The organism is Streptomyces cellostaticus (genome assembly GCF_023630175.1).
In the GTDB taxonomy this organism is placed as follows: Bacteria; Actinomycetota; Actinomycetes; order Streptomycetales; family Streptomycetaceae; genus Streptomyces; species Streptomyces cellostaticus_A.
In genome coordinates, this window is sequence record NZ_JALLIN010000035.1 from 1 (window position 1) to 56022 (window position 56022).

The 56022-nt window shown below is 73.5% G+C and carries 56 protein-coding genes and 1 riboswitch (1 of these 57 only partly in view); of the genes, 36 read left to right on the forward strand and 20 right to left on the reverse strand.

Going from position 1 to position 56022, the window contains the following annotated elements; all coding sequences use genetic code 11:
• The 3 genes from MXD57_RS21815 to MXD57_RS21825 all read left to right on the forward strand — a co-directional run.
• Positions 1-187, forward strand: a 187-nt coding sequence (locus MXD57_RS21815; RefSeq protein ID WP_250403437.1) for a hypothetical protein, incomplete at its 5' end; no start/stop codon positions are given.
• Entirely contained in the window at positions 177-614 is a 438-nt protein-coding gene (locus MXD57_RS21820; RefSeq protein ID WP_250403438.1) for a roadblock/LC7 domain-containing protein, read from the forward strand. The genes MXD57_RS21815 and MXD57_RS21820, both read left to right, overlap by 11 nt.
• Before the next feature lie 8 nt (positions 615-622).
• Positions 623-1006: a DUF742 domain-containing protein gene (locus MXD57_RS21825; protein ID WP_250403439.1), complete on the forward strand. Its 384-nt coding sequence runs from the start codon at positions 623-625 to the stop codon at positions 1004-1006.
• 334 nt (positions 1007-1340) lie between these two features.
• Here the strand turns inward: MXD57_RS21825 and MXD57_RS21830 are convergent, their stop codons facing one another.
• Positions 1341-1556 carry a hypothetical protein gene (locus MXD57_RS21830; RefSeq protein WP_250403440.1) on the reverse strand — a complete coding sequence of 72 codons (216 nt, stop codon included), beginning with the start codon at positions 1554-1556 and terminating at the stop codon, positions 1341-1343.
• Positions 1557-2193: 637 nt separating this feature from the next.
• On the opposite strand from MXD57_RS21830, the gene MXD57_RS21835 reads away from it, so the two are divergent.
• Together MXD57_RS21835 and MXD57_RS21840 are read left to right on the forward strand one after the other, a co-directional pair.
• Positions 2194-2982, forward strand: coding sequence for a carbon-nitrogen hydrolase family protein (locus MXD57_RS21835; RefSeq protein ID WP_250403441.1), 789 nt, complete (start codon positions 2194-2196; stop codon positions 2980-2982).
• 47 nt (positions 2983-3029) lie between these two features.
• Positions 3030-4742 carry a flavin monoamine oxidase family protein gene (locus MXD57_RS21840; protein WP_250403442.1) on the forward strand — a complete coding sequence of 571 codons (1713 nt, stop codon included), beginning with the start codon at positions 3030-3032 and terminating at the stop codon, positions 4740-4742.
• A 42-nt stretch (positions 4743-4784) separates the two neighbouring features.
• Here MXD57_RS21840 and MXD57_RS21845 read toward each other — a convergent pair whose 3' ends face one another.
• The 3 genes from MXD57_RS21845 to MXD57_RS21855 form a co-directional block, all read right to left on the reverse strand.
• Complete coding sequence (locus tag MXD57_RS21845; RefSeq protein ID WP_250403443.1) at positions 4785-5714, reverse strand: LLM class F420-dependent oxidoreductase; 930 nt, start codon at positions 5712-5714, stop codon at positions 4785-4787.
• 97 nt (positions 5715-5811) lie between these two features.
• Positions 5812-6498, reverse strand: a complete 687-nt coding sequence (locus tag MXD57_RS21850; RefSeq protein WP_250403444.1) for a DUF5995 family protein — start codon at positions 6496-6498, stop codon at positions 5812-5814.
• 257 nt (positions 6499-6755) lie between these two features.
• Complete coding sequence (locus tag MXD57_RS21855) at positions 6756-8147, reverse strand: uracil-xanthine permease family protein (protein WP_250403445.1); 1392 nt, start codon at positions 8145-8147, stop codon at positions 6756-6758.
• A 199-nt stretch (positions 8148-8346) separates the two neighbouring features.
• Here MXD57_RS21855 and MXD57_RS21860 point away from each other — a divergent pair, with 199 nt between their 5' ends.
• A complete protein-coding gene (locus MXD57_RS21860; protein ID WP_250403446.1) occupies positions 8347-8805 on the forward strand; it encodes an acyl-CoA thioesterase in 459 nt (152 codons plus the stop codon).
• On the opposite strand, the gene MXD57_RS21865 is transcribed toward MXD57_RS21860, so the two are convergent.
• Positions 8765-9979 carry an MFS transporter gene (locus MXD57_RS21865; RefSeq protein WP_250403447.1) on the reverse strand — a complete coding sequence of 405 codons (1215 nt, stop codon included), beginning with the start codon at positions 9977-9979 and terminating at the stop codon, positions 8765-8767. The two genes, MXD57_RS21860 and MXD57_RS21865, sit on opposite strands and share 41 nt — an antisense overlap.
• Positions 9980-10096: 117 nt before the next feature.
• On the opposite strand from MXD57_RS21865, the gene MXD57_RS21870 reads away from it, so the two are divergent.
• The 10 genes from MXD57_RS21870 (at position 10097) to MXD57_RS21915 (ending at position 19396) form a co-directional block, all read left to right on the forward strand.
• Positions 10097-11311, forward strand: coding sequence for an ROK family transcriptional regulator (locus tag MXD57_RS21870; protein ID WP_250403448.1), 1215 nt, complete (start codon positions 10097-10099; stop codon positions 11309-11311).
• Positions 11312-11727: 416 nt separating this feature from the next.
• Positions 11728-11858, forward strand: a riboswitch (FMN riboswitch).
• Positions 11859-12015: 157 nt separating this feature from the next.
• Positions 12016-12621 carry a riboflavin synthase gene (locus MXD57_RS21875; protein WP_250403449.1) on the forward strand — a complete coding sequence of 202 codons (606 nt, stop codon included), beginning with the start codon at positions 12016-12018 and terminating at the stop codon, positions 12619-12621.
• Positions 12618-13259 carry a nicotinamide mononucleotide transporter family protein gene (locus MXD57_RS21880; protein ID WP_250403450.1) on the forward strand — a complete coding sequence of 214 codons (642 nt, stop codon included), beginning with the start codon at positions 12618-12620 and terminating at the stop codon, positions 13257-13259. The genes MXD57_RS21875 and MXD57_RS21880 overlap by 4 nt, the downstream gene beginning before the upstream one ends.
• Positions 13256-14569 carry a bifunctional 3,4-dihydroxy-2-butanone-4-phosphate synthase/GTP cyclohydrolase II gene (locus tag MXD57_RS21885; protein WP_250403451.1) on the forward strand — a complete coding sequence of 438 codons (1314 nt, stop codon included), beginning with the start codon at positions 13256-13258 and terminating at the stop codon, positions 14567-14569. Before MXD57_RS21880 ends, MXD57_RS21885 begins: the two co-directional genes overlap by 4 nt.
• A 22-nt stretch (positions 14570-14591) precedes the next feature.
• Positions 14592-15077: a 6,7-dimethyl-8-ribityllumazine synthase gene (ribH, locus tag MXD57_RS21890; protein ID WP_250403452.1), complete on the forward strand. Its 486-nt coding sequence runs from the start codon at positions 14592-14594 to the stop codon at positions 15075-15077.
• Positions 15078-15111: 34 nt separating this feature from the next.
• Positions 15112-15384, forward strand: coding sequence for a phosphoribosyl-ATP diphosphatase (locus MXD57_RS21895; protein ID WP_019983911.1), 273 nt, complete (start codon positions 15112-15114; stop codon positions 15382-15384).
• Positions 15385-15456: 72 nt separating this feature from the next.
• Complete coding sequence (gene hisG / locus MXD57_RS21900; RefSeq protein WP_250403453.1) at positions 15457-16305, forward strand: ATP phosphoribosyltransferase; 849 nt, start codon at positions 15457-15459, stop codon at positions 16303-16305.
• 15 nt (positions 16306-16320) lie between these two features.
• Positions 16321-16773, forward strand: coding sequence for a PH domain-containing protein (locus MXD57_RS21905; protein WP_250403454.1), 453 nt, complete (start codon positions 16321-16323; stop codon positions 16771-16773).
• A 206-nt stretch (positions 16774-16979) separates the two neighbouring features.
• On the forward strand, positions 16980-18314 hold the full coding sequence (locus MXD57_RS21910; protein WP_250403455.1) for a hemolysin family protein: 1335 nt from the start codon (positions 16980-16982) through the stop codon (positions 18312-18314).
• Positions 18311-19396: a hemolysin family protein gene (locus MXD57_RS21915; RefSeq protein ID WP_250403456.1), complete on the forward strand. Its 1086-nt coding sequence runs from the start codon at positions 18311-18313 to the stop codon at positions 19394-19396. Before MXD57_RS21910 ends, MXD57_RS21915 begins: the two co-directional genes overlap by 4 nt.
• 456 nt (positions 19397-19852) lie before the next feature.
• Here MXD57_RS21915 and MXD57_RS21920 read toward each other — a convergent pair whose 3' ends face one another.
• Positions 19853-21715, reverse strand: a complete 1863-nt coding sequence (locus MXD57_RS21920; protein ID WP_250403457.1) for an AAA family ATPase — start codon at positions 21713-21715, stop codon at positions 19853-19855.
• A 431-nt stretch (positions 21716-22146) separates the two neighbouring features.
• The gene (locus MXD57_RS21925; RefSeq protein WP_250403501.1) at positions 22147-22767 is read right to left on the reverse strand and encodes a uridine kinase family protein; all 621 of its coding nucleotides are present in this window, start codon (positions 22765-22767) and stop codon (positions 22147-22149) included.
• Positions 22768-23042: 275 nt separating this feature from the next.
• On the opposite strand from MXD57_RS21925, the gene MXD57_RS21930 reads away from it, so the two are divergent.
• From MXD57_RS21930 to MXD57_RS21955, 6 genes are all read left to right on the forward strand, one after another.
• On the forward strand, positions 23043-23999 hold the full coding sequence (locus MXD57_RS21930) for a hypothetical protein (RefSeq protein WP_250403502.1): 957 nt from the start codon (positions 23043-23045) through the stop codon (positions 23997-23999).
• Positions 24000-24039: 40 nt separating this feature from the next.
• A complete protein-coding gene (locus tag MXD57_RS21935) occupies positions 24040-25581 on the forward strand; it encodes an amino acid permease (RefSeq protein ID WP_250403458.1) in 1542 nt (513 codons plus the stop codon).
• A 214-nt stretch (positions 25582-25795) separates the two neighbouring features.
• Positions 25796-27163: a peptidase C39 family protein gene (locus tag MXD57_RS21940; protein WP_250403459.1), complete on the forward strand. Its 1368-nt coding sequence runs from the start codon at positions 25796-25798 to the stop codon at positions 27161-27163.
• Positions 27164-27271: 108 nt separating this feature from the next.
• Complete coding sequence (locus MXD57_RS21945) at positions 27272-27412, forward strand: SCO1431 family membrane protein (RefSeq protein WP_250403460.1); 141 nt, start codon at positions 27272-27274, stop codon at positions 27410-27412.
• Between the two features lie 85 nt (positions 27413-27497).
• Positions 27498-28151, forward strand: coding sequence for a TetR/AcrR family transcriptional regulator (locus tag MXD57_RS21950; protein WP_250403461.1), 654 nt, complete (start codon positions 27498-27500; stop codon positions 28149-28151).
• A gap of 419 nt (positions 28152-28570) precedes the next feature.
• Positions 28571-29743: an acyl-CoA dehydrogenase gene (locus tag MXD57_RS21955; protein ID WP_250403462.1), complete on the forward strand. Its 1173-nt coding sequence runs from the start codon at positions 28571-28573 to the stop codon at positions 29741-29743.
• On the opposite strand, the gene MXD57_RS21960 is transcribed toward MXD57_RS21955, so the two are convergent.
• Positions 29706-29948 carry a hypothetical protein gene (locus MXD57_RS21960; protein ID WP_250403463.1) on the reverse strand — a complete coding sequence of 81 codons (243 nt, stop codon included), beginning with the start codon at positions 29946-29948 and terminating at the stop codon, positions 29706-29708. The two genes, MXD57_RS21955 and MXD57_RS21960, sit on opposite strands and share 38 nt — an antisense overlap.
• A gap of 197 nt (positions 29949-30145) precedes the next feature.
• A complete protein-coding gene (locus tag MXD57_RS21965; RefSeq protein ID WP_250403464.1) occupies positions 30146-30583 on the reverse strand; it encodes a hypothetical protein in 438 nt (145 codons plus the stop codon).
• Between the two features lie 290 nt (positions 30584-30873).
• Between MXD57_RS21965 and MXD57_RS21970 the strand changes: the two genes are divergently transcribed.
• From MXD57_RS21970 to fxsA, 4 genes are all read left to right on the forward strand, one after another.
• Positions 30874-31314, forward strand: coding sequence for an Lrp/AsnC family transcriptional regulator (locus MXD57_RS21970; RefSeq protein WP_250403465.1), 441 nt, complete (start codon positions 30874-30876; stop codon positions 31312-31314).
• A 52-nt stretch (positions 31315-31366) separates the two neighbouring features.
• The gene (locus tag MXD57_RS21975; RefSeq protein WP_250403466.1) at positions 31367-32971 is read left to right on the forward strand and encodes an amidohydrolase; all 1605 of its coding nucleotides are present in this window, start codon (positions 31367-31369) and stop codon (positions 32969-32971) included.
• A 534-nt stretch (positions 32972-33505) separates the two neighbouring features.
• Positions 33506-34324 (forward strand): polyprenol monophosphomannose synthase, encoded by an 819-nt coding sequence (locus tag MXD57_RS21980; protein ID WP_250403467.1) that lies wholly within the window; start codon positions 33506-33508, stop codon positions 34322-34324.
• 55 nt (positions 34325-34379) lie between these two features.
• Entirely contained in the window at positions 34380-34931 is a 552-nt protein-coding gene (gene fxsA / locus MXD57_RS21985; protein WP_250403468.1) for an FxsA family membrane protein, read from the forward strand.
• Positions 34932-35037: 106 nt separating this feature from the next.
• Here fxsA and MXD57_RS21990 read toward each other — a convergent pair whose 3' ends face one another.
• The 4 genes from MXD57_RS21990 to yczE form a co-directional block, all read right to left on the reverse strand.
• Positions 35038-35412: an RNA polymerase-binding protein RbpA gene (locus MXD57_RS21990; RefSeq protein ID WP_003977404.1), complete on the reverse strand. Its 375-nt coding sequence runs from the start codon at positions 35410-35412 to the stop codon at positions 35038-35040.
• Positions 35413-35667: 255 nt separating this feature from the next.
• On the reverse strand, positions 35668-37014 hold the full coding sequence (locus tag MXD57_RS21995) for an MFS transporter (protein ID WP_250403469.1): 1347 nt from the start codon (positions 37012-37014) through the stop codon (positions 35668-35670).
• A 61-nt stretch (positions 37015-37075) separates the two neighbouring features.
• Complete coding sequence (locus MXD57_RS22000; protein ID WP_250403470.1) at positions 37076-37852, reverse strand: glycerophosphodiester phosphodiesterase; 777 nt, start codon at positions 37850-37852, stop codon at positions 37076-37078.
• Positions 37849-38502 carry a membrane protein YczE gene (gene yczE, locus MXD57_RS22005; protein WP_250403471.1) on the reverse strand — a complete coding sequence of 218 codons (654 nt, stop codon included), beginning with the start codon at positions 38500-38502 and terminating at the stop codon, positions 37849-37851. Before yczE ends, MXD57_RS22000 begins: the two co-directional genes overlap by 4 nt.
• Positions 38503-38604: 102 nt before the next feature.
• Here yczE and MXD57_RS22010 point away from each other — a divergent pair, with 102 nt between their 5' ends.
• On the forward strand, positions 38605-40110 hold the full coding sequence (locus tag MXD57_RS22010) for an SCO1417 family MocR-like transcription factor (RefSeq protein WP_250403472.1): 1506 nt from the start codon (positions 38605-38607) through the stop codon (positions 40108-40110).
• Positions 40111-40218: 108 nt separating this feature from the next.
• Here the strand turns inward: MXD57_RS22010 and MXD57_RS22015 are convergent, their stop codons facing one another.
• Together MXD57_RS22015 and MXD57_RS22020 are read right to left on the reverse strand one after the other, a co-directional pair.
• Entirely contained in the window at positions 40219-41865 is a 1647-nt protein-coding gene (locus MXD57_RS22015; RefSeq protein WP_250403473.1) for a hypothetical protein, read from the reverse strand.
• 42 nt (positions 41866-41907) lie between these two features.
• A complete protein-coding gene (locus tag MXD57_RS22020) occupies positions 41908-42102 on the reverse strand; it encodes a hypothetical protein (protein WP_250403474.1) in 195 nt (64 codons plus the stop codon).
• A 264-nt stretch (positions 42103-42366) separates the two neighbouring features.
• Here MXD57_RS22020 and MXD57_RS22025 point away from each other — a divergent pair, with 264 nt between their 5' ends.
• The 5 genes from MXD57_RS22025 to MXD57_RS22045 all read left to right on the forward strand — a co-directional run bounded on the left by MXD57_RS22025 (position 42367) and on the right by MXD57_RS22045 (position 48035).
• Positions 42367-42759, forward strand: coding sequence for an ankyrin repeat domain-containing protein (locus MXD57_RS22025; RefSeq protein ID WP_250403475.1), 393 nt, complete (start codon positions 42367-42369; stop codon positions 42757-42759).
• A 298-nt stretch (positions 42760-43057) separates the two neighbouring features.
• Positions 43058-44476: a HEAT repeat domain-containing protein gene (locus MXD57_RS22030; RefSeq protein WP_250403476.1), complete on the forward strand. Its 1419-nt coding sequence runs from the start codon at positions 43058-43060 to the stop codon at positions 44474-44476.
• Between the two features lie 282 nt (positions 44477-44758).
• Positions 44759-45889: a glycosyltransferase family 4 protein gene (locus MXD57_RS22035; protein WP_250403477.1), complete on the forward strand. Its 1131-nt coding sequence runs from the start codon at positions 44759-44761 to the stop codon at positions 45887-45889.
• Positions 45886-47067: a glycosyltransferase gene (locus MXD57_RS22040; RefSeq protein WP_250403478.1), complete on the forward strand. Its 1182-nt coding sequence runs from the start codon at positions 45886-45888 to the stop codon at positions 47065-47067. The genes MXD57_RS22035 and MXD57_RS22040 overlap by 4 nt, the downstream gene beginning before the upstream one ends.
• Complete coding sequence (locus MXD57_RS22045) at positions 47064-48035, forward strand: SGNH/GDSL hydrolase family protein (protein ID WP_250403479.1); 972 nt, start codon at positions 47064-47066, stop codon at positions 48033-48035. Before MXD57_RS22040 ends, MXD57_RS22045 begins: the two co-directional genes overlap by 4 nt.
• On the opposite strand, the gene MXD57_RS22050 is transcribed toward MXD57_RS22045, so the two are convergent.
• From MXD57_RS22050 to MXD57_RS22070, 5 genes are all read right to left on the reverse strand, one after another.
• Complete coding sequence (locus MXD57_RS22050; RefSeq protein WP_250403480.1) at positions 47936-48805, reverse strand: biotin-dependent carboxyltransferase family protein; 870 nt, start codon at positions 48803-48805, stop codon at positions 47936-47938. The genes MXD57_RS22045 and MXD57_RS22050 overlap by 100 nt on opposite strands.
• A gap of 40 nt (positions 48806-48845) precedes the next feature.
• Complete coding sequence (locus tag MXD57_RS22055) at positions 48846-49472, reverse strand: 5-oxoprolinase subunit B family protein (protein WP_250403481.1); 627 nt, start codon at positions 49470-49472, stop codon at positions 48846-48848.
• Positions 49469-50227: a LamB/YcsF family protein gene (locus MXD57_RS22060; protein ID WP_250403482.1), complete on the reverse strand. Its 759-nt coding sequence runs from the start codon at positions 50225-50227 to the stop codon at positions 49469-49471. Before MXD57_RS22060 ends, MXD57_RS22055 begins: the two co-directional genes overlap by 4 nt.
• 75 nt (positions 50228-50302) lie before the next feature.
• The gene (locus MXD57_RS22065; RefSeq protein WP_250403483.1) at positions 50303-51142 is read right to left on the reverse strand and encodes a putative hydro-lyase; all 840 of its coding nucleotides are present in this window, start codon (positions 51140-51142) and stop codon (positions 50303-50305) included.
• Entirely contained in the window at positions 51139-52458 is a 1320-nt protein-coding gene (locus MXD57_RS22070; protein WP_250403484.1) for an MFS transporter, read from the reverse strand. Before MXD57_RS22070 ends, MXD57_RS22065 begins: the two co-directional genes overlap by 4 nt.
• Before the next feature lie 147 nt (positions 52459-52605).
• Here MXD57_RS22070 and MXD57_RS22075 point away from each other — a divergent pair, with 147 nt between their 5' ends.
• The 4 genes from MXD57_RS22075 to MXD57_RS22090 form a co-directional block, all read left to right on the forward strand.
• Positions 52606-53307 (forward strand): GntR family transcriptional regulator, encoded by a 702-nt coding sequence (locus tag MXD57_RS22075; RefSeq protein ID WP_250403485.1) that lies wholly within the window; start codon positions 52606-52608, stop codon positions 53305-53307.
• Positions 53308-53463: 156 nt separating this feature from the next.
• Positions 53464-54990: a hypothetical protein gene (locus MXD57_RS22080; protein ID WP_250403486.1), complete on the forward strand. Its 1527-nt coding sequence runs from the start codon at positions 53464-53466 to the stop codon at positions 54988-54990.
• Between the two features lie 31 nt (positions 54991-55021).
• On the forward strand, positions 55022-55900 hold the full coding sequence (locus tag MXD57_RS22085) for a hypothetical protein (protein ID WP_250403487.1): 879 nt from the start codon (positions 55022-55024) through the stop codon (positions 55898-55900).
• Between the two features lie 37 nt (positions 55901-55937).
• Positions 55938-56022, forward strand: partial view of a hypothetical protein gene (locus MXD57_RS22090; RefSeq protein ID WP_250403488.1) — the start only. It continues 4583 nt past the right edge of the window; the window shows 85 of its 4668 coding nt (coding positions 1-85); it begins with the start codon at positions 55938-55940; its stop codon lies off the right edge, out of view.

Here is a 56022-nt window from a genome sequence, read left to right on the forward strand (position 1 = left end):
GGTGCCGGCCGCGGCGCGCGAGGCCGACGCCGAGGAGATGCGGGCGATCTTCGGCGCCTTCCAGCGTGGTCTGGACCGCGGCCGCAGGGGACTGCCCACGGCCGCCGCCCCCGAGGCGGCCACCCGTGAACCGGACGCACCGCACACCCACGCCGACGAAGGGACGGACACCGACGATGCACGGTGACGACCAGACCCCCGCGAACCGGGCCACGCCGGCCGGTGCCCCCGGCACCGGCCTCGGCTGGCTGCTCGACGACCTGGTGGCCCGCACCGACCATGTCCGCCAGGCCGTGCTGCTCACCGCCGACGGCCTGCCCCTGAGCCGGTCGGAGGGCATGCCGGACCAGGACGTCGAGCACCTGGCCGCCGTCTGCTCCGGCTTCCACGGGCTGGCCGGCTCGGTGGGGGAGCGGTTCGAGGCCGGCGAGGTCCGGCAGACCATGGTCATGCTGGAGGACGCGTACCTCTTCATCACCCCGGCCGGCCACGGCAGCCGGCTCGCCGTGCTGAGCGAGGCGGGCACCGACGTCGGACAGCTCGCCCACGAGATGGCCCTGCTGGTCCGCCGCCTCGGCCGCCACCTGGACGCCGCGACCCGCTCGGCCACCTGAACCCCGCGGTGAGCGACGAGCACTGGTACGAGGACGAGACCGGGTCGATGGTCCGCCCCTACACCGTGACCCGTGGCCGCGCCCGCCCCTCGGACGGGCACGCCGTCGACCTGATGGCCCGGGTCACCGCGACGGAGCCGGACGGCACGGCCCGGCCGGTCCTGGACCACGCCCCGGCGGCCCTGCTCGACCTGGTCCGGCGGGGCCCGCGCCCCGTGGCCGAACTGGCGGCGGACGCCGACCTGCCGCTCACCGTCGTCCGGGTCCTGCTCGGCGACCTGGCCGAGGCCGGCCTGGTCCGCATCGACGAACCGGGCCGCGACCCCGTCACCGGCCCCGCCGCCGACCCGGAACTGCTCCGGGAGATCGTGGAGCGGCTGCGCGAGCTCTAGGGCTTCCGCAACAGGCCCCGGCGCCGCGTCAGCCGAGGTCGCAGCCGGTCGCGACGCCCGGCGGGCACGCTGCGCGCGCCGGCCGGAAGTCCCGGCGCAACCAGTACGAGGGCTCCCGGCCGGCCGGGAGCACCCGGCACGCGTCTCACCGACGTCCCGCGGCAGCACGACTAGTGCTGCGACCGGAAGGGTTCACCGGCTCGCGGCGCCCGGCACGGCACCTCGCCGCGTCGTCGCATCACCCGAGTACGTCCGGTACGCGGACGATGCTCCGCCGTGCGATGCACCGCACCGGACGCCGCGAGCCTTCCGGCAGACCCTTCCGGTCACAGCACTAGAGCGCGGGCTGCCACGGCACGACGTGGAAGTCGCCCGTGCCCGGCCGCACCCGCTCGAACGGGGCCGACGAGACGCACCGGGGCAGGTTCCTCGGTCCGATGTCCTCGGTCAGCGCCCAGCTGTAGCCGAGCCGGTCGTGCCGGCCGGGGTCGTGGACGGTGACGCCGAGCCGCCTCCCCCTGGCGCCGGGCAGGTCCGTGTCGGTGATCACCCCCGAGACGACGGCGACCCTTCCCCCGGTGATCAGGCAGTCGACCTTCGCCCTGGCCCAGGCGCCCTTGCCGTGCAGGTGGTGACTGAACGCGAAGGTGCCGGTGGCCTTCGCCGGGGTCCTGGTGTCCTCGGCAGCGAGATGCGCGTCGAAGGTGAAGGTGATGTCGTCCCCGGCCGACCGGTACAGCTTGGCCGTGCCGGTGAGCGCGGCGGCCTCGTGCCGGTGGTGCTGCCGGGGGCCCGGGCGTCGCCGATCCGGCCCCTCCGGCGGTGATCAGCAGGGCGGCGGTGACGGAGGCGATCCTCGTACGACGCTGCATGACGGTCCTTTCCGCAGACCGGGTTCGTGAAGCGGACGCCCACCACTGTCCCGGCGGCGGGCCCCGCGCACATCGCTCCCGAGGTGGCGTCCCGCCTCCCCCGACCGGCGGGGAGCCCCGTGGTGACCTGCGTCCCCGGGGGGAGCCGGACTCCCCCGAGGGGTGCGCAACGAATCGCCGCCCGGGCCGCCCGCCACGCAACGAACCGCGCACCGGCGCGCAACGGCTCCTCCTTGTCCGGCCGAGCGCGCCGACCGTACCGTCTACATGGCCCTCCCACACGGCCCCCGACCCCCCTTCCCGGTGAGGACACGCATGCGCACCGCCCTGCTCCAGAGCTCCGGCCGCCCCGGCTCGATCGCCGAGAACCTCAAGGCTCTCGACGAGGCCGCGGGCCGGGCCGCCGCCGCGGGCGCCGCGCTGCTGGCCGCGCCGGAGCTGTTCCTCACCGGGTACGCGATCGGCGACGGCGTCGCCCGCCTCGCCGAGCCCGCCGACGGCGACTCCGCGGACGCCGTCGCCGAGATCGCCGGCCGGCACGGCCTGGCGATCGCCTACGGCTACCCCGAGCGCGACGGCGGGACCGTGTACAACTCCGCCCAGCTGATCTCCGCCGACGGCACCCGGCTCGCGAACTACCGCAAGACCCACCTCTTCGGCTGCTTCGAGCGGGACCACTTCACGCCCGGCGGGCAGCCGGTCGTCCAGGCCGAGCTGAACGGTCTGACCGTGGGCCTGATGATCTGCTACGACGTCGAGTTCCCGGAGAACGTACGGGCGCACGCCCTGGCCGGCACCGACCTCCTCGTGGTGCCGACGGCGCAGATGCACCCCTTCCAGTTCGTCGCCGAGTCCCTGGTGCCGGTGCGGGCCTGGGAGAACCAGATGTACGTGGCGTACGTCAACCGGGTCGGCCACGAGGGCGACTTCGAGTTCGTCGGCCTGTCGGTCCTGGCCGGCCCCGACGGCGTCGCCCGCGCCCGCGCCGGCCGTGAGGAGCAGCTCGTCCTCGCCGACGCCGACCCGCGTTTCCTGGCCGCCGCCCGCGAGGCCAACCCGTACCTGAAGGACCGCCGCCCCGGTCTGTACCGGTCCCTCGTCTGATCCCCGAGCCCTTCCAGAACCACCCCCGCGCAAGGAGTCCGTACCCCATGACGTCCACCGTGCCCAACGCCGTCGAGCACGCAGACGAGCAGCAGCCGCCGATCACCATGTTCGGCCCGGACTTCCCCTACGCCTACGACGACTTCCTCGCCCACCCGGCGGGCCTGGGCCAGATCCCGGCGACCGAGCACGGCACCGAGGTCGCCGTCATCGGCGGCGGCCTGTCCGGCGTGGTGGCCGCCTACGAGCTGATGAAGATGGGCCTCAAGCCCGTCGTCTACGAGGCCGACCAGCTCGGCGGCCGGCTGCGCACGGTCGGCTTCGAGGGCTGCGACGAGTCGCTGACCGCCGAGATGGGCGCGATGCGCTTCCCGCCGTCCTCCACCGCGCTCCAGCACTACATCGACCTGGTGGACCTCGAGACCAGGCCGTTCCCGAACCCGCTGGCCGAGGCCACCCCGTCCACCGTGGTGGACCTCAAGGGCGAGTCGCACTACGCCGAGACCGTCGACGACCTGCCCCAGGTGTACCGGGACGTCGCCGACGCCTGGAACAAGTGCCTGGAGGAGGGCGCCGACTTCTCCGACATGAACCGCGCGCTGCGCGAGCGGGACGTGCCGCGCATCCGTGAGATCTGGGCCAGGCTGGTGGAGAAGCTGGACAACCAGACCTTCTACGGCTTCCTCTGCGAATCCGAGGCCTTCAAGTCCTTCCGGCACCGGGAGATCTTCGGCCAGGTCGGCTTCGGCACCGGTGGCTGGGACACCGACTTCCCGAACTCCATCCTGGAGATCCTGCGCGTCGTCTACACCGAGGCCGACGACCACCACCGCGGCATCGTCGGCGGCTCCCAGCAGCTTCCGCTCCGGATGTGGGAGCGCGAGCCGGAGAAGATCGTCCACTGGCCGTACGGCACCTCGCTGAAGTCCCTGCACACGGACGGCGAGCCCCGCCCCGCCGTGACCCGGCTGCACCGCACCTCGGGCAACCGGATCACCGTCACCGACGCGAACGGCGACATCCGCACCTTCCGGGCGGCCGTCTTCACCGCCCAGTCCTGGATGCTGCTGTCGAAGATCGCCTGCGACGACTCGCTCTTCCCGATCGACCACTGGACGGCGATCGAGCGCACCCACTACATGGAGTCCAGCAAGCTCTTCGTCCCCGTCGACCGGCCGTTCTGGCTGGACAAGGCCGTCGACGACAAGGGCGAGCCGACGGGCCGGGACGTCATGTCGATGACGCTCACGGACCGCATGACGCGCGGTACCTACCTGCTGGACGACGGCCCGGACAAGCCGGCCGTGATCTGCCTGTCGTACACCTGGTGCGACGACAGCCTGAAGTGGCTGCCGCTGTCCGCGAACGAGCGGATGGAGGTCATGCTGAAGTCGCTCGGCGAGATCTACCCGAACGTCGACATCAGGAAGCACGTCATCGGCAACCCGGTGACCGTGTCCTGGGAGAACGAGCCCTACTTCATGGGCGCGTTCAAGGCCAACCTGCCCGGCCACTACCGTTACCAGCGGCGCCTGTTCACGCACTTCATGCAGGACCGGCTGCCCGAGGACAAGCGGGGCATCTTCCTCGCCGGTGACGACATCTCCTGGACGGCCGGCTGGGCCGAGGGCGCGATCCAGACCGCGCTGAACGCGGTCTGGGGCGTCATGCACCACCTCGGCGGCGAGACCGACCCGACCAACCCGGGCCCGGGCGACGTCTACGACGAGATCGCCCCGGTGGAACTGCCCGAGGACTGACCGGGTCCCAGGGGGAACACGCCGAGGCGCGGGCGGCCGGGCTCAGATCCCGGCCGCCCGCGCCTTCTCGAACACCTCGGCGGCGACGTCCTTGAGTTCCTGTGCGTCGCGCGGGGCGCTCTGCAGGTCCACCAGGATCTCGTCCAGGCCGATTCCGGCGTACCGGACCAGGTCCTCGACGATCTGGTCGGCGTCGCCCCGGAACGGCCGCCGGTCCTCGCCCGCGCGGGGCTCGGCCGAGTGGACCGCGTTGACCCGCAGCACGGTCCGGACGGGCTCCCGGCGGCCGCGTTCGGCGGCCAGGTCCCGCAGCTCGGCCCACTGGGCGGCGACCTGCTCGACGCCCGCGGCGACCGGCATCCAGCCGTCGGCGTGGTCCACCAGGCGCCGCAGCGCCCGCCCGCCGCTCGCCGCGAGCAGGATCGGGATCGGCCGGGCCGGCTTGGGGCCGACCACCGCGGAGGAGATCCGGGTGGTCGGGCCCTCGTGCACGACCGGGTCCGGCCCCCACACGGCCCGGCACACGTCGATCAGTTCGTCCAGCACCCGCCCGCGTTCGGCGAAGGGCCGCACGCCCGCCGCCGCGTACTCGTCGTGGGACCAGCCGGTGCCGAAACCGGCGATCACCCGGCCCCCGCTCGCCGCGTCCAGCGTGGCGAGGGCCCTCGCGAGCTGGAAGGGCAGGTGCAGCGGCGCGACCAGCACGCTGGAGCCCAGCTCGACGCGTTCGGTGACGGCCGCGGCCAGGGTCAGGGTGACCAGGGGTTCGGCGACGCCGCGGTAGGAGTCGGGCCAGGGGAGCCCCGGGACGCCGTACAGGCCCTGGCCGGCGGGTTCCGGGAACAGGGCGCGCTCGTACACCCAGAGGCTGTCGTATCCGATCCGCTCCGCCGCGCGCGCCACGTCGGGCACGTCCCTGCCCAGGTGGTACTGCCGGTTCTGCGGGAGGCCGAGGCCGAGCCGAGCGGTCATGTGCCGTGAACTCCTTCGCGGTCGATTCCGGGTCCAACCTACCGAGAACGGCGTGGAGTTCCAGGAGGCCCGGCGCAGGCGGGCCGAACGCCGCGGTTCAGTCGCCGTAGGGTGTCAGCAGCATCCGCCCGGCGAAGCCGACCGCCGCGTCCAGCCGTTCGGTGAACTCCCCGGCGAGGCCACCGCAGTGGCGCAGCGCCCACAGCGCCCGGGCCGCCGCCCAGGTGGCCTGCCGGGCCCGCTCCAGGCTCCAGGCGCCCACCAGGTGGGTGATCGGATCGGCGATCTGGAGCAGGTCGGGGCCGGGCATCAGATCTTCGCGGATGCGTTCCTCCAGCGAGGCGAGGAGGTCGCCCACACGGTCGAACTCGTCCTCCAGGTCGCCCGGTTCGCAGCCGAGGGTGCGGCAGGCGTCCACCACGGCGAGCGCCAGGTCGTGCCCGATGTGCGCGTTGATGCCCGCCAGCGCGAACTGCAGCGGCCGCACCCCGGGGTGGCGGCGGAACTGGAACAGGGGCCGCCAGCAGGCGGGTGGGCGGCGGTCCCGGGCCACCGCGTCGACCGCGGCCAGGTACCGCTCGGCGAACCGCACGTCCAGCGTGGCCGCCGCCCGCCGGTCCGCGAACACCCCCGCGTCCAGCCGCCGGCCGACCTCCTCGGTGACGGCGAGGTAGACGCGGTTGAACACGGCCACCCCGTCCCGCTCGGGCAGCTCCGCGTCGAGCGCGCGCATCCGGGCCAGGACGGCGTCGACGGGAGTGGTGAGATGTTCCAACTGCGCCATGGGGGAAGGGTCGCAGTCCTGGACCGGCCCGCGTGCCGACCGGCCCGGTGCTTCCCCGGAACGGGGGAACCTCGGCGGACGCGGCACCAGGGGCCGCCCCGTGGCCCCGGCGGATCGGCGCACGGCGCCGGACGCGGTGCGCCGCGAGGCGGAGGCCCTCCTCCTACCAGGGGCGTGTCGGCGCGGTCCGACGACGCGGCGAGGTGCCGTGGCGGCCGTCGTGCGCCCGCGGGGGAGCGCGGCGGCAGCCCGCGGCACTAGGACTCGGTGCGCCGACCGTTCTCGTCGTAGCTGGACGTGCCCTCGTCCAGCAGCGGCTCCTGCGTCCTGAAGTGGGCCGGCGCGAGGGCGCGCAGCGCGTGGTAGCCGGTGATGACGACCAGGGTGCCGAGCGCGATGCCGCTGAGCGAGAAGGTGTCGGTGAACGTCATGGTGACGTTGCCGACGCCGATGATGATGCCCGCGGCGGCCGGCACCAGGTTGAGCGGGTTGCGCAGGTCGACCTCGGCGTTGATCCAGATCTGCGCGCCGAGCAGGCCGATCATGCCGTAGAGGATGACGGTGATGCCGCCGAGCACCCCGCCCGGGATCGCGGCGACGACCGCGCCGAACTTCGGGCAGACGCCGAAGAGCAGTGCGAAGCAGGCCGCGGCCCAGTAGGCGGCGGTGGAGTAGACGCGGGTCGCGGCCATCACGCCGATGTTCTCGGAGTAGGTGGTGGTGGGCGGGCCGCCCACCGCGGTCGACAGCATCGATCCGACGCCGTCCGCGGAGATCGCCGTGCCGAGCTCGTCGTCCAGCGGATCCCCGGTCATCTCCCCCACCGCCTTGACGTGCCCGGCGTTCTCCGCGATCAGCGCGATGACGACGGGCAGCGCGACCAGGATCGCCGACCACTGGAACGAGGGGCCGTGGAAGGACGGCAGGCCGATCCAGTCGGCCCCGGAGACGCCGGACAGGTCGAGCCGCCAGTGGTCGGTGAGCCTGCCGCTCGCGTCCACCGAGTGGATCTTCCCGAAGATCCGGTCGAACGCCCAGGAGATCCCGTACCCGAGGACCAGTCCCAGGAAGATCGCGATCCGTGACCAGAAACCGCGCAGGCAGACGACCGCCAGTCCGGTGAACAGCATCACCAGCAGGGCCGTCCACTGGTCCTGCGGCCAGTACGTCGAGGCGGTCACCGGAGCCAGGTTGAAACCGATCAGCATCACGACCGCGCCGGTGACGACGGGCGGCATGGCGGCGTGGATGACCCGCGCGCCGAAGCGCCGCACCGCGAGGCCCACCAGGAACAGCACGGCGGCGACCACCAGGACCGCGCCGGTCACCGTGGCGCTCGTGCCGCCCTGCGCGCGGATGACCGCGGCCACCCCGACGAAGGACAGGGAGCAGCCCAGATAGCTCGGGACCCGTCCCCGGGTGGCGAGCAGGAAGATCACGGTCGCCACGCCCGACATCATGATCGCCAGATTCGGGTCCAGGCCCATGAGCACGGGGGCCACGAAGGAGGCTCCGAACATCGCCACCACGTGCTGGGCGCCCAGGCCCACCGTGCGTGGCCAGGAGAGCCGTTCGTCGGGGCGTACCACTGCTCCGGGCGCGGGCGTGCGCCCGTCACCGTGCAGCTTCCAGCGCACGCCGAGGTCCATGGTGGGGTTTCGCTTTCTCTGTACATGAGGACTTGCCACCCCATTGTCGGGGGTGGCCGGTGGCTCCACGCGCACCCCGTCCCGTTCCTCGGCCCGCGGTGGCGGCGCTGACCTGCGGTGACCCGGACATCCCTGCTGAGCGGTCGCTTAGTATGGAGGGGTCCCTGTCGTCCCCGTCCCCTCGCCCAGGAGCACCTCCGTGACCGCCGAAGCCCCGATAGCCCCCGCCGTCGCCCACGGCCGGCTGATCCCCGTCACCGTCCACGTCGACGACCTGGACGCGCTCGGGCTGCTGCACAACGCCCGCTACCCGCTGATGGTCGAGCGCGCCTGGACCGAACTGTGGAACGAGCACGGCGTCGGCTTCGACGGCGACTGGCACGCCGCCGGTGACGCCTGCAACGCCGTCCGCGAACTGAGCATCGGCTACGAGGCGCCGGTGACCCGGCCGGGCAGCTACGCCGTCCACCTCTGGCTGGAGCGGCTCGGCACGACGGGCCTCACCTACGGCTTCCGCTTCTGCTCGGCCGACGGCGCGCAGACCTACGCGCGCGGCACCCGGGTCCTGGTCCGGCTGGACGCGACGACGCTGCGCCCGGCGCCGTGGAGCGAGGCCTTCAGGGCCGTGGGCCGGGAACTTCTGCGACCCGCGGACTGACCCCGGTGCGGCCGCCGTGCTCCGCGGTGCGCAGCACTCCCGCGAACGCCGCGAGACCGCAGGCCAGGACGGTCACCACGCAGAACGACACCACCAGGCTGGTCGCCTGCGCCACCCCGCCGATCAGGCCGGGCGCGATCAGCCCCGAGGTGTACGTGATGGTCGCCACCCCCGCGATGGCCTGACCGGGGTGGGGGCCGGCGTGCCCGGCCGCCGCGAAGCACAGCGGTACGACCACGGCTATGCCGAGCCCCATCAGGGCGAACCCCGCCATCGCCGGGGCCGGTCGCCCGGCGAGCACGATCAGCACGCCGCCGAACCCGGCGAGCACCCCGCCGGCCCGCACGGTGCGAACCGCCCCGAAGCGGTTCACCACCGTGTCCCCGGCGATCCGGGCCACCGCCATGGTCAGCATGAACCCGGTCGTGCAGGCGGCCGCGACCCCGGCCGAGCCGTCCAGCCGGTCCCGCAGGAACACCGCCGACCAGTCCAGGCTGGCCCCCTCCGCGAACACCGCGCAGAACCCGACCGCGCCGATGAGCAGCGCCGAGCGGGGCGGCAGCGTGAACCGCGGGGGCGGCTCCTCGTCCTCGGCGGGATGCACGTCCAGTACGCCCGAGCAGGCCGCCAGGCCCAGCACGGTGAGGACGGCCGCGGCCAGCGCGAAGTGCAGCCGCGCGTCGGCGCCCAGGTGGGCGGCCAGCGTGCCGGCCGCCGAGCCGATCAGCGCCCCCGCGCTCCACATGCCGTGCAGGCCCGACATGACGGACCTGCCGAGCAGCCGCTCCACCTCGACCCCCAGGGCGTTCATCACGACGTCGGCCATGCCCGCGCTCGCGCCGTAGGCGAACATCGCCAGGCACAGCGTGTACATGTTCGGCGCGAGGGACGGCAGGACCAGCGACAGCGTCCACAGCGCGAGCAGCCCGCGCAGTGCCGTGCGGCTGCCGAGGGAGTGGCTGATGCGGCCCGCCGGCGGCATCGCGCAGGAGGCGCCGAACGCCGTGAAGGCCAGGGCGAAGCCGAGTTGCCCCGCGGTCAGCGAGGCATGTTCCTGCACCCAGGGCACCCGGGTGGCGAAGGAGCCGGTCACGGCGCCGTGCACGGCGAACACGGCCGCGACGGCGTACCGGGCGCGCCGCACGTCGTCACCTGCACCGCTCACGTCACCCATGTTCCGGTCCCTCCCCGGTTCCCCGCGGCGCCGTCACCGCTCCCGCGTAAACTATCAGGGACCCTTCCTGATAGGCAGTGGGCGATTCGGCCGCGCCCGTCTGCGAGGATGCCCGTCATGCCCGCATCACCGAGCACCGCCCGGGCCATCAACGACCGGCTCGCCCTGCGTCTGCTGCAGCGGGAAGGTCCGCTGACGGCAGGGCAGTTGAAGCAACTGACCGGACTGTCCCGGCCCACGGTCGCCGACCTCGTCGAACGGCTCGGCGCCTCCGGTCTGATCACCGTGGTGGGGGAGTCCGGCGAGCAGCGCCGCGGCCCGAACGCCCGGCTGTACGGCATCGTCGCCGACCGTGCCCACCTGGCCGCGCTCGACGTGCGCACCGAGGGCGTCCTCGTGCTGGTCTCCGACCTGGTGGGGCACGTGCTCGCCGAGCGGTCGGTGCCCATCGGCGGGGGCGGTGGGACCGGGTCCGCGGTGGAGCGGGTGGTGGCGGCGGTGGAGCGGACGGCCGAGGCGGCCGGGGGGCGGCGGCTGCACACCGTCGGGATCGGGGCGCCGGGCCTCGTCGACCCGGCCACCGGCGACCTCCGCGACTCCGGCGGACTGCCGGCCTGGCACCGCCGGCTGTCCGCGGCCCTCCAGGAGCGGCTGCCCGGGGCCCGGGTGACCGTGGAGAACGAGACCAACCTGGCCGCCCTGGCCGAGCAGCGCGAGGGTGCGGCCCGCGACCGGGACACCTTCGTCCTGCTCTGGCTCGGCCACGGCGTCGGCGCCGCGGTCGTCCTGGACGGAGCCCTGCGCCGCGGTGCCTCCGGTGGCACGGGGGAGATCGGCTTCCTGCCGCTCCCGGGCACCGCGGTCCTGCCGTCGGCGACGGACTGCGACGGCGGCTTCCACTCGCTGGTGGGAGCGGCGGCGATCGCCCGGCTGGCCGAGGAGCACGGTCTGCCGGGGGTGGAGCGGGCCGACGGGCCGGGCGTGGCGGTCGCGGTGCGGGCGGCCGTGGCGCGGGTGGCGCAGCCGCCCGCCGCAGGGTCCGGGACAGGTCCCGCCGAAGGCTTCCTCGACGCCCTGGCCGGTCGGATCGCCATCGGTACCGCCTCCGTCGTCGCCGTCCTCGACCCGGGCTGCGTGGTCCTCGGCGGGGAGATCGGGCAGGCCGGGGGAGCCGTGCTCGCCGAGCGCGTCGCCGAGCGGCTCCGCCGGATGTCCCCGTTGGCGACCGAGGTCCGGGCCGGCCGCCTGGGCGGTGGCGCGGTCCTGCGCGGCGCCCTGCTGACGGCCCGGGACCGGGCCCAGGACGAGTTGTTCGCCCCGGCCGGCCCTTAGGGCCGCTCGTTCGGACCGTGCCGGGCTCGCGGGGCCCGGCACGGTCCGAACGAAGGGCGCCGGGGCCCGGCGCCCCGGTCCCGCGGCCACCCGGATCGCGCCCGGGTGCTCTCCGTCCCCGCGGCGCCGGGTGCCTCCGCGCGAAGTGCCCCTCGTGCCTCGGGGCGGCGCGGACCCGTCGTGAGCGGCGGGTCCGCGCCGGACCTCGTCCGGCCTGGCGCGGCCCGGCGGCGGGCAAGGGCCGTCGTCACCACCGCCGGGCCCGCCCGCACCCTAAAAGGACTAGACCAGTAGGGTCAATGGTCCGGACCAATATGTCGCCGACGGGTGCCCGGGCGGGCGGCCTGTGAGTCACTCCACATCATTCACCCGCATGGACCCGTGCCGGTCGTGGCACACTGACCCTGTACCAGAAGCAGCGCACTCCGGGGTCGGTGAAAGTCCGAACCGGCGGTTACAGTCCGCGACCCGGTCGCTTCCAGCGGCCGGTTGACCAGGTGAAATTCCTGGACCGACGGTTAAAGTCCGGATGGGAGGCAGTGCGCGGCGGGCGGGCATGTTCTCATGCGCGTCGCCGTATCTGGACGCGTCCGCAGCTGGACGGGTCCCTGTTCGGCGTCGCCCCGGAGCTGTCCTCCCGTTCATTCTGTCGTCCTCGACAGGCCCCGGAGTCCGTGCCCCCATGAGGCAGGAGGACCCGGGAAGTGTTCACCGGAATCGTCGAAGAGCTGGGTGAGGTCACCGCCGTCGAGAATCTCGGCGACGCCTCCCGTTTCCGGCTCCGCGGCCCCGTCGTGACCGAGGGCGCGCAGCACGGCGACTCCATCGCCGTGAACGGGGTCTGTCTCACCGTCGTCGACCACGAGGGCGACGAGTTCACCGCCGACGTCATGGCCGAGACGCTGGACCGCTCCAGCCTGGGCGCGCTCGGTGTCGGCTCCCGCGTCAACCTCGAGCGCCCCACCGCGGTGGGCGCGCGCCTCGGCGGGCACATCGTGCAGGGGCACGTGGACGGCACCGGGCGGGTCCTGGAGCGCAAGCCGTCCGACAACTGGGAGATCGTGAAGGTCTCGCTGCCCGCCGACCTCGCCCGCTACGTCGTGGAGAAGGGCTCCATCACCGTCGACGGCATCAGCCTCACCGTCGTCGACGCGGGCGCCGACCACTTCACGGTGAGCCTCATCCCGACCACCCTCGCCCTGACGACGCTCGGCCACAAGCAGCCCGGCGACCCGGTCAACCTCGAGGTCGACGTCATCGCCAAGTACGTGGAGCGGCTGCTCGCGGCCGGACGGGGGGACGGCAAGTGAACTGGATGAACTCCGAGGCCTTCACCCTCCTCGGCCAGCACATCATCTGGTCCGACATGACCGGCAACCTCCTCGGCCTCATCGCCCTGGCCCTCGGCTGGCGCCGCTCGCTGTGGACCTGGCCCGTGCAGTTCCTGTCCGGCCTGGTCCTCTTCGGGGCCTTCTACGGCCACCTGGCCGGCAGCGCCGGCAAGCAGGCCGTCGTCATGGCGGTCGCGCTGTACGGCTGGTGGCAGTGGCAGCGCGGCAGGGACCGGGCCTCGGACGGGCACATCGCACCCCGGTTCGCGAGCTGGACCGAGCGCGCGGCGATACTCGCCGCCGCCGCTGCCGGCACCGTCGCCGTCGCTCTGCTCTTCAAGGCCCACCCGAACCTCTCCTGGGACCCCTGGCCGGACGCCTACATCTTCGTCGGCACCATCGCCGCCATGTACGCCCAGGCCAGGGGCATGGTCGAGTTCTGGATCGCCTGGCTGCTCGTCGACCTCGTCGGCGTGCCCCTCAACTTCGCCAACGGCTACGCCTTCTCCGGCTTCGTCTACGTCATCTACGGCGCGCTCGTCCTGTGGGGCATGCGCGACTGGTGGCTGCGCTCCCGCGAGGGCGCGCGGCCCGTTCTGGAAGGAGCGCCGGCATGACCTCGGCACCTCTGCTCCGCAGCACCGAACGCATCGAGGAATTCGGGCTCGACCCCGTCGAGCAGGCCATCGCCGACATCGCGGCCGGCCGCCCGATCGTGGTCGTCGACGACGAGGACCGGGAGAACGAGGGCGACCTCGTCGTCGCCGCCGAGAAGGCAACTCCCGAGATCGTCGCCTTCATGATGAGCGAGTGCCGGGGCCTGATCTGCGCCCCCATGGAGGGCTCCGAACTGGACCGGCTGCGGCTGCCGCAGATGGTCGAGGACAACACCGAGTCGATGAGGACCGCCTTCACCGTCTCCGTGGACGCCTCCGCCGCGCACGGCGTGAGCACCGGCATCTCGGCCGCCGATCGGGCCACCACGCTCCAACTCCTGGCGAGCGGCACCGCCGAGCCCACCGACCTGGTCCGCCCCGGCCATGTCTTCCCGCTGCGCGCCAGGCCGGGCGGTGTACTGACCCGCAACGGCCACACCGAGGCCGCCGTGGACCTCGCCCGGCTCGCCGGCCTGCGTCCGGCCGGCGCCATCGTGGAGATCGCCGGCGAGGACGGCCGGATGCTGCGGCTGCCCGAACTGATCCCGTTCGCCCGCAAGCACGGTCTGACGATCATCTCCATCGAGGACCTGATCGCCTACCGCCGCGACAGCGAGCCCACCGTCCGCCGCGAGGCCGAGACCCGCCTGCCCACCAGGCACGGCACCTTCACCGCCTACGGCTACCGCTCCACCGTCGACGGCGTCGAGCACGTCGCCCTCGTGCACGGCGACATCGGCGACGGCGAGGACGTCCTGGTCCGCGTCCACTCCGAATGCCTCACCGGCGACGTCTTCGCCTCCCTGCGCTGCGACTGCGGGCCCCAGCTCGACGCCGCCATGGAACGCATCCAGGCCGAGGGCCGGGGAGTCGTCGTCTACCTGCGCGGCCACGAGGGGCGCGGCATCGGCCTGCTGTCCAAGCTGCGCGCCTACCAACTGCAGGAGCAGGGGCACGACACCCTCGACGCCAACCTCGAACTCGGCCTGCCCGCCGACGCCCGCGACTACGGCGCCGGCGCGCGGATCCTCGCCGACCTCGGCGTGCGCGGCGTCCGCCTGATGACCAACAACCCGGACAAGACCGACGCGCTGCTGCGCCACGGCCTGGAGGTCACCGGCCGCGAGCCGATGCCCGTCCAGGCGGGCGAGCACAACCTCCGGTACCTGCGCACCAAGCGGGACCGGATGGGACACGACCTGCCCTGGCTGGACACGCCGGCCGTGGCCGCCTCCGCGGCCTCGCCCGCGTCCACCTGCGGCAACCAGTAAGAGAACAGCACTGAGGAGAGATGTGAGCGGCAAGGGTGCACCGGAGCTGTCCGTACGGGGCGCGAGCGATCTCAGGGTCGCCGTCATCGCGGCCCAGTGGCACGACGAGGTGATGGACGGTCTGGTGAACGGCGCCCTGCGCGCCCTGCACGACCTCGGGATCGACGAGCCGACCCTGATCAGGGTCCCGGGCAGCTTCGAGCTCCCGGTCGCCGCCAAGGCCCTCGCGGGCCGCGGCTACGACGCGGTGGTCGCCCTCGGCGTCGTCATCCGCGGCGGAACCCCCCACTTCGACTATGTGTGCCAGGGGGTCACCCAGGGCCTCACCCAGGTCTCCGTCGAGACCGGCGTGCCGGTCGGCTTCGGCGTGCTCACCTGCGACACCGAGGAGCAGGCCCTGGACCGGGCCGGTATCGAGGGCTCCAGCGAGGACAAGGGGCACGAGGCCGTCACCGCGGCGGTCGCCACCGCGGTCACGCTCCGCTCGGTATCCGAACCCTGGCACTGAGCAGCCGCCCGTACCGCGTAGGGTGGGCACCACCATGTCCAAGAAGACTTTCGAGGAGCTCTTCACCGAGCTCCAGCACAAGGCCGCCCAGGGCGATCCCGCCACTTCCCGCACCGCAGAGCTGGTCGGCAAGGGGGTCCATGCCATCGGCAAGAAGGTCGTCGAGGAGGCCGCCGAGGTCTGGATGGCCGCCGAGTACGAGGGCAAGGAAGCGGCGGCCGAGGAGATCTCGCAGCTCCTCTACCACGTCCAGGTGATGATGGTGGCCCGCGGCATCTCCCTGGACGACGTCTACGCCCACCTCTGAGCCGTGCCCGCTCGCGGCCCCGCTCCCCTCGCACACACCTGAACGCACCTGAACGCAAAGGAAGCCGACCACATGCTGCGCATCGCCGTCCCCAACAAGGGTTCCCTGTCCGGCCCTGCGGCGGACATGCTGCATGAGGCCGGCTACCAGCAGCGCCGGGAGTCCAAGGAACTGCGGGTCGTCGACCCGGTGAACGAGGTCGAGTTCTTCTACCTCCGTCCCCGTGACATCGCGATCTACGTGTCCTCCGGCCGGCTCGACATCGGCATCACGGGGCGCGACCTGCTGGTCGACTCCGGCGCTGACGCCGAGGAGATCCTGCCGCTCGGGTTCGCCCGCTCCACGTTCCGCTTCGCCGCCCGGCCCGGCACCGCGACGGGCGTGGCGGACCTCAAGGGCCGGACGGTCGCCACCTCCTACGAGGGCATCGTCGCCGGGCACCTCGCCGACAGCGGCGTCGACGCCTCCGTCGTCCACCTGGACGGCGCCGTCGAGACCGCCATCGAGCTGGGCGTCGCCGAGGTCATCGCCGACGTCGTGGAGACCGGGACCAGCCTGCGCAACGCGGGGCTGGAGGTCTTCGGCGAGCCCATCATGAAGTCCGAGGCCGTCGTCATCCGCCGTACCGGCGCCGACGGCGAGGAGCCCAAGGTCCAGCAGTTCCTGCGCCGCCTCCAGGGCGTCCTGGTCGCCCGGACGTACGTCATGATGGACTACGACTGCCGCGTCGAGCAGCTCGAGAAGGCCGTCGCGCTCACCCCCGGCCTGGAGTCGCCGACGGTCTCCCCGCTGCACAACGAGGGCTGGGTCGCCGTCCGCGCCATGGTCCCCGCCAAGGAGGCCCAGCGGATCATGGACGATCTCTACGAGATCGGCGCCCGCGCCATCCTGACCACGGCCATCCACGCCTGCCGCCTCTGAGGGGTGCGCGAACAGATGTCCGAGCTTCCCACTCTCCCCGTGACCTTCCGGCCGGGGCGCACACGAGTGATCCTGCTCACCGCCGGGGTGGCGATCTTCCTGGTCATCTCAGGTGTCGCCATGCTGCTGGACCTCGGTCCGGGGGAGCGGGCCAGCTTCTTCGTCACCGGCGCGCTCATCTTCTGGGCGCTCGCCCAGCTCGCCCGGGTCAGGGTGGTCGCCGACGACTCCGGCGTCACCGTGGTCAACATCGCGAGCAAACGGCGCCTGGCCTGGGCGGAAATCCTTCAGGTGAACCTCCGTCCGGGCGATCCCTGGGTGTTCCTCAACCTCAGCGACGGCACCAGCCTGCCCGCGCTCGGCATCCAGCCGGGTCTCGCCAAGCAGCGTGCCATCGCCGACGCGCGGGCACTCCGGGCGCTCGTCGAGGACCGCTCCGCGGCGCCGGCCGGCGAAGATCAGGGATGAATCGGTGACGTCCGCCGTGCCACACCGGGCCGTGTCTTGACTAATCTGTGAGGTGGAGGCGTTTCGTCGCGCCTCCGCCCCTGTGGCGCCGCGCCCGGTGCGCAGGGGTTCCTGCTACCCGAGGAGTGAACCCCTCCGGCGATGGACGGATCGTCCTGTAGTACCTGCGCCGCCCCCTCCCCCCACCACATGGAGGCGGCGGCATCATGACCACCCCCTTGCTGCTCCTCGCGGCGGCCTTCCTGCTGATCCTGGCCAACGGCTTCTTCGTGGCGGCCGAGTTCGGCCTGGTGACGGTCGAGCGCCCGGACGCCGAGCGGGCCGCCGCCGACGGCGACAAGCGCGCCGGCACGGTCGTCGAGTCACTGAAGGAGCTCTCCTTCCAGCTCTCCGGCACCCAGCTCGGCATCACCATCACCTCCCTGGTCGTCGGCATGCTCGCCGAACCGGCCCTGGCCGCGCTGCTGCGCGGCCCGTTCACCGCGGTCGGCGTCCCCCGGGGCGCCGTCTCCGGTGTGGCCGTGGTCACCGGCATGCTGCTGGCCTCCGCGATCCAGATGGTGATCGGCGAACTCGTGCCCAAGAACTGGGCGGTGTCGCGGCCCCTGCAGGTCGCGCGCTTCGTCGCGGGCCCCCAGCACCTCTTCTCCCGGCTGTTCCGCCCGGTGATCTCCGCGCTGAACACGGTCGCCAACCGGCTGGTGCGCGCCCTCGGCGTCGAGCCCGCCGACGAACTGGCATCCGCCCGCACCCCGGGCGAACTGGTCTCCCTGGCCCGGCACTCGGCACAGGCCGGCGCCCTGGAACAGGACACGGCCGACCTGTTCGTACGCACCCTGTCCCTGGGCGAGCTGACCGCGCAGCACGTCATGACCCCCCGGGTCAAGGTCAGTGCCCTGCAGGACTCGGCCACCGCCGAGGACGTGGTCAACCTGACCCGGGCCACCGGGCTGTCCCGCTTCCCCGTCTACCGGGAGAAGATCGACGACGTGGTCGGCATGGCCCACCTCAAGGACGCGCTGGCGGTCCCCGTGAACGACCGGCTGCGGACCCCGGTCGGCCGTATCGCGCGCAGGGCGCTGCTCGTGCCCGAGACGCTGCCCGTCCAGCCCCTCCTCGCCCGGCTGCGCAGCGAGCAGCCGATCGCGGTCGTCGTGGACGAGTACGGCGGGACGGCCGGTGTGGTCACCCTGGAGGACATCGTCGAGGAGCTCGTCGGCGAGGTCCGCGACGAGCACGACGCCAAGGACGCGCCGGAGCTGGCACCCGCCCCGGCGGAGGACGGCCGGCCCGCCTGGGACGTGGACGGCGGCTGCCGTGTCGACGTCCTGAAGCGCATCGGACTGGACGTGCCCGAGGGGCCGTACGAGACCGTCGCCGGACTCGTCGCCGACCTGCTCGGCCGCATCCCGGCCCCCGGTGACCGCGCCGAACTCCCCGGCTGGCGGCTGTCCGTGCGCCGGGTGGGCCACTACCGGGCCGAACGGGTCCGCCTGGTCCGCACGGCCCCGGCCGTGAACGTCATGGAGGCCGTCCGATGAGCGTCCTCCAACTGGTCTTCGCCGGGCTGCTCGTGCTCGCCAACGGCTTCTTCGTCGGTGCCGAGTTCGCGCTCGTCTCCGTCCGCCGCAGCCAGATCGAACCGCTGGGCACGGCCCGGGCCCGCCAGGTGCTGTACGGCCTGGAGCGGTTGCCGCAGATGATGGCAGCCGCCCAGTTCGGCATCACCGTCTGCTCGCTGACCCTCGGCGCGGTCGCCGAGCCCACCGTCGCGCACCTGCTGGAGCCGGTCTTCGAGTGGATCCACCTGCCGGACGGCGTGATCCACCCGCTCGGCTACGTCATCGCCCTCGCGGCGGTGGTCTTCTTCCACCTCGTCATCGGCGAGATGGTGCCGAAGAACCTCGCGATGGCGGCCCCCGAGAAGGCCGCGCTGTGGCTCAGCCCGGGACTGGTCGCCTTCGCCCGGCTGTGCCGGCCCATCACGGTGGCCCTCGGCGCCTGCGCCCAGGGCGTTCTGCGGCTCTTCCGGGTCGAGCCCAAGGACGAGGTCGAGGCCGTCGTCACCAGCGAGCAGCTCAACCGCCTGCTGGAGGACTCCGGCCAGGCGGGCCTGCTGGACCCCGAGGAGCAGGAGCGTCTGGAGGACGCGCTGGAGCTGGGCTCCCGCCCGGTGACGGACGTCCTGCTGCGGCGCGAGTCCCTGATCACCGTGCCGCCGTCGGTCACCCCGGGCGAGATCGTCCAGCTCACGGCCCGCACGGGCTACTCCCGCTTCCCGGTCGCGGCGGCGGACAAGGGCCCCTTCATGGGGTACGTCCACGTGAAGGACGTCCTGGACCTGGAGGACTCCGACCGGGCCGTCCCGCAGCACGTGTGGCGCCCCATGACCACGCTCCGCTCGGAACTCCCGCTCGACGACGCCCTGACGGTCATGCGCCGGGCCGCCACCCACCTGGCCCAGGTCGCGGACGCCTCGGGCCGGATCCTGGGTCTGGTGGCCCTGGAGGACGTCCTGGAACTGCTGGTCGGCGAGGTCCGCGACCCGGCCCACCGCAGACTCCCGGACGTCAAGCTCGCCGAGCCGCGAGCCACCGGGAACCCGGAACAGGCCTTGGCCTGACCGCGTCGGCGCCCACCCGCCCACCCGGCGGGTGGGCGCGGACGCCTTCGGCCCCTGCGTCGCGGAAGAAGCCCGGCCGGGCCGACAGCGCCCCCGCGCCCCCGGCCGACACCGTTCACCGGCGCCCGGTGCCGTCTGAGCCGGTTCGCCCCGGCGCGGGGGCCCGGCGGGCACTCTCGCCGCACCGGCCCGCGAGCCCGAGTACATCCGCTGCGAGGGCTTCCGGCCGGCACGCCGGGACCACACCCACCGGACGCCGCTCCTCGACGGGCAGACCTTGGCCGGCGCGGCGCTAGTGCTGTGACCGGAAGGGTCTGCCGGAAGGCTCGCGGCGTCCGGTGCGGTGCATCGCAAGGCGGAGCGTCGTCCGCGTACCGGACGTACTCGGGTGATGCGACGACGCGGCGAGGTGCCGTGCCGGACGCCGCGAGCCGGTGAACCTTTCCGGTCACAGCACTAGAGAGCCGACGGATCCTGCGGCCCCCGCCCCGACAGCACCTCCCCGTACGCCTGCATCAGATCGGGCAGCCGCAACGTCGCGAGGTCCCCCCGGGACAGTGCCCCGGGATACCCCGACAACCGCAGATCCCGGTAGGCACAGCTCTTCTCGTACAGCGTCCGCAGGAACCGGCCGTTCCCCAGCTCGTCGATCCATCCCTGGTCGACCACGTGCCCCGCGATGGACCGCAGTTCCTCCAGCGCCTCCTCGTCCCACTGGTCCCCGTTGTCCGCCGCGAGCACCTTGCCGATCTCGGTGAGCTCCAGCGGCCGGTAGGAGGGGAAGTCGACGCGTGTGGTGAACCGGGAGGAGAGCCCCGGGTTCGCGGTGAGGAGCCGGTCCATGCCCTCCGGATGGCCGGCCAGGATCACCACCAGGTGGTCCCGGTTGTCCTCGGCCCGCTTCAGCAGCACCTGAAGCGCCTCGTCCCCGTACGCGTCCCCCTTGCCGTACCCCGAGTTGGACAGCGAGTGCGCCTCGTCCACGAACAGCACCCCGCCGATCGCGGAGTCGATCAGCTCGTTGGCCTTCACGGCCGTCTGCCCCAGGTACTCCCCGACCAGGTCGGCCCGCTGCGCCTCCACCAGATGGTCGCCACCGAGCAGCCCCAGCGCGTAGAACACGCGCCCCAGGATCCGCGCGACCGTGGTCTTGCCCGTCCCCGGGGGACCGGAGAACACGAAGTGCCGCTTGGGCGGTTGCACCGGCAGCCCCTGCCCGGCGCGCAGCCGTGCCATGTTGAGCTGCGCGGACAGCGCCTTGACCTGGCGCTTGACCGGCTCGAGCCCCACCATCCGCTCCAGCTCGGCGAGCGCCTCCTCGAGCAGCGCGGGATCGGTCGGCCCGGCCGGCAGGACGGACGAGGGCACCCCGCTCCTGACCCGCACCACCCGGTCGGAGACCGACGGCAGCGGCCCCGTGGGCAGGTCCGGTTCCGTGAGCCGCAGATCGCGGCCCTCCGTGCCGAAGAGCGGATCGAGCGTGTCCGGCCCGTCCATGGCGTCCGCCCCGGCACCGGTCAGGGTGAGAGCCGCGAAGTCGGCGGGGTCGTCGTACCCGTCGCCCTCGGCGATCGCGGCCAGCCGGGCGGAGGTGTCCATGAAGGCCGGATCGATCCGGTGCACCGCCCGGTACAGGGGGAGCGCGGCGGCGCTGCGCCCGGTGCCCTCGTGCGCCCGCGCCAGCCAGTACCGCAGCTCCTTGCGCTGCGGCTGCTCGCTGCGGCAGCGCATCAGGGCCGCCGCGAGCAGCGGCTCGGCCTGGCCGAACATCTCCAGGCGGACCCGGGCCATGCCGCCGAAGAGACCCGCCTCGATGCCGAGCAGGGGGTCGTCCACCAGCGGGTCGGTGTGCCGCACGAGCTGGTCCCAGTCCTTGACCAGGTAGGCGCGGCAGGCGTGCAGGAAGCGGACCTGGGGGTCGGTGTCCACCGGGGGGAGCCCGGCGAGAGCCCGGTCCAGCTCGGGCACGTGCCGGCCGTCCAGCCAGTGCGAGGCGTGCGCCAGCAGCAGATCACGCGGGCTCTCCAGCACCGGCTGCACCCACCATCCCAGCCAGTACCAGGAGTTGAGGGTGCGGCGGTGCCGGGCGCGCTGCTCCCCGAAGCGCTCCCGGTGCCGGAACATCCTCAGCAGCGCGGTGGTCGTGTCCACCCGCAGCGCGTGCAGTCCGAGCCAGGCGTCCGCCATCCCCGGGTCCATCCGGACCGCGACGCGGAACTCCTCCTCCGCCTGGGGATAGGCGCCCATCGTGTAGGCGTCCACACCTCGCAGCCAGGCGAGGTCGGCCGGGGCCTCGGGGCCCTGCATGCCGAAGTCCATCCCGTCCCCCACAGACCGTGCCCCCGTTGGTTCACCGCCGGGCAGTCGCCCGACGGCCGCCGCGCACGAACCGCTGTGCCGCGGACCGGAGTTGCAGGTGCGCGAGGCAGTCGCCCGAAGGTCGCACCGATGGCATCGTACCCGTGCGGCGACCGCCTGCCGAAGGGTGCCGCACGGCCCGTTCGGTGAGGTGGAAGCAGACGGGGCGCACAGGAAGGGGTGACCCAGGGTGAGCGTTTCGGTGCGCGAGTGAGCCGGGAGAGTGCTCCGCGGGCAGAACGAAGCCCCCGGTCACGGGGGAACAACCGGGGGCTTCGCGTCGTCGGGCGGCTCCCGAGGGCCGCACATTCAGAACGTAAGACCTGCACGGCTCCCCGGTCAAGCAATCGTGGAGCAGTCAAGGAAGTTCCGCCGCAGGGGTCTTGGTGCGCTCACCGCACCGCGGACACATCGTCACCGTGAGTGACATCCTGGCCCGGTCCTGAGATGCCCGCCGGTCCCGTCAGCACCTCGTATCCCTCCGGTGTCTGCCGCACCAGGAGATCCGCGTGGGGGCGCGAGGGGTCGGCGGCGAAGTGCGCGCGCTCCGCCTCGACCCACCCGGACCAGAACGCGCGCTGCTCGTCCCCGTCCCGCAGTCTGCCGCGCGCCCAGGACTCCTCCCGCGGCAGTTCCATCCACAGCAGCCGCGCCAGACGCGGCCGCAGTGCCCGGCGTCCGGCGCCGACTCCCTCGATGACGACCACGGGCGCGGGCGGCAGCGGCCGCGGCGGGCCGAACGCCCGGGCGTGCCAGTCGTAGGGGGTGTACCGGGCGCTCTCGCCCCGGGCCAGCGGGCCGATCACCTGCGACTCCAGCCGCTCGGTCCAGTCGAAGAGCCGCTCGTGGCTGGCGATGTCGTCCAGGTGCAGCACCGGCGCCCCGCCCAGCGCGGCGGCCAGCCGCCCGGCGAAGGTGGTCTTCCCGGAGCCCGCGTGCCCGTCGACGGCGATCAGCCGGACCGGCCCCAGTGAGGGGGGCAGCCCACGCAGTCGGACGGCGAGATCGTGAATGGCGATTCCCGAGGTGTGATGCGGTGTGGGGGTGTTTTCCGGAATCAGTGTAGTTGCGGCGGCCGGCACGGGTGCCGTTGGGGCGCGCCCGGATCCCGGAGCGGCGAGAAAACGTCGCTTCTTGAACCACTGGCTGAGCGCCGGTCAATCCAAGGGATTATGTATCCAAATTCGTTGACCGATATGCGAAATTCTGCGTGCCAGGCGCACCGACCGCTGAGTAAGGTGCCTCCTGCGTGAGTGCGGCGCATCACAACGGGGACGGACAGGAGAACATGGCCGCGGAGTTATTCGAAGGGCAGTATGTGTGGCATCCGGCGGCCGACGACCGCGTCCTGGCGCGCGTATGCGTCGATGTGCGCGCCGGCCGATATCGAAGCGCCGGCGAGGCCCTCGCCGAGACGCGTTCCGACTTCGCCCTGCGCGCCCACCGCTCGCTCGTGCTGGCCTCCGAGGCGGCCGGCACCGACCTCGTGGAACGCTGGCTGGCCGAGGAACCCACACCCGAGGCGGCACTGCTGTGGGCCCGGGTGGCCGTGCAGCGGGCGATGCGCGCCGCGGACTCGCGCGACGAACGGGCCGAGGCGCTGGAGCGGATAGCGCTCACCGCCTGCGACCGGGCCGCCGCGCTGACCCCCGGTGACCCCACTCCCTGGGTCGCCAAGCTCACCATGGCCCGGCTGCACCGGCTGCGCGATCCGGCCCCGCAGGGTCTGCTCACCGCACCGCCCGGCCCATGGCGGTTGTTCGCGCACGTCCTGTCCCTGGACCCGTGGCACCGCGAGGGCCACCACCGCTTCCTGTCCTGCTTCTTCACCCGCTACGGCGGCTCGGTCAACGCTGCCTGGGACGTGGCCGCCTTCCTCAGCCAGCGCGCGCCCGCGGACTCCCCCCTGCGGCTGCTGCCGCTGGTCGCCCTGGTCGAGAGCTACAACCCGACCCAGTTGCTCGCCGACCGGGTCTGGGAGCAGCCCCAGTGGCGCTCCACCGCGCTCGCGGTCTACCACAACTGGCTGCCCTCCGTGGCCGGCTATCGCTTCACCCCGGTGCTCGACCTGGCCTACCTCGCGCACGCGCTGGTCATGGCCCAGTGCGGGTTCGAGGCCCGGGCGGTGTTCACGGCGATGGGCCCGTACGCCTCGCGCATGCCCTGGAGCGCCTTCGGCGAGCCCGCCGAACAGCTCTCCCGGGCCCGGCGCGGCTGCGGTCTGCCCGTCCCGGGACCCGCCTGACCCGCACCTGCTCCACCCCCCACCAAAGAAAGGTCGATCTGTGTCGGAACGGATATCGACTCCACGGGTGAACGCCCGCGGGGGAGCGGACGCGGTCGTGCTCGACGACGACGCGACCCTGCACGCGATGGGTTATCCGCGGAAACTCACCCGTCGCTTCAAGGCGTTCGACAATTTCGCGATCTCGTTCACCATCATCAATATCCTCTCGGGTATCTTCTCGTCCTTCGGATTCGGCATGAACGCGGGTGGGCCCCGCATTCTCGTGTTCGGCTGGATCGGCGTCTCCATCATGGTGCTGTTCATCGGTGCGGCGATGGCGGAGGTCGCGTCGGCGTATCCGACGAGTGGTGCGCTGTACTTCTCGGCGGGCAAACTGGCCAAGCGTCACAAGGGCGCCTGGTCCTGGTTCACCGGCTGGCTGAACTTCGTGGGCCAGATCGGCGGCACCGCCGCCACCGGGTACGCGGCGGCCACGTTCATCCAGGCCTTCGTCGCCCTGCAGTGGACCTCGTACCGGCCGACCGCGCACCAGACGGTCCTGATCACGGCAGTGATCGTCGTGCTGCAGGGGCTCGCCAACACCTTCACCGTCCAGCTCGTCGCCGTGCTGAACCGCATTTCCGTGTGGTGGCTGCTGGTCGGACTCGTGGTGATCGTGGCCGCACTCATCGTGATGCCCGACCATCATCAGTCCGCGTCCTTCGTGACGCATTTCGAGAACAACACCGGCTTCACCAACGGACTTTACGGCGGCATGCTCGGTCTGCTGGTGACGAGCTGGACCTTCACCGGCTTCGACGGCAGCTTCCACATGTCCGAGGAAACGGTCCGGGCGACGGTCAACGCGCCCAAGGGCATCACCAGGGCCATCGGTTATTCGGCGATCACCGGTCTGATCCTGATGCTCGCACTGGTCTACAGCATTGGCGACTACGGCGAGGTGGCCGGTTCGGCCGCGCCACCCGTCCGGATTCTCATCGACGGCCTCGGCCTCGGCACCGCCAAGGTGATGCTGCTCATCGTCATCGGTGCCATGCTCTTCTGCGGTCTGGCCAACCTCACCAGCAACACCCGGCAGATCTTCGCCTTCTCCCGGGACGGCGCCATGCCCGGCTCCCGGTGGTGGCACACGGTCTCGCTGCGCACCCGGACGCCGGTCAAGGCGGTGTGGCTCGCGGTGGGCTGCTCGCTCGCCCTGGTCGTCCCGGGCTGGTGGTCGCACACGGCGTTCACCGCCATCGTGAGTGTCAACGTGGTCGGGCTGTTCCTGGCCTACGCGGTGCCGGTGTTCCTGCGGCTGCGGCTGGGCGACGATTTCCAGCCCGGTCCCTGGCACCTGGGCCGCTGGGGCCGGCCGATCGGCTGGGTCGCGGTGACCTGGATCCTGCTCAGCAGTGTGCTGTTCATGCTGCCGCAGGCCTCGCCCATCACCGCCGGCTCCTTCAACTACGCGCCGATCGCGCTGGCCGTCGTCCTCCTCGTGGCCACGCTCTGGTGGTTCGCCACCGCCCGGCGCCGCTTCCAGGGGCCGGTCAGCTACGGCCGCCCCGACGAGGTCGCCGCGATGGACCTCATCTGACCCGCCGAACGGCACGGCCCCGGCGCACGGCACACCGCCCGCGCCGGGGCCGCGGCGCGCCGTCCGGCACTCCCGCAGGTCCCGCCACTGTTCCAGACCAATATTGGTGGCGCGCCGTACGGCGGAAGTGCTGGCAGGGGCATGGCGTCTCCGTTCATAGTTGGCGCACCAACCGCACCGGCCCCGACCCGGACCCCTGGGGGTAACCGCGCCCATGAGCAGAGCCCAGCAGCCCTCCCGCAGAACCGTTCTCGCCGCCGCGGTCGTCGCCGCGGTCGCCTCGGGAACCATGCCCGCGGCCGCGGCCACCGCGTCGGCGTCCGCCGGTCCCGGCACCGCCGTCGCGCCGGGCCGTCCCGTCGACTACCACGCATGGACCTCGTACAGTGACTGGCGCGGCGGTACCACCGAGGGCGTCCGGGCCGTTCCGGGCCTCCGCCCCGGGGCCGAGATCGGGGCCGCCGCCGGCCGCACCGACTACACCGACCCGCACACCGGCCGAACGGCCACCTGGGAATACGCCAGGTGGACCTCCCCGGTCCACCGGCTCGCCGTGCCCGCGACGGAGGTCGTCGCCTCCTGGAACGCGCACACCCCCGAGGGCACCTGGCTCCAGGTCGAGCTGCGCGGCACGTACTCCGACGGCACGGACACCCCCTGGTACGTGATGGGCCGCTGGGCCGCCGGCGACCAGGACATCAAGCGCACCTCGGTGGACGACCAGACCGACGGCAGAAGCACGATCTGGACCGACACCTTCGCCGTCGACGACGCGAGCACCGGTCTGCGCCTGGCCTCCTACCGGCTGCGCCTCACGCTCTACCGCACGCCCGGCACCCGCCTCACACCGACCGTCTGGCGGCTCGGCGCCATGGGCTCCGACATCCCCGACCGTTTCACCGTCCCCGCGTCCGCCCCCGCCCTCTCCGGCGAACTGGCCGTCCCGCGCTACTCGCAGGAGATCCACAAGGGCCAGTACCCGCAGTACGACAACGGGGGCGAGGCCTGGTGCAGCCCCACCTCCTCGCAGATGATCATCGAGTACTGGGGCGGCCGGCTCACCGCCGAGCAGCTCTCCTGGGTCGACCCGTCCTACGCCGACCCCCAGGTGGACCACGCGGCCCGGTACACGTACGACCACCAGTACGAGGGCTGCGGCAACTGGCCGTTCAACGCCGCCTACGCGGCCACGTTCGACGGTATCCAGGCAGTGGTCACCCGGCTGGCCTCGCTCACCGACCTGGAGACCCTGGTGGCGGCCGGCATTCCGGCCATAACGTCGCAGTCCTTCCTCGCGACCGAGCTGACCGGTGCCGGATACGGCACCTCCGGCCACCTCATGACCGTGATCGGCTTCACCGCCGACGGCGACGTGATCGCCAACGACCCCGCCTCGCCGAGCGACGAGGCGGTACGGCGGGTGTACCGGCGGCGGGAGTTCGAGAACATCTGGCTCAGGACCAAGCGGTACGACGCGAACGGAAAGGTCAGAAGCGGCACGGGCGGGGTCTGCTACCTCTACTTCCCGGCCCGGCCGACCGCGCGTCAGAGCAAGGCGCTCGCCGCGGTGGGGGTGTGCTGACCCGGACCGTGTGAGCAACGTCTCCGCCGCGAGGGCCGTCGCGGGTGGCAAGGTGGACGAACGGGTGGGGGGATTCCGCTTCGTACGTCCGACCCCTGTGAGAGCACCATGACCGCACACCAGGCCACCGCCGTCCGCGTCGGCACCGGCGGCCCCGAGGAGGACCGCCCGGAGATCCTCGAGCACATCATGGGCTGGGTGCTCGTCGTGGTGGTCGCGATGCTGGTGACCCGCGTCGGTCTGCTCTGAACCGGCCCGGCCCCGCGCCGGGCCGGCATGTTCTGACATACTGCGGATGTCCCGCCGACCTCCTAGACCAGGGTCGAAAGTGAAGATGCGTCCACAGAGTGCCGCCGTCCGCCCCCGGACGCGCGGCACCGAGCGTTCCGAGGCGCGTCGCGCCGAACTCATCGCCATCGGACGGAAGTTGTTCGCCGACACGTCCTACGACGCGCTGTCCATGGACGACATCGCCCGGCAGGCGCACGTCGCCAAGGGCCTGATCTACTACTACTTCCAGTCCAAGCGCGGCTACTACCTGGCGATCATCCACGCCTCCGTCGCCGACCTGGTCGACTTCGCCGCGAGCGGCCTCGAACTGCCCGCCGTGGACCGCGTCCACCGCACCATCGACACCTACCTGCGCTTCGCCGAGCACCACCAGGCCGCCTACCGGACCATCGTCAGCGGCGGGGTCGGCTTCGACACCGAGGTGCACGCCATCCGGGACGGTGTCCGCGAGGCCATCGTCGCCACGATCGCGGAAGGGGCCTACGGCCGCCGGGACATCGCCCCGCTGGCCCGCATGGGCCTGCTCTCCTGGGTGTGCAGCGTGGAGGGCGCCACCCTGGACTGGATCGACTGCCCCGAACTGTCCCGGGACACCATGCGCGACCTGCTGGTGAAGACCCTCGGCGGAGTGCTGCGCGCGGTCGAGGAGATGGATCCGTCCCACCCGGCACCGCCCCCCGCGCGCCGCGCCACGTAGCGGGCACGCGGCGGGAGCCCGGGGTCCCGCGCTCCACGCCCGAGCGCCCCTGATGCGACGGGCCGGTCGATCGTCCCGATCGGCTCACCGTCCGCGCCGTGGCCCCGGCTCGATCGGCGGATTGGCATGGACATGGCAAGGGGCGCCGTCATGCGCGAGAAGAGGACTGGACCAATGGCTCAATGGTGTGGACCAGCCCGGGGGGCGGATAACGCTTCGGCTGGATTCTTGGAGTAAGCGGTCGTTAACTGGTGACGGGAGGTCGCTGATCGGGCATACTCACGGCACACAGCCGCTGGTCAGCAGCTTCCGAGACCCGGAAGCGGGCGCCTCGGCCGGAACCGGAACGATCAGGCGGAGCCGCCTCACCCACGGCGCACATCCGCCCCGTGTGCCCGAACAGGGAGGAGACCGACGCCATGTCCGACCGCGACCCGCAGCCGGTGGAGCGTCAACTGCCGACGGAAGAGGCGAGGGACCTGCTCGCACTCGTCCGGGAGCTGGCGCAGCGCGAGATCGCGCCGAGGGCGGCCGAGGAGGAGGACGCCGGGCGCTTCCCCCGCGAGGTCTTCACCCTGCTCTCGGAGACGGGCCTGCTGGGCCTGCCGTACGACGCCGAGTACGGCGGCGGCGACCAGCCCTACGAGGTCTACCTCCAGGTCCTGGAGGAACTGGCCGCGGCCCGCCTGACCGTCGGCCTGGGCGTCAGCGTCCACACCCTCGCCTCCTACGCACTCGCCGCCCACGGGACCAAGCAGCAGCAGGTCGAGCACCTGCCCGCCATGCTCGGTGGCGGTCTGCTGGGCGCCTACTGCCTCTCCGAGCCGTCCTCCGGCTCCGACGCGGCCTCCCTGCGCACCCGCGCCGTGCGAGAGGGCGACGACTGGGTGATCACCGGGACCAAGGCCTGGATCACCCACGGCGGCATCGCCGACTTCTACACCGTGATGGCCCGTACCGGGGAGGACGGCCCGCGCGGGATCACCGCCTTCCTGGTGCCCGGTGACGCGGAGGGGCTGAGCGGCGCGGTGCCCGAGAGGAAGATGGGCATGAGGGGCAGCCCGACCGCCCAGGTCCACCTCGACGGCGTCCGCGTCCCCGACAGCCGGCGCCTCGGTGAGGAGGGGCAGGGTTTCGCCATCGCCCTGTCCGCCCTGGACTCGGGCCGGCTCGGCATCGCGGCCTGCGCCATCGGCCTGGCCCAGGCGGCGCTGGACGAGGCGGTCGGATACGCCGCCCAGCGCCGGCAGTTCGGGCGGCCCATCGGTGACTTCCAGGGTCTGCGTTTCATGATCGCCGACATGGCGACCCAGATCGAGGCCGGCCGGGCGCTCTACCTCGCCGCCGCCCGGCTGCGCGACGCGGGCAGGCCGTTCGCCAAGCAGGCCGCCATGGCCAAGCTGCACTGCACCGACACGGCGATGAAGGTCACCACGGACGCCGTGCAGATACTCGGCGGCTACGGCTACACCGCCGACTTCCCGGCCGAGCGCTACATGCGTGAGGCCAAGGTGCTGCAGATCGTCGAGGGCACGAACCAGATCCAGCGGATGGTCATCGCCCGTCACGTGGCAGGGCCGGAGGGTCGCTGAACTCGCCGCTGCGCACCGTCGGGGCCGCCAGCCTGATCCACTCCGGGTCGTGGCGGCCCGGCAGGGTGCGGCCCCCGTCGGCCCAGGCGCGCATGAGGGCGCGGTAGATGGGCGGGTCCTGCGGCGCGGACGGCGGAACCGATCCTGCGGGGCGCGGTACGAAGATCCGGCGCTGACGCCCGGTGGCCGTGTGCAAGGCGGTCATGCCCGGAAGAACGCGACGTGGGCCGGGCGGGTCACCGCCCGGCCGAATCGAGCTTCAGTTCACCGGCGTCCGCCTCCGCGTGCCGACGGCGGCGCCGTCCCGCGCGAGGCGGCTCCGGGGCCGCTGTCTGCGCACGCCCGTCCCGCCCCACGGTGGCTCGCGGTGGTGGGGCGGCACGCCGGCGCGGGTGGGGAGGCTCAGGCCGCCTGGCGGCCCATCGCGCGCACGCGCATGGGGCGCGAGCCCGGGCCTCCGACGTGCGAGAAGGGCTGTGTCCGCCAGTTCAGGCCCTGGGGGAGCGTCAGCAGCAGAGCGGTGTCCTGCTCCTGCGGGGCGAAGGACTCGTCCGCGGGGCGGGCCTCCGTCGCGGCGCGGCCGGTGCCCGTGCAGGCCGTGAGGCCGAACGGGTTCCACGGCGAGGCGCACAGCGCGTGCTCCGGCAGGAACTCCTCGCCCGCCAGCAGCGCGATCGGCTGTGCGCAGTCCGGGCAGAGCACCCGGTACATCTCGAAGGTGTCGTAGGCGTCGAGTTCGTCGGCCTGGTCGGCGTCGGGTTCGACACCCTCCGGCACGGGCTCGACGACCGGCTGCCGCCGCGTGGACGCGGATCGACCTGGGCGCTTGACACTCTGCATGGGATTCTCCCCCTAAGGCTGGGCCGTGACGGCACTGCGGCCTCGACCACAGCAAGCACTTCCCGCCACGTCCGGGGGGTAATCACGGGAGCATCACGGAGGCCGTCCGGGTGCTGTGGTCTTCGTCACACGGCTTGCGCGTGTGTTCCGGTGCGGTGCTTTTGTCCCCCGTCGTCCGCCGGTCCGCGACCCGCCGTCCCGGCCACGGCCCGCGCGCACCCCGGGAACCGGGCACGACCAGCGCTGCCCAGGTATCCGAGGAGATCACGCGCACTGTAGGTTTTGGCGCCATGGAGGAGCTGGACCGTCAGATCGTGCAGCTGCTCGTCAAGGACGGGCGGATGAGCTACACAGACCTGGGCAAGGCCACGGGCCTGTCGACGTCGGCCGTGCACCAGCGGGTGCGCCGGCTCGAACAGCGCGGGGTCATCCGCGGCTACGCCGCGGTCGTCGACCCCGAGGCCGTGGGGCTGCCGATGACCGCGTTCATCTCGGTGAAGCCGTTCGACCCCAGCGCCCCGGACGACATCGCGGAGCGCCTCGGCGGCGTCCCCGAGATCGAGGCCTGCCACAGCGTGGCAGGCGACGAGAACTACATCCTCAAGGTGCGTGTGGCCACCCCGCACGAGCTGGAGGAGCTGCTGGCCCGGGTACGCAGCCTGGCCGGGGTCTCCACGCGCACCACCGTGGTGCTGTCCACGCCGTACGAGGCGCGCCCTCCGAGGATCTGAGCCGGCCGCCCCGGTGCCGCGCCCGCCCCGGGCGCGCGAGAGACTGTGGGGCATGAGTGAGCTGTCCGCCGACCCCAAGACCGTCCTCCTGCGCCGCGGCGAGGTCCACAGCCCCGCCGATCCCTTCGCCACCGCCATGGTGGTGGAGCGGGGCCAGGTCGCCTGGGTCGGCTCCGAGGGCGCCGCCGACGCCTTCGCCGACGGCGTGGACGAGGTGGTCGACCTCGACGGCGCCCTGGTCACCCCCGCCTTCACCGACGCCCATGTGCACACCACCGCCACCGGCCTCGCGCTGACCGGCCTCGACCTGTCCGGTGCGCCCTCCCTGGAGGCGGCCCTGGACCGGGTGCGCGACTTCGCCGCCGCCCGGCCCGGCGACCGGGTTCTGCTCGGCCACGGCTGGGACGCCGCCCGCTGGCCCGGCGGCCGGCCGCCGACGCGCGCGGAACTGGACGCGGCCACCGGCGGCCGCCCGCTCTACCTGTCCCGCGTCGACGTGCACTCGGCCGTCGTCACCACCGCCCTGCTGGACCTGGTCCCGGGCGACGTCACCCGCGAGGACGGTCCGCTGACCGCCGACGCCCACCACGCCGTGCGTGCGGCCGCCCTGGCCGCCGTCACCCCGGTCCAGCGGGCCGAGGCGCAGCGCACCGCGCTCGCCCACGCCGCCTCCCTCGGTATCGGCTCGGTGCACGAGTGCGGCGGCCCGCAGATCTCCTCCGAGGACGACTTCACCGCCCTGCTGCGGCTCGCGGCCGAGGCGCCCGGGCCGCGCGTGATCGGCTACTGGGCCGAGCAGAACGTCGACAGGGCCCGCGAACTGGGCGCGCTCGGCGCCGCCGGCGACCTCTTCGTGGACGGCGCCCTCGGCTCGCACACCGCCTGCCTGCACCAGCCGTACGCCGACGCCGGGCACACCGGTACCGCCTACCTGGACGCGGACGCCGTCGCCGCCCATGTCGTCGCCTGCACCGAGGCCGGACTCCAGGCGGGCTTCCACGCCATCGGCGACGCCGCGGTGACCGCGGTCGTGGACGGCGTGCGCGCGGCCGCCGAGAAGGTGGGCCTCGCCCGGGTCCGCGCGGCCCGGCACCGCGTCGAGCACGCCGAGATGCTCTCCCCCGAGGCCGTGGCCGCCTTCGCCGAGCTGGGTCTGATCGCCTCCGTGCAGCCCGCCTTCGACGCGCTCTGGGGCGGCGAGGACGGCATGTACGCCCGGCGCCTGGGTGCCGAGCGGGCCCGCACCCTCAATCCCTTCGCCGCCCTGCTGCGGTCCGGGGTCCCGCTGGCGTTCGGCTCCGACAGCCCGGTGACCCCGCTCGACCCCTGGGGCACGGTCCGGGCCGCGGCGTTCCACCGCACGCGTGAGCACCGGGTGTCCGTACGCGCCGCGTTCACCGCGCACACCCGCGGCGGCTGGCGGGCCATCGGCCGCGACGACGCCGGGGTCCTGGTGCCCGGCGCACCCGCGGACTACGCCGTCTGGCACACCGGTGAGCTGGTCGTCCAGGCCCCCGACGACCGGGTGGCCCGCTGGTCCACCGATCCCCGCTCCGGCACCCCCGGCCTGCCCGATCTGAGCCCCGGTGGCGAGCTGCCGCGCTGCCTGCGCACCGTGGTCGGCGGACGGACGGTGTTCGTACGGCCGGGCGAGTGATCTCCCGGGGTGGCGCGACGGCGCTGCGGGGGTGCCACAGGCTCGCCCTACCTGCGCATCCTCTGGGCTCACCTCGACAGGTGGTACGTCCGTGCAGGTCAGGGGCCTGTTGACAGTCGGCGGCCGGGGGCCGGTAGGTTCGGCCGAGTCCACCACCGGACGCCCGACCGTGGAGTGTTCGGCCATTCGTCGCAGCGCCGCTGGGTCAGGGACGGTGTGCAGCACCGGGCACCGTCACTGGCAGCCAGGCTCAGCGCCCGCGCCGACGGGGGAACGCTCCGGCCGGTCGGCAAGGTGTGACCCGGGTGGGGCCCGGTCGCTCAGTAGACAACGGCTTTCGGTCGACCCGCAGCCAGCGGGTCCCAGGTCGGCCCGAAGGGCGCCGGGCCCCCATCCGCAGCGGAACGCGAATGCCGAAAAGCACATCCTTACCCCACGCTTGTGGAAACAACACCACCGTACGACCGTGCCGTCGCGTCATCGCAGGCCGCGGCCATTATGGTGGACGCCTGCGTACGACATGAAGGGGCAGCAGTGAACGACGGCGACGGGACCCTCGCGGCCAAGGCCCAGGGGAGGCAGTTCGGTCCGCTCGGCACGGCCTTGGTGATCATCCCGACCTACAACGAGGCGGAGAACATCAAGTCCATCGTCGGCCGGGTGCGCAAGGCCGTCCCCGAGGCGCACGTCCTGGTGGCGGACGACAACAGCCCCGACGGCACGGGCAAGCTGGCGGACGAGCTGGCCGCCGAGGACGACCACGTCCAGGTGCTGCACCGCAAGGGCAAGGAGGGCCTGGGCGCCGCCTACCTGGCCGGCTTCAGGTGGGGCATGGACCACGGCTACGGCGTGCTGGTCGAGATGGACGCCGACGGCTCGCACCAGCCCGAGGAGCTGCCCCGGCTGCTGACCGCGCTCAAGGGCGCCGACCTGGTGCTCGGCTCGCGCTGGGTGCCCGGCGGCCGGGTGGTGAACTGGCCCAGGTCCCGCGAGTTCATCTCCCGCGGCGGCAGCCTCTACTCCCGCCTCGCCCTCGACCTGCCGCTGCGCGACATCACCGGCGGCTACCGCGCCTTCCGCCGCGAGACCCTCGAGGGCCTCGGCCTGGACGACGTCGCCTCGCAGGGCTACTGCTTCCAGGTCGACCTGGCCCGGCGCGCGGTCAAGGCCGGGTACCACGTGGTCGAGGTGCCCATCACCTTCGTCGAGCGCGAACTCGGCGACTCCAAGATGAGCCGCAACATCGTGGTGGAGGCACTGTGGCGGGTCACCGCCTGGGGTGTCGGGGACCGGGTGGGCAAGGTCACCGGCAAGGCCGGGCAGGACCGGCCCCGGCCGCACGGCTCCCGCTGACCGTCCCGCGGGCCCGCTTATCCCGTGCTGAGCCGCGGCCAGGCACACTGGGAGCATGACGACCGGCGTTCCCACCTCTCCGTCCGCCACCCGGCCCCGCCGATCCCGGCTGCGCAGGTATCTGCCGCTGGGGATCGCCGTGTGGCTGGTGCTGGAGGTCTGGCTGCTGACCAGGGTCGCGGGCGCGGCGGGCGGTCCCACCGTGTTCCTGCTCCTGGTGGCGGGCGTCGTCGCCGGCTCGGTGATCATCAAGCGGGCGGGGCGACGCGCCTTCCGGAACCTCAACGAAGCACTGCAGCGGGGCGGTTCGCCGGCCCGCGGCGGCGGCAACGGCCTGCTGATGCTCGGCGGTCTGCTGCTGATGGTCCCGGGCCTGATCTCCGACGCGGCCGGACTGCTCCTGCTGCTCCCGCCGGTCCAGGGGGCCGTGAGCCGCTGGACCGAGCGCACGCTCGACCGCAGGCTCCGCCGGGTCGCTCCCGGCAGCCTGGGTGACGTCTTCCAGCAGGCCCGCATGCACCGCCCCGACGGCAAGGTGGTGCAGGGTGAGGTCATCAGGGAGGACACTTCCGAGCCCAGCGGCCCGCGCCCTCCGCTTTCCCGCTGAGGCCCCCGGGCGCGGCCGTTCGGGCCGCCGCTTCGCGGCAGCACGAAACCGCGGGCGCCGTACGTGGATCACGTACGGCGCCCGCGGTTGTTCGTGTCGTCGCGCGTTATGCGCTCTTGCGGCTGTCCCTGGGGTGAACCGCGATGTTCATCGCCCCCGAGCGCAGAACCGCCAGGCGCTCCTCGAGGACCTCTTCGAGCTCCTCACGGGTGCGCCGCTCCATCAGCATGTCCCAATGGGTACGCGCGGGCTTGGCCTTCTTCTCTTCAGGGCCGTCGCCGTCCACCAGGAGTGCCTGGGCCCCGCAGACCTTGCACTCCCACTCCGGCGGGATCTCCGCCTCGACCGAGAAGGGCATCTCGAACCGGTGCCCCTTCTCGCATGCGTACTCCACGGCCTGGCGCGGAGCCAGGTCGATGCCGCGGTCCGTCTCGTAGCTGGTCACTACGAGGCGCGTACCGCGAAGAGCTCGCTCACTCATGAATCGTGCCTCCCGGGCTTGTCGCCCACAGGACAGGTGTCGCTGTCGTCGTCATCCGGTCAACGTCCGGTCGGCGGTAAAGATTCCCGTTCCGGGTCATGCGTCGCCGTCGTAGCCGCCCCTTGTTCTACCCACAGGCGCCCGGTTTGTCACATCTGCTAGCAGATGTCACCCGGCGTTTCGGCATCTTTGACGCGCAGTAACGGTACGCCTGGCAGGCCAAACGCGTACACTACCGCCCTTTCGTGTCGAGTGCTAAATCGTGTCCGGTACCGGGTTGCCCGCATTCTCGATCGCACGCCGCACCGGAACCCTCGCGAGCAGGACGAACCCGATGACGAAGAAGGCCACCAGGGAGATGATCGCCGAGCGGTAGCTCCCGGTGACCTGGTAGGTGACGCCGAACAGCAGCGGGCCGAGCCAGCTCATCCCGCGGTCGCTCATCTCGTAGGCGGAGAAGTACTCCGCCTCCTTGCCGGCCGGCACCAGGTGGGAGAAGAGTGACCGGGACAGCGCCTGGCTGCCGCCGAGCACCAGCCCGATGCCGGCGGCCAGCACGAAGAACCACACCGGGGCCCCGGCGGGCAGGAAGTACCCGGCCCCCAGCGTCGCAGTCCAGGCGACCAGCGAGCCGAGGACGGTCCGCTTGGCCCCGTGGCGCCGCGCCAGCCACCCCATCGCGAGCGCTCCGGCCACGGCCAGTACCTGGACCAGCAGCACCGCCGTGATCAGCGTGGACTGCCCGAGGCCCAGCTCCTCGGAGCCGTAGACGGAGGCCTGGGAGATCACCGTCTGGATGCCGTCGTTGTAGACGAGGTACGCCAGCAGGAAGGCCAGCGTCAGCGGGTGCCGGCGCATGTCCCTGAACGTCTCCGCGAGCTGTCGCGGGCCGGAGGCCGCGACGCCCTCCGCCCGTGTGCGCCGGTCGCGCAGCCGGCGCAGCGGTACGAGCGTGAAGGCGCCCCACCACAGTCCGGCCGAGGCGAGGCAGACGCGGACGGCGGCCGTCTCGGTCAGCCCGAAGGAGGCGTGCGCCGAGTACAGGACCAGGTTCGCGACGAGCACCAGGGACCCGGCCGCGTAGCCGAAGGCCCAGCCGCGTGAGGAGACCGCGTCGCGCTCGGCGGGCGGCGCGATCTGCGGCAGGTACGAGTTGTAGAGCATCATCGCCACGGACTGCGCGGCGTTGGCCACGATGAGGAGCGCTCCGCCGAGCAGGTACCGGTCGCCGTCGAGGAAGAACATGCCCGCGGTGGCGGCGGCCCCGGTGTACGCCGCCGCCCCGAGCAGCGGCTTCTTGCGGCCCGTGCGATCCGCCGCGCTGCCCACCAGGGGCATCACCACGACCGCGAGGATCACCGACAGTGACACCGAGTAGGCGAAGAAGGAGCCCGCCCGTACCGGGACGCCGAGGGGGTGCACATAGCCGTCGGCGTCGGCCGCGTTCCCGGCGACCGAGGTGAGGTACGGGCCGAGGAACACGGTCAGGACGCTGGTCGAATAGACCGAGCACGCCCAGTCGTAGAAGTACCAGCCCCGCTGCTCGCGCCGTCGTCCGGCGGCTTCGCCCGCCGTCCCCGCCCGCACGGTGTCGGTGCCCACCCGTGCCCTCGCTTCCCCGCCGTAGTGCCGTGCGAAGGCGGGGTCCCGGGTGCCGGATCGCTCAGACCCAGACGCCGCGGTCCTCCATGACCTTGCGCAACGTGTCGATGTGATCGGTCATGATGCCATCGACGCCGAGGTCCAGCAGCCGGTGCATCCGCTCCGGTTCGTTGACCGTCCACACGTGCACCTGCAGCCCGCGCGCGTGGGCTGCGCGCACGAAGCGGTGGTCCACCACCGGGACGCCGGACTGGGCCTGAGGCACCTGGGCCGCCACCGCCGACCGGCGCACCGCGGCCGGCAGCCCCCAGGAGCGCAGCCGCAGGCTGAGCACTCCGCGGGTGCCGAAGGACGTGGCCAGCCGCGGCCCCGCCAGCCGCTGCGCCCGCAGCACCCGGGCCTCGGAGAACGAGCCCACGCACACCCGGTCCCAGGCGTCCGCGCGCTCGATCAGCTCCAGCAGGGGCCGCAGCGCCGGTTCCGCCTTGACGTCCACGTTCCAGCGGGCCCCGGGGAAGGTCTCCAGCAGCTCCTCGAAGAGCGGCACCGGCTCCCGCCCCGCCACACGCGCCTGCCGGACGTCCCGCCACGGCAGGTCGGCGATGCGGCCCGCGCCGTCGGTGACCCGGTCCAGCGTCGAGTCGTGGAAGGCGACGAGCCTGCCGTCCGCGGTCGCGTGCACGTCGGTCTCGATGTACCGGTAGCCCAGCTCGACGGCGCGCCGGAACTGGGCCGCGGTGTTCTCCAGCCCGTCGGCCGCCCCGCCGCGGTGGGCGAAGGGTATCGGGCCGGGATGGTCCAGGTACGGGTGGCGCGGGGGCGGCGTCGTGAGGGTCACGGACGCAGTATCGCCCCATGGGGTGTCATCCCGGCAACGACGGTGCTGCCGCCCGGTGCCGCCGGGGCGGCGAACACCTTCAGGAACCACTGCGCCAGCGGGCCGATGGCCACCGCGTAGAGCACGGTCCCGATCCCGACGGTGCCACCGAGGGCGAATCCGGTGACCACCACGACGACCTCGACCGTCGTCCGCATCAGCCGGACCGAGCGGCCGGTGCGCAGGTGCAGCCCCGTCATCAGCCCGTCGCGCGGGCCGGGGCCGAAACGCGCCGCGATGTACAGGCCGGTCGCCGCGCCGTTGAGCACGACGCCCGCCACGAGCAGCGGGACGCGTACGGCGAGAGCGTGCGCCTCGGGCAGGAGGGCGAGGGTGCCGTCCATGGCGAGGCCGACCACGAAGACGTTGGACACCGTGCCGAGGCCCGGCCGCTGGCGCAGCGGGATCCACAGCAGCAGCACCAGCGCCCCCACGGCGATCGACACCACGCCGATGGTCAGTCCGGTGAGTTCGGCGAGGCCCTGGTGCAGCACGTTCCAGGGCTCGAGGCCCAGGTCCGCCGCCACGAGCAGTGCCGAACTCGCGCCGTAGAGCGCGAGGCCCGCGTACAACCGGATCAGCCGACGACCGAGACGGTCGGAGGTGGACACGACATACCCCCCTGGGTGGTGGCAGTGGACTGACGCATGTCACTCTGTAGCTGGGGAGGACATCCCATCCATGGCCAATTCGGGGAAGGTGGACTGATCGGAATGGCGCATTGGACCTCAGCGGTGGGAGCCGCGCAGCTCGCCCGGCTGCTGACGTCACAGCAGGACCGTCCGGCGGGCCCCGGCAGCCGCCGCCCGCCCGCCTATCGCGCCCTGGCCGACGGCATCCGGCTGCTGGTCCTCGAGGGCCGGGTCCCCGTGGCGGCCCGCCTCCCCGCCGAGCGTGAACTGGCCCTCGCCCTCACCGTCAGCCGCACCACGGTCGCCGCCGCCTACGAGGCGCTGCGCGCCGAGGGCTTCCTCGAGTCCCGGCGCGGCGCCGGGAGCTGGACGGCCGTGCCGGCCGGCAACCCGCTTCCCGCGCGGGGCCTTGAGCCCCTGCCGCCCGAGGCCCTCGGTTCCGTGATCGACCTGGGCTGTGCCTCACTCCCGGCCCCGGAACCCTGGCTCACCCGTGCCGTCCAGGGGGCCCTGGAGGAACTGCCGCCCTACGCCCACACGCACGGCGACTACCCGGCCGGGCTGCCCGCCCTGCGCTCGATGATCGCCGAGCGCTACACCGCGCGCGGGATCCCCACCATGCCCGAGCAGATCATGGTGACGACCGGCGCGATGGGTGCCATGGACGCGATCTGCCATCTCTTCGCCGGCCGCGGCGAGCGCATCGCCGTCGAGTCGCCGTCCTACGCCAACATCCTCCAGCTCATGCGGGAGGCGGGCGCGCGGCTCGTACCCGTCGCCATGGCGGAGGGGCTGGCCGGATGGGACCTGGACCGCTGGCGGCAGGTCCTGCGCGAGGCCGCCCCCCGGCTCGCCTACGTCGTCGCCGACTTCCACAACCCGACCGGCGCGCTCGCCGACGAGGACCAGCGGCGCCGGCTGGTGGACGCGGCCCGCTCCGCGGGCACCGTCCTGGTCGCCGACGAGACGATGACGGAGCTGTGGCTCGACGAGGAGTACGAGGCCGGGATGCCGCGCCCGGTCTGCGGCTTCGACCCGGCCGGTTCCACGGTCATCACGGTCGGCTCGGCGAGCAAGGCCTTCTGGGCGGGCATGCGCATCGGCTGGGTGCGCGCGGCCCCCGACGTCATCCGCAGCCTGGTCGCCGCGCGCGCGTACGCCGATCTCGGCACCCCCGTGCTGGAGCAGCTCGCGGTGAACTGGCTGTTCAGCACCGGAGGCTGGGAGCAGGCCGTAGCGCTGCGCCGGGCCCAGGCCCGCGAGAACCGCGACGCGCTGGTGGCCGCACTGCGCAGGGAGCTTCCCGAGTGGGAGTTCGAGGTCCCGAAGGGGGGCCTGACCCTGTGGGTCCGCGCCGGCGGCCTGTCGGGTTCGAGGCTGGCCGAGGCGGGGGAGCGGGTCGGCGTCCGGGTCCCCTCGGGCCCCCGCTTCGGCGTCGACGGCGCCTTCGAGGGCTACGTCCGCCTTCCGTTCACGGTGGGCGGAGCGGTGGCGGACGAGGCGGCGACTCGACTGGCGGCCGCGTCCCGCCTGGTGAGAACGGGCGCGACGGGCGACGCGGAGTCCCCGCGGACCTTCGTGGCGTAGCCCGCGGACCTGAGTGGCGCGGGACGGGGCGCCGTTCGTGAGGCGCGGGTCAACGCCCCTGGTGCCGATCCGGCCGACCTGGGCCGGCCGACCTGGGCCTACCGAGCGTCACAAGCTCTTTGCGGCCACGACCTCCGGGTTCGCCCCGGCCGCATCGACCGCTTCGACCCGCTCGACGGGCTCGTCGGGCTCGACGGCCTCGACGGCCTCGACGGGCTCCGCGTCGACCGGCGTGGTGCGAGGCGGCAGCAACCCCAGCACGGCCTGCCGGTCGGCTTCGCTCGTGGCGTCGTCGTAGGGGTCCGGTGTCGCCGGCACCTGGAGCCGGTGCACCGGCCCCGTCCCCAGGCGCGCGTACCCGCGCCCCGGCGGCACCTGGGCGGGCGGACTCGTGTGCGGTGGCATCCCCAGCACCGACTCCACCTGCTGCGGCACCGCAGGCCCCAGTACGACACGCGCGCGCGTGTGCTGCCGCACCGCCTCGCTCAGCGACTCCGCGCTGTCGAACTGCTCGGCGACCACCACGGTCACGTTCGCGGCGCGTCCGTGCCGCAGCGGCACCTGCAGGAAGGTCTGCGGATCCCTGCGGTGGTCGGCCTCCGCGAGGTGGGTGAAGACGGTCGGCCGGTCCAGCAGGATCCACAGCGGGCGCCGGGTGTCCTCGGGCGGTGGGTCGCCCGCCTGCCTGGCGCGGTTGACGGCGGTGAGCCGCCGCTCGGTCTCCTGCGCGGCCCACTCCAGGCTGGCCAGCGCCCCGGCCGGCGCGCACTCCACGGCCAGCACGCCGTCCCGGCCGATCAGGCACGCGTACTCACCGGTGCCGCCGCCGTCGACGACGAGCACGTCACCGTGGCGCAGGGCCTGCAGGGCGATCGAGCGCAGCAGGGTCGAGGTGCCGCTGCCAGGGTGGCCCATGGCCAGCAGATGGGGCTCGGTGGAGCGGATGCCGGTGCGCCAGACGACCGGCGGTACGTCGCGCCGCTCCTCCTCGTAGGACAGCGGCAGCGTGCGCTGGACCTCGCTCGGGTCGGTGAACCCGAGGACCGTCTCGGCGGGTGCGGTGACGAACCGCTGGGCGGCGACGCCGGCCGGCAGGGGGGCCAGGACGGACAGCGTGAGCCGGTTGCCCTCCTCGTCCCAGCCGAAGTGGTACTCGCGGCCCCGGCCTGCCTTCGCGGCGAGCAGGTGCTCGATCCGCGCGCGGGCCGCGGCCTCGCCGTCCGGGAAGTACGCGGGATAGCGGATGACCAGGTGGGCGACGCGCCCGTCGTCGTCGAACTCGTGCGCCTCGAAGGCGTTCGCCCACTCCCCGCCGTGCGCGTACAGCGGCGCCGGGTCCTCGGCGGTGGAGAAGTACGGCACGAGGGCCTCGTAGAGCGACCGGAGGCGCTCGGCCTGTGCCTCGTCGGGCCCGTCGGGCGCAGGTGGTGTGCGGTCGCGGCCCTGCCGGGCCGCCGCCGCCATCACGGTGATGACGGCGAGCAGCGGCCCGTACGGCATCAGCACCACGACCAGGACCGCGGAGGCCGCCAGGAAGAGCAGCGGCCCGCGTCTGTCCTTGGGTGTCTCGGCCCACCTGCGCCGCCCGGCCGAGGCCAGCCGGCGCAGCCCGCGGGAGATCGTGATCAGCGGGTGGAGTACGTCGGTGGCGCTGTCGGCCGCGGTCCGCGCCAGTTCCCGGCTCCGGGCGAGCTGCGTCCGGGCGATCTGCGCGCTGTCCTTGCTCAGAATGCGGGGAAGAGGGCGCCGGGCCACTGCTGTCTCCTGTTCGGTGCGTGCGGGCGGGGTGTCCGGGCGTCAGAACTTGATGCCGCCCAGCAGGCTCGCCAGGCTCTCGCCGCCCGCCTTGATGCTCGGGGCGATGGCCGTGTTGGAGAGGTAGAAGCCGAACAGGGCCGAGACGCAGGCGTGCGAGCCCTTCAGTCCGTCCTTGCGGAAGAAGAGGAAGACGACAACGCCGAGCAGGACGACGCCGGACATGGAGAGGATCATTGGAGACCTCCTGGTGTCGAGGGGGACAGTCACCGTGAGTACTTCCAGGATCACAGGATGTGTCTATATTATAAAAGGTGCAAATGGGTGAATTACGGCGCCTTTCCCTCGACTGGTCGAGCCGTCGATGGGCCGCTTGGGCAGGGCGCTTGCGTCCGCGGGGGTCTGGGGTGATCTTTACCTCGGGCACTTCGGGTCATGTGAGGCGCGAGCCAGTACCCTTGCGATTCACCTGAACGGTTGTAACGAGAGGCGGTCACGCCGATGAGTGACGTTCCCGACCCCGAGGTCGTGGAGCTGGCGACCAAGATCTTCGATCTGGCCCGGCAGGGGCGGACGGACGAGCTCGTGGCGTATGTCGACGCCGGCGTGCCCGCCGGCCTCACCAACGACCGGGGCGACTGCCTGGTGATGCTCGCCGCGTACCACGGTCACGCCGACGCGGTGCGCGCCCTGCTCGCCCGGGGCGCCGAGGCCGACCGGGTCAACGACCGGGGCCAGACCCCGCTCGCCGGGGCCGTGTTCAAGGGCGACACGGAAGTGATCGGAGCCCTCCTGGAGGGCGGCGCCGACCCGGCCGCGGGCACTCCCTCGGCCGTCGACACGGCACGCATGTTCGGCAGGGCGGAACTCCTGGAGCTGTTCGGCGCGCACTGACGCGGCCGTTTTGACCAGGCACGACACCAACAACGGGGGAGGCGGTACAAGGCCGCCGGAAATACGGTCGCGGCAGCTCACAGCGGCGCGTCATCATGACGACGGATTCACGGACGCGCCGGCTGGGCAGGTGTTGCCGCACCGCGCGGACCGTGACGCGGTCCGCATGGGCCACCGACGAGAGGCAGAGAGATGGTCTACAACAAGCACGAGACGGCGGGCGCTCCGACGTTGTGTCACGCGGCCAGGTAATGCGTGTTTCCCGGTTGCGTCGACGCTTGATGTGAGGCTGTTTCCCATGTTCGATCCGGTCATAGCGCCCAGCGGTACGCTGCTCGGCCTGCTCCAGCGGGGCCGCGGCGACGGCACGCTGCACGCGCTCACCGCCCCGCGCGCCGAGGCGCTCGCGGCCCTGAACCAGTGCGTGCTGCGCGACCCGCGCCACGACTGGCAGGTGGAGAACCGCTCCCTCTACTACGCCCGGCTCTACCTCGATCTGAACGGCGAACTGGACGCCGTCGAGGCGCATCTCTTCGGCGCCGACGACGTCCTGGACGCCGAGGAGTCCCGCACCGGCCTCGCCCTGGCCGTGCTCGGGCACCTCGCCTCCTACGGCAGGCGCGACGCGCTCGAACTGCTGCGCAGGTACGCCGCCCACGGCTCCAACTGGGCCTGGGCCCTGGACGAGCTGGCCCTCCGGGACGACGACGCGGGCCTGCGCGCCCTGGCCGCCCCGGTCCTGGCCCGCTTCGCCGCCGACCCGGAGGGCGAGGCCGAGCTGGCCGCCGCCGTCCGCGACGCCTTCGAACCGAGGCCCTGGCGCCTGTGGGCCGAGGATCCGCGCCCGTCGGTCGCCACGCGCGTGCGTGCCGCCCAGGAGACCGGTTGTTTCGACCGCTGGCAGCGCCAGATGCGGCCCACCGGGCCACGTCCGGGCTGGAGCGTGCGCGCCGTCTTCGAGTGGGCCCAGCAGGGCATCGAGCGCGGCGCCGCCCTCCATGTGCCGGCCGCCCGCTGCCTGGTCGCCGTGGCCGGACCGGACGACCGGCCGGAGATCCTCCGGGCCGCCCGCGCCGGCACGGACGGAGCCCGCTGCACGGCCCTGCGCTACCTGGCCGACAGCAACGACCCCGACGCCCTCGGCCTGATCGAGGCCGCGGTCGCCGACGGGACGTCGGTCGTCGTGGAGGCCGCCGTCGACGCCTTCGAACGGATGCGCAGTATCGCCGCCGTCCAGCGCGCCCGTGGCTGGGCCCGGCGCCCCGACGCCCTCGGGGCCGCCGCGGGCCGCATGCTCGCCTGCCGCGGCGGGACCCAGGACAGCGACCTCGTCCTCGGCGCGCTGCGCGAGGCCGTCCGGGGCGAGGGCCCCGACGCGCCCACCCTGTGGACGCTGGTCGACGGTGCCGGGCGCCTCGGCATCGCCTGCGCGGCCCCGGTGCTGCGCCACGTCTACCGCGAGACTGCCTCCTCACATCTGCGCGGCCGGGCCGCCCGCGCCCTGGCCGCCACCGATCCCTCCTTCGCCACCGGCTTCGCCGTCGAATGCCTGTGGGACTGCGAGGAGACCACCCGGGAGATCGCCGCCCGGCACGCCGAGACCGGCGACATCCGCGTCGTCGAACGGCTCCGCCGCCTCGCCGCCGATCCGGCCGAGGAGGACGAGGTGCAGACGGCGGTCCGCAGCCGCTTCGGACCGGACGCGCAGACCATGTGACCCCGGCCGCTCGACGCCCGGACCGCGACGGAGCCCGCGGGGTCCGGCGGCGCCGGCCGGGCGTGCACGGGACACCCCGCGGGGCCCGGGCCGCGGCGCCGCCCCACCCACGCCGGGCGGGCGGGAGGCGCGCCCGCGCGTGAACACCGGGTGGCCCGCGGGACAGGCGGGCGTGGCGGCCGTGCGACCCGCGCGGGTGCGCGGTCCAACGCTCATGGGACGTTTCCCGGCCGGAAAGATCGACGTTGACGCGGCCACGTCCGGCACGGCGACAACACCCGTATGCGTGTCGTCATCGTGACCGAATCCTTTCCCCCCGACGTGAACGGCGTCGCCCACTGCGCGCTCCAGACCGCCCGCCACCTCGTGGACCGCGGTCACCATCCGCTCGTCGTCGCTCCGGCCACCGCACCCGGCACCACGGCCGACGCCCCGGCGGAGCCCTGTCCCGTCGTCCGTGTCCCGTCCCTCCCCCTGCCCGGCTACCCGCAGGTCCGGGTGGCCCTGCCCAGCCGGCGGCTCGCCGCCGCGCTCACCGGGCACCGCGCCGACCTGGTCCACCTGGCCGGCCCCTTCGTCCTCGGCGTGCGGGGCATGGCGGCCGCCGCCCGGCTCGGCATACCCGCCGTCGCCGTCTACCAGACCGACCTGGCCGGATACGCCCGCACCTACATGGGTGCCGGAGAGGCGGCCGCATGGCGCCGGATCCGCTCCGTGCACACCGCCGCCGACCGCACCCTCGCCCCGTCCAGCGCCGCCCAGCGCGACCTCGAGGCACACGACGTGCCCCGGGTCCGGCTGTGGCCACGTGGCGTGGACACCGTCCGTTTCCGGCCGGACCACCGGGACGAGGCGCTGCGCCGTGCACTCGCCCCGAACGGCGAGACCATCGTCGGCTACGTCGGCCGGCTGGCCCCCGAGAAGCAGGTCGACCTCCTGGCCGGTGCCTGCGGGCTGGAAGGCGTGCGGGTCGTCGTGGTCGGCGACGGGCCGAGCCGTGCCCACCTCACCGAGGCCCTGCCGGATGCGGTCTTCCTGGGCCGGCGCACCGGCGACGACCTCGCCCGGATCTTCGCCTCGCTGGACCTGTTCGTCCACACCGGTCCCTTCGAGACCTTCTGCCAGACCGTCCAGGAGGCCATGGCCAGCGGCGTGCCCGTGGTGGCCCCAGCGGCGGGCGGGCCGCTCGACCTCGTCGCCCACGAGCGCACCGGCCTGCTCGTGCCGCCGCGTGACGCGGCCGCCGTGCGGGAGGCCGTGCGCACCCTGGCCGCCGACGCGGGACTGCGGGCCGGCTACGGCGCCGCCGGCCGGGCGACGGTCGAGGGACGCACCTGGGCCGCCGTCGGCGACCAGTTGATCGCGCACTACGAGGACGTGCTCGCCGCCCGGAACACGGCGGTGGCGGCATGACCGGCACACCCCTGCGCATCGTCCGGCTCGCCAACTTCGTCACCCCGGCCTCCGGCGGTCTGCGCACCGCGCTGCGGGAACTGGGCAGGGGCCTGCGGGCGGCGGGCCACGAACCGGTGCTGGTGGTACCGGGCGAGCGGCACACCGACCGCGACACCGAGCAGGGCCGGGTCATCACGCTGCCCGGACCGGTGCTGCCCGGCACCGGCGGCTATCGCGTCCTGGCCGACCGACGGCGCCTGGCCGCACTCCTGGAGCACCTGGCCCCGGACCGCCTGGAGGTCTCCGACCGCACCACCCTGCGCTGGACCGGCCGCTGGGCGCGCCGTGCGCGTGTACCCGCCGTGATGGTCTCCCACGAGACCGCCGACGGCGTGCTGGGCGCCTGGGGTCTGCCGGAGCGCCTCGCCCGGCGGACCGCCGACGCCCTCAACACCCGCACCGCGCACGTCTACGCACGCGTGGTGTGCACCACGGAGTTCGCCGAGCGCGAGTTCGTGCGCATCGGGGCGCGCAACGTCGTACGCGCCCCGCTGGGTGTCGACCTGACGGAGCGCCACCCCGCCCTGCGGGACCCCGGCGCGCGGGCTCTCCACGCGCGCGGCGACGAGGCGCTGCTCGTCATGTGCTCGCGGCTGTCCGTGGAGAAGCGGCCCGGCACCGCCCTGGACGCCCTGGAGGTCCTGCTGCGGCGCGGCCGGCGGGCGGTGCTGGTGGTGGCCGGGGACGGGCCGCTGCGGGCGCGGCTGGAGCACCGGGCGCGGGTGCGCGGGCTGCCGGTGACCTTCCTGGGCCATGTCGCGGACCGGGCGTACCTCGGCGCGCTCCAGGCGTCCGCCGACGTGTGCCTGGCGCCCGGCCCCGCCGAGACGTTCGGGCTGGCCGCGCTGGAGGCCATGGCGTGCGGGACACCCGCGGTGGCGAGCGCGTCCTCGGCACTGCCCGAGGTGCTCGGGTCCGCGGGGGTGGCCGCGGCCGACCGGGGCGAGGCCTTCGCGGACGCCGTGGAACTGCTGCTGGCGCGCTCCGAGTCCGAGCGCAGGGAGGCGGCACGCGCGCGTGCGGAGTGCTTCGGCTGGGGCGCGGCGGTGGAGGCGTTCCTCGCCGCGCACGACGCGGAGGTGCTCGGGCGTGCGGACGCCCCGGTCCGTCCCGCCACCCGGGAGGGCGCGGCATGAGACCCGTCCGCTTCGTGGCGCTGGGCGACTCGCTGACGGAGGGCGTCGGCGATCCGCTGGGGGAGGCCTGGCGGGGCTGGGCCGCCCTGCTGGCCGCCGGCCTCACCGAGGACCCCGGCCGCACACGGTTCACGAACCTGGCCGTCAGCGGGGCGCGGACGCACGACGTGCGCGACTCCCAGGCTCCGGCCGCGCTCGCGCTGCACCCGGACCTGGTCTCCGTGGTCGTCGGCGTCAACGACACGCTGCGTTCCGCCTTCGACGTCGGCGCCGTGGCCCTCCGGCTCGACCAGGTGTACGCGGCCTTCGCCGGCCAGGGCGCCACCCTGCTCACCGCCTGCCTGCCCGACCCGGGCGCGATGCTGGGCCTCCCGGGCGCCCTGGCGCGCCCCCTGGCCCGCCGGCAGCGGGCGGTCAACACGGTCGTGCACGCGCTGTCCGACCGGTACGGGGCGGTCCACCTGCACGCCTCGGAGGGTGCCTGGCTCACCGACCGCGCCCTGTGGAGCGCGGACCGGCTGCACCCTGGCGAGCGCGGCCACCGGCAGCTCGCCGTCCGCTTCCACGCCCTGCTCACCGCGGCCGGCCTCGCCACCGGGGCGGCGCCGTCCCCCGAACCGGAGTTCCCGGCCCCGACCCGCGCGGCGAGCCTGCGGTGGCTCGCCACCGCAGGGACCGCCTGGGTGGCGCGGCGCTGCACCGATCTGCTGCCGCACCTGCTGCGCCTGGCGGCGGACGAGGCGGGGCACCGCGCGCGAGGCACCGCCGACCGCCTCGACGCGCGCGCGTCGGCCGCGGTGGCACGGGCGCTGGCCGCCCTGCCCGCGGCCCCGCGCGGCGGCGGGGGCGGCCGGACCGGCGCGCTGGATCAGCGGCGCCGTACCGCCACGAACCGCACCGGGGTGCCCGGGACCGCCTGCGCCGCCGCCGGGAGGTCGGCCGCGCGCACCACGGCGACCACCGGGTAGCCCCCGGTGGTCGGATGGTCGGCCAGGAACACCACCGGCCGGCCGTCCGGCGGGACCTGGACCGCGCCGAGCACCATGCCCTCGCTGTGGAGTTCGCCGTCGCGGGCCCGCTCCAGGGCGGGCCCCTCGGTGCGCAGCCCGATGCGGTTGCTCGCCGGGGACACCCGGTACGTGCGCGTGGTCAGCGTCCGCAGCGCGTCCGCCGTGAACCAGTCGTCGCGCGGGCCCGTCGTCACCCGGAGCACCAGTTCGGCCGGCGGCCGCGGCTGCGGTACGGCGTCGACGCGCGCGGGAGGGCCGGCCGGTGCGCCCAGCGGCAGCACCGCGCCGTCGGTGAGGGGTGCCGGACCGAGGCCGGAGAGCAGGTCACGCGAGCGGCTGCCGAGGACCGGCTCCACGGCGATGCCGCCGGACACGGCCACATAGGCGCGCAGGCCTGCCACGGCCGTGCCCACTTCCAGTAGTTCACCGGCGGAAACGGTGACCGGGGCACCCCAGGCCGCCGGCCGGCCGGCCACCGTGACCGGGCAGGGCGCGCCCCCGACGGCGACGGTCACCGTCGAACGCGGGCGCAGCGCGCAGCCGTTGACCGTGGTCTCCAGGACGGCCGCGTCGGCCGGGTTGCCGGCCAGCCGGTTGACGAGAGCCGCGGCGCGCGGATCGAGCGCCCCCGACCGGGGCACGCCGAGGTGCGCGTATCCGGGGCGCCCCCGGTCCTGCACGGTGGTCAGGGCGCCGGCCCGCACCACGGCGAGCGCACGGTCGGTCATGCCTCCTCCCCGGGTACCGGGAACGGGCGTGCGCAGGCCGTCACACGTCCCCCAGCGGGGTGAAGCGCACCCGCGTGCCCGGTGAGAGCAGCGCGGCCGGTACACGCGCGTGGTCCCACAGCACCGCGTCCGTGGTGCCGATGAGCTGCCAGCCGCCCGGCGACGAGCGCGGGTACACACCCGTGTACGGCCCCGCCAGTGCCACGGCGCCGGCCGGCACCGCCGTGCGCGGGGTGGCCCGGCGCGGGACGCCGTAGCGGGCGGGCAGTCCGGTGAGGTAGCCGAAGCCGGGCGCGAACCCGCAGAACGCCACGGTGAACTCGGTGTTCGCGTGGATCCGGACGGCCTCGCTCACGGGCACCCCCCAGTGGGCGGCGACGTCCGCCAGGTCCGGGCCGTCGTAGCGCACGGGGAGCTCGACCGGCTCGCCCGCGCTCGGGGCGGTGGCGGGCGCTTCGCAGGAGGCCAGTTCGGACGCCAGGCCGGCCGGGTCGGCGAGGCCGTCGAGCAGGACCGTGCGGGCGGCCGGGACGATCTCGCGGACGGTCAGCGAACCCTCCGCCCTGCGCCGCAGCAGCTCCGCGTGCAGCGCCCGCGCCTGGGCGCCGGAGGCGACCTCCACCAGCAGGGCGTCCTCGCCGACGGGGCGCGCCGTGAGCCGGCTCATGCGAAGGCCTCCACCCGCACGCCCGCCGCCACCAGCCGCTCGCGCACCCGGCGGGCCAGATCCACCGCGCCCGCCGTGTCTCCGTGCAGGCACAGCGAGCGGGCGCGCACCTGGATCCGCGCGCCGGAGTGCGCGATCACCGAACCGGAGCGCGCGAGACCCACCGAGCGGTCCACGACGGCCTCCGGATCGCTCACCACGGCGCCGTCACGGTCGCGCGGCACCAGCGTGCCCGCGTCGGTGTACGCGCGGTCGGCGAACGCCTCCGGCACCGCCGGGAGGCCCGCCTTCCCGGCCAGGTCCAGCAGCCGTGAGCCGGGCAGGCCCAGGACCGTGAGCGAGGCGTCCGCGAGCAGCACGCCGTCGACCACCGCCGCGGCCTGGTCCTCGTCGTGCACCACGCGGTTGTAGAGCGCGCCGTGCGGCTTGACGTAGGCCACGCGCGCGCCCGCCGCCCGGGCGAACACCTCCAGGGCACCGATCTGATAGGCCACTTCGGCCGCCAGCTCGGCGGGCGGCACGTCCATCGCGCGCCGCCCGAACCCGGCTAGGTCCCGGTAGGAGACCTGCGCGCCGATCGTCACCCCGCGCGCGGCGGCCAGCTCGCACACCCGGCGCATGGTGGCCGCGTCGCCGGCGTGGAACCCGCAGGCCACGTTGGCGCTGGTGACGACCGACAGCAGTTGCTCGTCGTCGGTGAGCCGCCAGCGGCCGAAGCCCTCGCCCAGGTCGGCGTTCAGATCGATCGCGGTCATGGTCCCTCGTGTCTTTCCGGTCCTCGGGTCGGGTGCCGCCCGGGCCTCTCGTGCCGGGCGCGGTGCTCGCCGGTGTCAGTCGACGCCGACCACGCGGTACTGCTCGTCCCGCACGTCGGTCAGGAACATGTGGCCCGGTGCGTGGGTGATGGCGAACGGCGGCCGGGACGCCGTCACCGCCGCCTGCGGGGTCACCCCGCAGGCCCAGAAGACCGGGATGTCGTCCGGCGCGGTGGACACCGGGTCGCCGAAGTCGGGCCGGCCGAGGTCCCCGATGCCGAGGGCCGCCGGATCGCCGCAGTGGACCGGGCCGCCGTGCACGGCCGGCAGCAGGCCGCTCTCCCGGATCGCGGCGCGCAGGTGCCGCGGCGGCACCGGACGCATGGACACGACCAGCGGCCCGCGCAGCCGGCCCGCCGGGCGGCACTGCCGCCCGGTCACGTACATGGGCACGTTGCGGCCCTGTTCGACGTGCCGGATCGGGACGCCCGCCCCGGCCAGTGCCCACTCGAAGGTGAAACTGCAGCCCAGCAGGAACGACACCAGGTCGTCCCGCCAGTACGCGCGCACGTCGGTCGGCTCCTCCGCCAGTCCGCCGTCCCGCCACACCCGGTAGCGGGGCAGGTCGGTCCGCAGATCAGCGCCCGGGGCGAGCACGGTCGCGGTGGCACCCGCGTCCGTGACGTCCAGCACGGGACACGGCTTGGGGTTGCGCTGGCAGAACAGCAGCATGTCGTAGGCCCAGTCGGCCGGCACCGCGATCAGGTTGGCCTGGGTGTGCCCGGCCGCCACACCAGCCGTGGGCCCGCAGAGGCCCTCCCGGAAGCGGGCCCGGGCGGCCTGGGGGCTCCACGCGTGCGCGTGCTCGTCGACGAGGGTCACGGGCCGGCCGGAGGTACGGGCCGCCCGCGTCACGCCAGATCCTTACCGCGCGTCTCCGGCAGCCCCAGCAGGGCGAGCGCCGCGAGGCCGTAACCGGCGGCCCCGAAGACCAGCGCGCCGCCCACGCCCCAACTGTCGGCCAGGAAGCCCACCAGGGTCGGGAAGACGGCGCCCACCGCGCGGCCGGTGTTGTACGTGAAGCCCTGAGCGGTGCCGCGCACCGCCGTCGGGAACAGCTCGCTCAGGTAGGAGCCGAAGCCGCTGAAGATGGCCGACATGCAGAAACCGAGCGGGAATCCGAGCACCAGCAGCAGGGTGTCGGCGCCGTGCGGGATGTGGGCGTAGGCCAGCACGCACACCGCCGAGAGCAGCGCGAACAGCCAGATGTTGCGGCGCCGGCCGAGCCGGTCGGTGAGGTATCCGCCGGTCAGGTAGCCGAGGAAGGCCCCCGAGATCAGGAGCGTGAGGTAGCCGCCGGTGCCCACCACGGACAGGCCGCGCTCGCTCTTCAGGTACGTCGGCACCCAGGTCGCCAGCGTGTAGTAGCCGCCCTGCACGCCCGTGGACAGCAGGCTCGCGAAGACCGTCGTGCGCAGCAGACCCGGATCGCCGTCCCTGGCCGGCCGGAAGATCGCCCCGAACGAACCGCGCCGCGGGCTCTGTTCGCGAGCCGCCGTCGCCCCGGGCGCGTCGTGCACCCGGCGGCGCAGCCACACCACGAGCAACGCGGGCAGCGCGCCGGTCCAGAACATGATCCGCCAGGCCAGGTCGTCACCGGCGAGGGAGAAGACCAGCGTGTAGCCGACCACCGCCAGCGCCCAGCCGACCGCCCAGGAACTCTGGACGGCGCCGAGGGTGCGGCCCCGGTGCCTGGTGCTCGCGTACTCGGCGACCAGGATGGCGCCGACCGCCCACTCGCCGCCGAAGCCGAGACCCTGCAGGGCGCGGAAGACCAGCAGCGTCTCGTAGTTCGGCGCGAAGCCGCAGGCCACGGTGAAGACGGCGTAGGTGACCACCGTGATCATCAGTGCGCGCACCCGGCCCACCCGGTCCGCGACCACTCCCGCCGCGGCGCCGCCGACCGCGGAGACCACGAGCGTGACGGTGGTGAACAGGCCGGTCTGGCCGCTGTCCAGGTCGAAGTAGGCCGCGAGCGCCACCATGCTCAGCGGCAGCGTGAAGTAGTCGTAGGAATCCAGGGCATATCCGCCGAATGCTCCGGCGAACGCCCGGCGGCCGCGCGGGCCGAGGGCCCGCATCCAGCCGAACGCGCCGTCCTCGGTGGCGTGTTCGCCGGTCGCCGGTCGCCGGTCCGGGGTCACGGACCGGGGCGGGGGGGTCGTGCTCATGGGCACCTCGCAGAGGGGGACGGAGGGTGCGGTGGGCCGAGCGGTGCGGTGGGGAAGCCGTGCCGTGCCGAGCACCGTAGAGGATCGTTCAACGATCCTTCAATACCTCTGTTGTCTCGTTCCCCCGACTGCGATTGAATTCCGGGCATGGCAGAGCAGCTGACGGGACTGGCCGGCGACCGCGCACTCCTGGGGCGTACCAGCACCGCCGAACGCGTCGCCGACATCCTCCGGAGCAGGGTCGCCGAGGGTTTCTTCCCGCCGGGCGCCCGACTGTCCGAGGACGCCATCGGCGGCGCCCTCGGCGTGTCCCGCAACACACTGCGCGAGGCGTTCCGGCTGCTCACCCACGAGCGTCTGCTCGTCCACGAACTCAACCGCGGGGTCTTCGTCCGGGTCCTGACCGCGGAGGACGTCGAGGACATCTACCGCGTCCGCGCCCTGGTCGAGTGCGCCGTCGTCCGCGGCCTCGGCGAGCCGCCGTACGCGCTCGACGGCCTGGCCGCCGCCGTCGCCGAAGGCCGGCTCGCCACCCACGAGGACGACTGGAAGGCGCTGGGCACGGCCAACATCCACTTCCACCGCGAACTGGTGGCGCTGGCCGGCAGCGAACGCACCGACGAGCTGATGCGCGGCGTCTTCGCCGAACTGCGGCTCGCCTTCCACGTCGTCGACCACCCGCGCCGGCTGCACGAGCCCTACCTCGCCCGCAACCGCCAGATCCTGCAGGCCCTGCGGGCCGGCGACCCGCGCGAGGCCGAGCGGCTGCTGGGCACCTACCTCGCCGACTCGCGGGAACGGGTCGTGGAGGCCTACCGGCACCGGGTCGGCGAGGACACCGCCTCCTGACCCCGGGTGCCGGTCGGGTCCTGCCCGCGCCGAAGGCCGTCGCGATCACGCACGGTGCCCCCGGAGCCGCCGCCCGGCGCCTGTCGAGTCCCCGTGACGGCCGTCGCTTCTGCGTCGTTTGGGCCGTTGTCGGACCGAGGACCTAGTCTGTGCACCGTGACTTCGCCTGCATCGACGGACAGCGTTCCGCCCCAGCTCAGCGCGGGGCCGCGCCCGGCACCGGGCCCGGCCGCCGACGAGGGGCTGGCGCGGCGGCTGCGCGCGCTCGCCTGCACGGCGCCGCTGCACGACCTCGACGCGCGCAAGGCCAATCTGGCCGGTGAGTACTCGGTGTACGGCATGGCCGAGGTGGCCCTGGCCGCCATCGACCTCGTCACGCTGAACATGGACTTCGACACGGGCGCCGACCACGAGCAGATCGTGGCCCGGCTCGCCCCGCGCATCGCCGCCCAGGCCCCGCACCGGCCGGCCGCCGAGCACGAGCGGGTGGCCCGCTGGGTCGTGGAGAACCTGATCAACGTCGGCAGCGTGGACCGCGGCTTCCGCGCGGTGTACGGCACGTTCGCCCCGGACGGCACCTACGTCCGCCGTGACTACGACTTCAAGCTGATCGAGGAGGTCCCCGGCCCCGGCGGCACGGTCTACCTGCGCACCACCGACGAAGCGGTCAACGTCCTCGTCGGCGCGTTGGACACCGACGTGACCAGCGCGCAGATCGCCGCCGAGGTCAAGCTCGAGGTGCTGATCAACCGGGGCCGCCTCGCGGACGCCCAGCTCGCCGCCGAGCAGGCCCGCTACCGCACCGTGCAGTACTCCGAGACCCTGCGCCGCGCCCTGGAGGCCACCCGGCGCAACGTCCGCGCCGTCGACTGGCTCAACGCCGTGCCCGACATGATCGCCGAGGCCCTCGACCACGTGGCCGACCGCTACCGGCACGAGAACGCGATCCTCACCAACATCCGCAAGGCCCGCGACGAGACCGAGGACCCCGGGAACAAGCGCCGCGCGGCCGAGCTGGTGGACATCGTCAAGGACTGCATCCGCCGGCACACCCAGTTGCAGTCCCGGCTGCTGGAGGCGGGACCGCTGTTCCGCGCCGAACAGGACAGGCAGGCGTTCGCCCCGGCCGCGGCCACCTCCGGCACCGACCTGTACGGCCACCTCCTCGCGCCCGCGCTGCCGCTGCCGCTGGAGGGGGCGGTCCGCGTCACCGACGCCTTCTTCGCCAACGCCACCGGGCTGCGCACCCCGGTGTCGGTCCGGGTCGGCGACCTCGTGGACATCCTGCTGACGCCGCCGGTGGAACGGGAGCACCTGGGCGCGGAGATGCCCGAGCCCGACCTGATCGCGACCCCCGACGACAGCCGGTTCAGCGAGGAACAGCTCGCCGTCGCCATGGAGCTGCTGGACCTGCCGGCCGACGCCCCGCGCAGGCTGTCCGGACTGCTCACCGAGGCGCGCGGACAGGATCCCGAACTGCCCTACCTCGTCGCGCTGCTGGCCGTGCACGCGGCCAGCCCCGCCGTCGGCACCGCCTACCGGCAGGGCGAGCAGAAGCTGCTGTTCGCCGTCGACGACGGGACGGACCTGGACGATCCCGAGTTCGGCGGAGCCGACCTGATCGTCGGAACGGCGCTGCTGGACGCGGCGGGAATGGCCGCCGACCGGACGGAAGCAGCATGAGTGAGCGAGACCGCGACAAGGAGCCCAGACCGTGACCGAGCACGTCGAGTGGAGTGACACGGAGGCCCCGGCCCCGGCGGCGTCCGCCGCCGTCACCCCCGCCGACGCCGCCGACGCGGCGCGGCTCGTCGCCTTCGGGCTGCAGCCCAAACTGCAGCCCGCGCGCGACCAGGAGTACACCGACCTGCTGCGCCGCTACCGCGAGGAGCCGGCGTTCGCACGGCTCGCGGACGCCGTCGCCGCCGGCCTCGGTCTGATCGTGCTCGAGGTGTCCCCGCGCGCCGGGATGGCCGTGACGGCCGCCGAGGACTCGGTGTTCGCCGTCCGGATGGGCGACTACGCGCGTCGCACCGCCGCCGACTCCGGGGACCGCTTCCTGCACGGGCTGGCCCACCTGGCCGTCGCCGCGCTGGCGTTCCCGCGCCCGGAGGACCTCGCCGACGACTCCTACATCGGCCGGATCACCGTGAACGGCGTCGACGCCTTCGTCCGGCAGGCCTGCCGCCGCCTGGAGGAACGCGCCGAGGAACGCGGCGAGAACACCGACCCGGCCACCGGCACGCCCGGTCTCGAGGCCGCCTGGCGGATCTGGGCCCGGCGCAGCGCGACCGGCGCCACCAAGGACGCGCGCCGGCCGGCCGCCTCGACCACGGGCATCGTCGCCAAGGCCGCGGCCTTCCTCACCGACTCCGGCTTCCTGCAGCGCACCGGGGACGACCACGGCGGCACCTATCGCACCACCGCGCGCTACCAGCTCCAGGTACGCGACCTGGCCGGCGGCGCCGCGATGGCCGAACTGCTGGAGCTGGGCGTCGTCCCGGTCACGGACGGCTCGGCCAGCCTGCTGGCAGCCGAGGACACCGAAGACCTGGACCTGGTGGCCGACGCCGGGCTGCCGTTCCACTCCTGATCCACCGCATCCCTGACCAGACTTACGAGAGTCCGCCATGTACGAGCTGTCCCGGGTCCGCCTCTACTCCATCGGGCCGGCCGGTGCGCGCTACGCCGACACCGTGCTCGACCTGCGGGGCG

Excerpts from the sequence above, each read along its gene's own strand:
- MXD57_RS22075 (WP_250403485.1), top strand. The coding sequence starts at position 52,606 with ATGGCAGAGCAGCTGACGGGACTGGCCGGCGACCGCGCACTCCTGGGG.
- MXD57_RS21850 (WP_250403444.1), bottom strand. The coding sequence starts at position 6,498 with ATGGCGCAGTTGGAACATCTCACCACTCCCGTCGACGCCGTCCTGGCC.
- MXD57_RS21840 (WP_250403442.1), top strand. The coding sequence starts at position 3,030 with ATGACGTCCACCGTGCCCAACGCCGTCGAGCACGCAGACGAGCAGCAG.
- MXD57_RS22010 (WP_250403472.1), top strand. The coding sequence starts at position 38,605 with ATGGCGCATTGGACCTCAGCGGTGGGAGCCGCGCAGCTCGCCCGGCTG.
- MXD57_RS21905 (WP_250403454.1), top strand. The coding sequence starts at position 16,321 with ATGTCCGAGCTTCCCACTCTCCCCGTGACCTTCCGGCCGGGGCGCACA.
- MXD57_RS22045 (WP_250403479.1), top strand. The coding sequence starts at position 47,064 with ATGAGACCCGTCCGCTTCGTGGCGCTGGGCGACTCGCTGACGGAGGGC.
- hisG (WP_250403453.1), top strand. The coding sequence starts at position 15,457 with ATGCTGCGCATCGCCGTCCCCAACAAGGGTTCCCTGTCCGGCCCTGCG.
- MXD57_RS21965 (WP_250403464.1), bottom strand. The coding sequence starts at position 30,583 with ATGCAGAGTGTCAAGCGCCCAGGTCGATCCGCGTCCACGCGGCGGCAG.
- MXD57_RS21895 (WP_019983911.1), top strand. The coding sequence starts at position 15,112 with ATGTCCAAGAAGACTTTCGAGGAGCTCTTCACCGAGCTCCAGCACAAG.
- MXD57_RS22025 (WP_250403475.1), top strand. The coding sequence starts at position 42,367 with ATGAGTGACGTTCCCGACCCCGAGGTCGTGGAGCTGGCGACCAAGATC.
- MXD57_RS21915 (WP_250403456.1), top strand. The coding sequence starts at position 18,311 with ATGAGCGTCCTCCAACTGGTCTTCGCCGGGCTGCTCGTGCTCGCCAAC.
- MXD57_RS21845 (WP_250403443.1), bottom strand. The coding sequence starts at position 5,714 with ATGACCGCTCGGCTCGGCCTCGGCCTCCCGCAGAACCGGCAGTACCAC.
- MXD57_RS21990 (WP_003977404.1), bottom strand. The coding sequence starts at position 35,412 with ATGAGTGAGCGAGCTCTTCGCGGTACGCGCCTCGTAGTGACCAGCTAC.
- MXD57_RS21820 (WP_250403438.1), top strand. The coding sequence starts at position 177 with ATGCACGGTGACGACCAGACCCCCGCGAACCGGGCCACGCCGGCCGGT.
- MXD57_RS22070 (WP_250403484.1), bottom strand. The coding sequence starts at position 52,458 with ATGAGCACGACCCCCCCGCCCCGGTCCGTGACCCCGGACCGGCGACCG.
- MXD57_RS21855 (WP_250403445.1), bottom strand. The coding sequence starts at position 8,147 with ATGGACCTCGGCGTGCGCTGGAAGCTGCACGGTGACGGGCGCACGCCC.
- MXD57_RS22055 (WP_250403481.1), bottom strand. The coding sequence starts at position 49,472 with ATGAGCCGGCTCACGGCGCGCCCCGTCGGCGAGGACGCCCTGCTGGTG.
- MXD57_RS21970 (WP_250403465.1), top strand. The coding sequence starts at position 30,874 with ATGGAGGAGCTGGACCGTCAGATCGTGCAGCTGCTCGTCAAGGACGGG.
- MXD57_RS21870 (WP_250403448.1), top strand. The coding sequence starts at position 10,097 with ATGCCCGCATCACCGAGCACCGCCCGGGCCATCAACGACCGGCTCGCC.
- MXD57_RS21960 (WP_250403463.1), bottom strand. The coding sequence starts at position 29,948 with ATGACCGCCTTGCACACGGCCACCGGGCGTCAGCGCCGGATCTTCGTA.
- MXD57_RS21940 (WP_250403459.1), top strand. The coding sequence starts at position 25,796 with ATGAGCAGAGCCCAGCAGCCCTCCCGCAGAACCGTTCTCGCCGCCGCG.
- MXD57_RS22030 (WP_250403476.1), top strand. The coding sequence starts at position 43,058 with ATGTTCGATCCGGTCATAGCGCCCAGCGGTACGCTGCTCGGCCTGCTC.
- MXD57_RS21945 (WP_250403460.1), top strand. The coding sequence starts at position 27,272 with ATGACCGCACACCAGGCCACCGCCGTCCGCGTCGGCACCGGCGGCCCC.
- fxsA (WP_250403468.1), top strand. The coding sequence starts at position 34,380 with ATGACGACCGGCGTTCCCACCTCTCCGTCCGCCACCCGGCCCCGCCGA.
- MXD57_RS22020 (WP_250403474.1), bottom strand. The coding sequence starts at position 42,102 with ATGATCCTCTCCATGTCCGGCGTCGTCCTGCTCGGCGTTGTCGTCTTC.
- MXD57_RS21885 (WP_250403451.1), top strand. The coding sequence starts at position 13,256 with ATGACCTCGGCACCTCTGCTCCGCAGCACCGAACGCATCGAGGAATTC.
- MXD57_RS22060 (WP_250403482.1), bottom strand. The coding sequence starts at position 50,227 with ATGACCGCGATCGATCTGAACGCCGACCTGGGCGAGGGCTTCGGCCGC.
- MXD57_RS22050 (WP_250403480.1), bottom strand. The coding sequence starts at position 48,805 with ATGACCGACCGTGCGCTCGCCGTGGTGCGGGCCGGCGCCCTGACCACC.
- MXD57_RS21950 (WP_250403461.1), top strand. The coding sequence starts at position 27,498 with ATGCGTCCACAGAGTGCCGCCGTCCGCCCCCGGACGCGCGGCACCGAG.
- MXD57_RS21835 (WP_250403441.1), top strand. The coding sequence starts at position 2,194 with ATGCGCACCGCCCTGCTCCAGAGCTCCGGCCGCCCCGGCTCGATCGCC.
- MXD57_RS22040 (WP_250403478.1), top strand. The coding sequence starts at position 45,886 with ATGACCGGCACACCCCTGCGCATCGTCCGGCTCGCCAACTTCGTCACC.
- MXD57_RS21865 (WP_250403447.1), bottom strand. The coding sequence starts at position 9,979 with ATGGGTGACGTGAGCGGTGCAGGTGACGACGTGCGGCGCGCCCGGTAC.
- MXD57_RS22035 (WP_250403477.1), top strand. The coding sequence starts at position 44,759 with ATGCGTGTCGTCATCGTGACCGAATCCTTTCCCCCCGACGTGAACGGC.
- MXD57_RS21920 (WP_250403457.1), bottom strand. The coding sequence starts at position 21,715 with ATGGACTTCGGCATGCAGGGCCCCGAGGCCCCGGCCGACCTCGCCTGG.
- MXD57_RS21930 (WP_250403502.1), top strand. The coding sequence starts at position 23,043 with ATGGCCGCGGAGTTATTCGAAGGGCAGTATGTGTGGCATCCGGCGGCC.
- MXD57_RS21910 (WP_250403455.1), top strand. The coding sequence starts at position 16,980 with ATGACCACCCCCTTGCTGCTCCTCGCGGCGGCCTTCCTGCTGATCCTG.
- MXD57_RS21975 (WP_250403466.1), top strand. The coding sequence starts at position 31,367 with ATGAGTGAGCTGTCCGCCGACCCCAAGACCGTCCTCCTGCGCCGCGGC.
- MXD57_RS21955 (WP_250403462.1), top strand. The coding sequence starts at position 28,571 with ATGTCCGACCGCGACCCGCAGCCGGTGGAGCGTCAACTGCCGACGGAA.